52 protein-coding genes and 1 pseudogene (1 of these 53 cut by a window edge) are annotated in these 56,029 nt (G+C 61.0%); 26 read left to right on the top strand and 27 right to left on the bottom strand.

Going from position 1 to position 56,029, the window contains the following annotated elements:
• Nucleotides 1-542: the beginning of a leucine--tRNA ligase gene (gene leuS, locus KGA97_RS08145; protein WP_008044551.1), read on the bottom strand. 2,065 nt of this gene lie to the left of the window's left edge; only the first 542 of its 2,607 coding nucleotides appear in the window; the start codon lies at nt 540-542; the stop codon falls past the left edge of the window.
• A 279-nt stretch (nt 543-821) separates the two neighbouring features.
• Between leuS and KGA97_RS08140 the strand changes: the two genes are divergently transcribed.
• Both KGA97_RS08140 and KGA97_RS08135 read left to right on the top strand, forming a co-directional pair.
• On the top strand, nt 822-1,142 hold the full coding sequence (locus KGA97_RS08140) for a hypothetical protein (protein WP_223480562.1): 321 nt from the start codon (nt 822-824) through the stop codon (nt 1,140-1,142).
• Between the two features lie 107 nt (nt 1,143-1,249).
• Nucleotides 1,250-2,011: a YdcF family protein gene (locus KGA97_RS08135; protein ID WP_223480561.1), complete on the top strand. Its 762-nt coding sequence runs from the start codon at nt 1,250-1,252 to the stop codon at nt 2,009-2,011.
• 96 nt (nt 2,012-2,107) lie between these two features.
• Here KGA97_RS08135 and lnt read toward each other — a convergent pair whose 3' ends face one another.
• The 5 genes from lnt to miaB form a co-directional block, all read right to left on the bottom strand.
• Nucleotides 2,108-3,631: an apolipoprotein N-acyltransferase gene (gene lnt / locus KGA97_RS08130; protein WP_223480560.1), complete on the bottom strand. Its 1,524-nt coding sequence runs from the start codon at nt 3,629-3,631 to the stop codon at nt 2,108-2,110.
• A gap of 8 nt (nt 3,632-3,639) precedes the next feature.
• Complete coding sequence (locus KGA97_RS08125) at nt 3,640-4,479, bottom strand: HlyC/CorC family transporter (protein ID WP_008035118.1); 840 nt, start codon at nt 4,477-4,479, stop codon at nt 3,640-3,642.
• 5 nt (nt 4,480-4,484) lie between these two features.
• Nucleotides 4,485-4,979 carry an rRNA maturation RNase YbeY gene (ybeY, locus tag KGA97_RS08120; RefSeq protein WP_008035119.1) on the bottom strand — a complete coding sequence of 165 codons (495 nt, stop codon included), beginning with the start codon at nt 4,977-4,979 and terminating at the stop codon, nt 4,485-4,487.
• Nucleotides 4,972-5,976, bottom strand: a complete 1,005-nt coding sequence (locus KGA97_RS08115) for a PhoH family protein (protein ID WP_032829221.1) — start codon at nt 5,974-5,976, stop codon at nt 4,972-4,974. Before KGA97_RS08115 ends, ybeY begins: the two co-directional genes overlap by 8 nt.
• A gap of 220 nt (nt 5,977-6,196) precedes the next feature.
• Nucleotides 6,197-7,525, bottom strand: coding sequence for a tRNA (N6-isopentenyl adenosine(37)-C2)-methylthiotransferase MiaB (gene miaB / locus KGA97_RS08110; RefSeq protein WP_032832882.1), 1,329 nt, complete (start codon nt 7,523-7,525; stop codon nt 6,197-6,199).
• A gap of 135 nt (nt 7,526-7,660) precedes the next feature.
• On the opposite strand from miaB, the gene KGA97_RS08105 reads away from it, so the two are divergent.
• On the top strand, nt 7,661-7,990 hold the full coding sequence (locus KGA97_RS08105; protein WP_007894425.1) for a DUF1820 family protein: 330 nt from the start codon (nt 7,661-7,663) through the stop codon (nt 7,988-7,990).
• A 119-nt stretch (nt 7,991-8,109) separates the two neighbouring features.
• Here KGA97_RS08105 and KGA97_RS08100 read toward each other — a convergent pair whose 3' ends face one another.
• From KGA97_RS08100 to KGA97_RS08085, 4 genes are all read right to left on the bottom strand, one after another.
• On the bottom strand, nt 8,110-8,664 hold the full coding sequence (locus tag KGA97_RS08100; protein ID WP_008035122.1) for a tetratricopeptide repeat protein: 555 nt from the start codon (nt 8,662-8,664) through the stop codon (nt 8,110-8,112).
• A 225-nt stretch (nt 8,665-8,889) separates the two neighbouring features.
• Nucleotides 8,890-10,173: a glutamate-1-semialdehyde 2,1-aminomutase gene (gene hemL, locus KGA97_RS08095; RefSeq protein ID WP_008035126.1), complete on the bottom strand. Its 1,284-nt coding sequence runs from the start codon at nt 10,171-10,173 to the stop codon at nt 8,890-8,892.
• 15 nt (nt 10,174-10,188) lie between these two features.
• On the bottom strand, nt 10,189-10,812 hold the full coding sequence (gene thiE, locus KGA97_RS08090) for a thiamine phosphate synthase (protein ID WP_223480559.1): 624 nt from the start codon (nt 10,810-10,812) through the stop codon (nt 10,189-10,191).
• Between the two features lie 18 nt (nt 10,813-10,830).
• Complete coding sequence (locus KGA97_RS08085; protein ID WP_008044566.1) at nt 10,831-11,628, bottom strand: hydroxymethylpyrimidine/phosphomethylpyrimidine kinase; 798 nt, start codon at nt 11,626-11,628, stop codon at nt 10,831-10,833.
• A 314-nt stretch (nt 11,629-11,942) separates the two neighbouring features.
• Between KGA97_RS08085 and KGA97_RS08080 the strand changes: the two genes are divergently transcribed.
• The 4 genes from KGA97_RS08080 (at nt 11,943) to KGA97_RS08065 (ending at nt 18,426) form a co-directional block, all read left to right on the top strand.
• Nucleotides 11,943-14,327: a hybrid sensor histidine kinase/response regulator gene (locus KGA97_RS08080; RefSeq protein ID WP_223480558.1), complete on the top strand. Its 2,385-nt coding sequence runs from the start codon at nt 11,943-11,945 to the stop codon at nt 14,325-14,327.
• 73 nt (nt 14,328-14,400) lie between these two features.
• Complete coding sequence (locus KGA97_RS08075) at nt 14,401-16,047, top strand: acyl-CoA dehydrogenase family protein (protein ID WP_223480557.1); 1,647 nt, start codon at nt 14,401-14,403, stop codon at nt 16,045-16,047.
• A 172-nt stretch (nt 16,048-16,219) separates the two neighbouring features.
• The gene (gene amn / locus KGA97_RS08070; RefSeq protein ID WP_177318196.1) at nt 16,220-17,719 is read left to right on the top strand and encodes an AMP nucleosidase; all 1,500 of its coding nucleotides are present in this window, start codon (nt 16,220-16,222) and stop codon (nt 17,717-17,719) included.
• 71 nt (nt 17,720-17,790) lie between these two features.
• Nucleotides 17,791-18,426, top strand: coding sequence for a pseudouridine synthase (locus KGA97_RS08065; RefSeq protein WP_008035145.1), 636 nt, complete (start codon nt 17,791-17,793; stop codon nt 18,424-18,426).
• Here the strand turns inward: KGA97_RS08065 and KGA97_RS08060 are convergent.
• Both KGA97_RS08060 and KGA97_RS08055 read right to left on the bottom strand, forming a co-directional pair.
• Nucleotides 18,421-18,630: a DUF2788 domain-containing protein gene (locus KGA97_RS08060; protein WP_007937369.1), complete on the bottom strand. Its 210-nt coding sequence runs from the start codon at nt 18,628-18,630 to the stop codon at nt 18,421-18,423. The two genes, KGA97_RS08065 and KGA97_RS08060, sit on opposite strands and share 6 nt — an antisense overlap.
• Nucleotides 18,631-18,819: 189 nt before the next feature.
• Complete coding sequence (locus tag KGA97_RS08055) at nt 18,820-19,299, bottom strand: Lrp/AsnC family transcriptional regulator (RefSeq protein WP_007894448.1); 480 nt, start codon at nt 19,297-19,299, stop codon at nt 18,820-18,822.
• 435 nt (nt 19,300-19,734) lie between these two features.
• Between KGA97_RS08055 and KGA97_RS08050 the strand changes: the two genes are divergently transcribed.
• The gene (locus KGA97_RS08050) at nt 19,735-20,763 is read left to right on the top strand and encodes a DUF6515 family protein (RefSeq protein WP_008044572.1); all 1,029 of its coding nucleotides are present in this window, start codon (nt 19,735-19,737) and stop codon (nt 20,761-20,763) included.
• On the opposite strand, the gene KGA97_RS08045 is transcribed toward KGA97_RS08050, so the two are convergent.
• Nucleotides 20,748-21,656 carry a cation diffusion facilitator family transporter gene (locus KGA97_RS08045; protein WP_207285489.1) on the bottom strand — a complete coding sequence of 303 codons (909 nt, stop codon included), beginning with the start codon at nt 21,654-21,656 and terminating at the stop codon, nt 20,748-20,750. The genes KGA97_RS08050 and KGA97_RS08045 overlap by 16 nt on opposite strands.
• 29 nt (nt 21,657-21,685) lie before the next feature.
• On the bottom strand, nt 21,686-22,105 hold the full coding sequence (locus KGA97_RS08040) for a hypothetical protein (RefSeq protein WP_008035153.1): 420 nt from the start codon (nt 22,103-22,105) through the stop codon (nt 21,686-21,688).
• 109 nt (nt 22,106-22,214) lie between these two features.
• Between KGA97_RS08040 and hrpB the strand changes: the two genes are divergently transcribed.
• Entirely contained in the window at nt 22,215-24,731 is a 2,517-nt protein-coding gene (gene hrpB / locus KGA97_RS08035; protein ID WP_223480556.1) for an ATP-dependent helicase HrpB, read from the top strand.
• Nucleotides 24,732-24,952: 221 nt separating this feature from the next.
• Here hrpB and KGA97_RS08030 read toward each other — a convergent pair whose 3' ends face one another.
• Nucleotides 24,953-25,882: a LysR substrate-binding domain-containing protein gene (locus KGA97_RS08030; RefSeq protein ID WP_223480555.1), complete on the bottom strand. Its 930-nt coding sequence runs from the start codon at nt 25,880-25,882 to the stop codon at nt 24,953-24,955.
• 225 nt (nt 25,883-26,107) lie between these two features.
• On the opposite strand from KGA97_RS08030, the gene KGA97_RS08025 reads away from it, so the two are divergent.
• The 5 genes from KGA97_RS08025 to KGA97_RS08005 all read left to right on the top strand — a co-directional run bounded on the left by KGA97_RS08025 (nt 26,108) and on the right by KGA97_RS08005 (nt 32,012).
• Nucleotides 26,108-27,598, top strand: coding sequence for an aldehyde dehydrogenase (locus KGA97_RS08025; RefSeq protein WP_223480565.1), 1,491 nt, complete (start codon nt 26,108-26,110; stop codon nt 27,596-27,598).
• 21 nt (nt 27,599-27,619) lie between these two features.
• Nucleotides 27,620-28,990 carry an aspartate aminotransferase family protein gene (locus KGA97_RS08020; RefSeq protein ID WP_008041264.1) on the top strand — a complete coding sequence of 457 codons (1,371 nt, stop codon included), beginning with the start codon at nt 27,620-27,622 and terminating at the stop codon, nt 28,988-28,990.
• A gap of 398 nt (nt 28,991-29,388) precedes the next feature.
• Nucleotides 29,389-30,375 (top strand): ABC transporter substrate-binding protein, encoded by a 987-nt coding sequence (locus KGA97_RS08015; protein WP_223480554.1) that lies wholly within the window; start codon nt 29,389-29,391, stop codon nt 30,373-30,375.
• A gap of 9 nt (nt 30,376-30,384) precedes the next feature.
• Nucleotides 30,385-31,188: an ABC transporter permease gene (locus tag KGA97_RS08010; RefSeq protein WP_223480553.1), complete on the top strand. Its 804-nt coding sequence runs from the start codon at nt 30,385-30,387 to the stop codon at nt 31,186-31,188.
• Nucleotides 31,176-32,012 carry an ABC transporter ATP-binding protein gene (locus tag KGA97_RS08005; protein WP_223480552.1) on the top strand — a complete coding sequence of 279 codons (837 nt, stop codon included), beginning with the start codon at nt 31,176-31,178 and terminating at the stop codon, nt 32,010-32,012. Before KGA97_RS08010 ends, KGA97_RS08005 begins: the two co-directional genes overlap by 13 nt.
• Nucleotides 32,013-32,139: 127 nt before the next feature.
• Here KGA97_RS08005 and KGA97_RS08000 read toward each other — a convergent pair whose 3' ends face one another.
• Nucleotides 32,140-33,219: an endonuclease/exonuclease/phosphatase family protein gene (locus KGA97_RS08000; protein WP_223480551.1), complete on the bottom strand. Its 1,080-nt coding sequence runs from the start codon at nt 33,217-33,219 to the stop codon at nt 32,140-32,142.
• A gap of 66 nt (nt 33,220-33,285) precedes the next feature.
• Nucleotides 33,286-33,960 carry a YciC family protein gene (locus KGA97_RS07995; protein WP_032828940.1) on the bottom strand — a complete coding sequence of 225 codons (675 nt, stop codon included), beginning with the start codon at nt 33,958-33,960 and terminating at the stop codon, nt 33,286-33,288.
• A 178-nt stretch (nt 33,961-34,138) separates the two neighbouring features.
• Here KGA97_RS07995 and KGA97_RS07990 point away from each other — a divergent pair, with 178 nt between their 5' ends.
• The 3 genes from KGA97_RS07990 to KGA97_RS07980 all read left to right on the top strand — a co-directional run bounded on the left by KGA97_RS07990 (nt 34,139) and on the right by KGA97_RS07980 (nt 36,123).
• Entirely contained in the window at nt 34,139-34,882 is a 744-nt protein-coding gene (locus KGA97_RS07990; RefSeq protein ID WP_223480550.1) for a DUF2076 domain-containing protein, read from the top strand.
• Nucleotides 34,883-35,009: 127 nt separating this feature from the next.
• Entirely contained in the window at nt 35,010-35,489 is a 480-nt protein-coding gene (locus KGA97_RS07985; RefSeq protein ID WP_008031749.1) for an NYN domain-containing protein, read from the top strand.
• A 22-nt stretch (nt 35,490-35,511) separates the two neighbouring features.
• Nucleotides 35,512-36,123 (top strand): PolC-type DNA polymerase III, encoded by a 612-nt coding sequence (locus KGA97_RS07980; protein ID WP_008031746.1) that lies wholly within the window; start codon nt 35,512-35,514, stop codon nt 36,121-36,123.
• A gap of 127 nt (nt 36,124-36,250) precedes the next feature.
• On the opposite strand, the gene KGA97_RS07975 is transcribed toward KGA97_RS07980, so the two are convergent.
• The gene (locus KGA97_RS07975) at nt 36,251-36,703 is read right to left on the bottom strand and encodes an Lrp/AsnC family transcriptional regulator (protein ID WP_192228036.1); all 453 of its coding nucleotides are present in this window, start codon (nt 36,701-36,703) and stop codon (nt 36,251-36,253) included.
• Between the two features lie 166 nt (nt 36,704-36,869).
• Between KGA97_RS07975 and yedA the strand changes: the two genes are divergently transcribed.
• Complete coding sequence (gene yedA, locus KGA97_RS07970) at nt 36,870-37,796, top strand: drug/metabolite exporter YedA (protein WP_223480549.1); 927 nt, start codon at nt 36,870-36,872, stop codon at nt 37,794-37,796.
• A gap of 65 nt (nt 37,797-37,861) precedes the next feature.
• Nucleotides 37,862-39,196 carry a DEAD/DEAH box helicase gene (locus tag KGA97_RS07965; protein ID WP_008031738.1) on the top strand — a complete coding sequence of 445 codons (1,335 nt, stop codon included), beginning with the start codon at nt 37,862-37,864 and terminating at the stop codon, nt 39,194-39,196.
• Between the two features lie 105 nt (nt 39,197-39,301).
• Here the strand turns inward: KGA97_RS07965 and KGA97_RS07960 are convergent, their stop codons facing one another.
• A complete protein-coding gene (locus tag KGA97_RS07960) occupies nt 39,302-40,543 on the bottom strand; it encodes a TIGR03862 family flavoprotein (protein WP_223480548.1) in 1,242 nt (413 codons plus the stop codon).
• 282 nt (nt 40,544-40,825) lie between these two features.
• Nucleotides 40,826-41,746: a histone deacetylase gene (locus tag KGA97_RS07955; protein WP_008031735.1), complete on the bottom strand. Its 921-nt coding sequence runs from the start codon at nt 41,744-41,746 to the stop codon at nt 40,826-40,828.
• Nucleotides 41,747-41,833: 87 nt separating this feature from the next.
• Between KGA97_RS07955 and KGA97_RS07950 the strand changes: the two genes are divergently transcribed.
• From KGA97_RS07950 to KGA97_RS07940, 3 genes are all read left to right on the top strand, one after another.
• On the top strand, nt 41,834-42,403 hold the full coding sequence (locus tag KGA97_RS07950) for a GNAT family N-acetyltransferase (RefSeq protein WP_223480547.1): 570 nt from the start codon (nt 41,834-41,836) through the stop codon (nt 42,401-42,403).
• A gap of 106 nt (nt 42,404-42,509) precedes the next feature.
• Nucleotides 42,510-43,379, top strand: a complete 870-nt coding sequence (gene tesB, locus KGA97_RS07945; protein WP_008031730.1) for an acyl-CoA thioesterase II — start codon at nt 42,510-42,512, stop codon at nt 43,377-43,379.
• The gene (locus tag KGA97_RS07940) at nt 43,376-43,969 is read left to right on the top strand and encodes an HAD family hydrolase (RefSeq protein ID WP_223480546.1); all 594 of its coding nucleotides are present in this window, start codon (nt 43,376-43,378) and stop codon (nt 43,967-43,969) included. Before tesB ends, KGA97_RS07940 begins: the two co-directional genes overlap by 4 nt.
• Before the next feature lie 87 nt (nt 43,970-44,056).
• On the opposite strand, the gene KGA97_RS07935 is transcribed toward KGA97_RS07940, so the two are convergent.
• The 4 genes from KGA97_RS07935 to KGA97_RS07920 form a co-directional block, all read right to left on the bottom strand.
• Nucleotides 44,057-45,016, bottom strand: a complete 960-nt coding sequence (locus KGA97_RS07935; RefSeq protein ID WP_223480545.1) for an alpha/beta hydrolase — start codon at nt 45,014-45,016, stop codon at nt 44,057-44,059.
• Nucleotides 45,017-45,910, bottom strand: a complete 894-nt coding sequence (locus tag KGA97_RS07930; RefSeq protein ID WP_008028943.1) for a neutral zinc metallopeptidase — start codon at nt 45,908-45,910, stop codon at nt 45,017-45,019.
• Nucleotides 45,911-46,170: 260 nt separating this feature from the next.
• On the bottom strand, nt 46,171-47,004 hold the full coding sequence (locus KGA97_RS07925) for an aldo/keto reductase (RefSeq protein WP_223480544.1): 834 nt from the start codon (nt 47,002-47,004) through the stop codon (nt 46,171-46,173).
• A complete protein-coding gene (locus KGA97_RS07920) occupies nt 46,988-48,736 on the bottom strand; it encodes an FAD-dependent oxidoreductase (protein ID WP_223480543.1) in 1,749 nt (582 codons plus the stop codon). The genes KGA97_RS07925 and KGA97_RS07920 overlap by 17 nt, the downstream gene beginning before the upstream one ends.
• Nucleotides 48,737-48,909: 173 nt before the next feature.
• Between KGA97_RS07920 and KGA97_RS07915 the strand changes: the two genes are divergently transcribed.
• From KGA97_RS07915 to KGA97_RS07900, 4 genes are all read left to right on the top strand, one after another.
• A complete protein-coding gene (locus KGA97_RS07915) occupies nt 48,910-49,686 on the top strand; it encodes an IclR family transcriptional regulator (RefSeq protein ID WP_008028937.1) in 777 nt (258 codons plus the stop codon).
• Nucleotides 49,687-49,858: 172 nt separating this feature from the next.
• The gene (locus KGA97_RS07910) at nt 49,859-50,914 is read left to right on the top strand and encodes a Gfo/Idh/MocA family protein (RefSeq protein WP_223480542.1); all 1,056 of its coding nucleotides are present in this window, start codon (nt 49,859-49,861) and stop codon (nt 50,912-50,914) included.
• Between the two features lie 2 nt (nt 50,915-50,916).
• A complete protein-coding gene (locus tag KGA97_RS07905) occupies nt 50,917-51,732 on the top strand; it encodes a sugar phosphate isomerase/epimerase family protein (protein WP_223480541.1) in 816 nt (271 codons plus the stop codon).
• A gap of 117 nt (nt 51,733-51,849) precedes the next feature.
• Entirely contained in the window at nt 51,850-52,728 is an 879-nt protein-coding gene (locus KGA97_RS07900; RefSeq protein ID WP_223480540.1) for a DMT family transporter, read from the top strand.
• Between the two features lie 6 nt (nt 52,729-52,734).
• On the opposite strand, the gene KGA97_RS29555 is transcribed toward KGA97_RS07900, so the two are convergent.
• From KGA97_RS29555 to KGA97_RS07890, 3 genes and pseudogenes are all read right to left on the bottom strand, one after another.
• Nucleotides 52,735-53,523, bottom strand: coding sequence for a methyl-accepting chemotaxis protein (locus KGA97_RS29555; protein ID WP_411740670.1), 789 nt, complete (start codon nt 53,521-53,523; stop codon nt 52,735-52,737).
• 66 nt (nt 53,524-53,589) lie between these two features.
• Nucleotides 53,590-54,357, bottom strand: a pseudogene (locus KGA97_RS29550) (MCP four helix bundle domain-containing protein); the annotation flags it as partial.
• Between the two features lie 95 nt (nt 54,358-54,452).
• The gene (locus KGA97_RS07890; protein WP_223414472.1) at nt 54,453-55,709 is read right to left on the bottom strand and encodes an MFS transporter; all 1,257 of its coding nucleotides are present in this window, start codon (nt 55,707-55,709) and stop codon (nt 54,453-54,455) included.
• Nucleotides 55,710-56,029: the final 320 nt, after the last annotated feature.

Raw genomic sequence — 56,029 nt, 5'->3', positions numbered from 1 at the left:
GCGCCGGAACGCCAGCCGCGACCGTCGATCACTTGCTCGTTGGCCAGGACGGTCTGGTCGACCGGGTCCCAGTTCACGGTGCCGCTCTTTTTGTAGATCACGCCTTTTTCGAACAGGCGAGTGAACAGCCATTGTTCCCAGCGGTAGTAATCGGGCTTGCAGGTGGTCACTTCACGCGACCAGTCCACCGCCAGGCCCAGGCTGCGCAGCTGGGATTTCATGTAGGCGATGTTTTCGTAGGTCCACTTGGCGGGCGCTACGTTGTTCTTCATCGCGGCGTTTTCCGCCGGCATGCCGAAGGCGTCCCAACCCATGGGTTGCAGGACGTTCTTGCCTTGCATGCGCTGGTAGCGGGAGATCACGTCGCCGATGGTGTAGTTGCGCACATGCCCCATGTGTAGCTTGCCGCTGGGGTAAGGGAACATCGACAGGCAATAGAACGTCTCCTTGCCTGGCTGTTCACTGACTTCAAAGGACTTTTGCTCGTCCCAGAACGACTGGGCGGCGGCTTCGATTTCACGGGGCTGATATTGTTCGTGCATGGCTACTTTTGAACTGAATAGGGGTGGCCTAATCCTCTTCAATGCGACGCTGGACGGTGATCACGCCAAATCGGCGTTTCGGTGCCCAGACGAGCTGGAAGTGGAGTTACAGGAAGCGCCGTAGCATACATGACCGCACTCTACCGAGGGAAACCCTGATTACTGCCGCGCGTCTCGCAGAAATGGCTGCGAGGGCCGTTGGTCGCGGCGTTCAGCCGGTTTGTTCATGGAAGCTAAGCTCTAAATGGGGAGTGAGTCTTATCTTCAATGAGGTGAGGGATGGTTGAGTCACAGCAAAAAGTTACAAAACCAGAGTTGTACGAAAGACTGATCGATCGTCTGGGGTTGGCCTTGGACGCGGCAAAAACCGCTGGCCGGTTGCGCGATGAACGTCCCCAGGAGCTGGAACTGCGTGGCCTGAGCCCCGCAGAGTTTGCACTGGTCAAGGCGTATCTGGACCGCAGTGAACGTGAAACACACGGATGCTTGTCAGAAGCAGTGAAGCAACTCGACGCACCACGTTCGGCCAAGATCATCTGGCTCAAGGACAAGGCACCCGGCAAAGACGCGGTAAAGGTCCGGTCTCTGCAATTCAAGTAAGGGCACTTGAACCCATGGCGTTTGGTTTTTTAAAGCTTAGTCCTTTCGCATTTGTTGTCGCTTTGCGTCAACCCACTTAGGCTTCGGGCATCTTCAGGAGATGCTCGATGCCTTTTCGTTACTTCGTTAAACACCTTCTCATGCCGCCCGGCATTTTGTTGCTGTTGCTGGTGCTTGCCTGGTGGTTTCGCCGCTCAAGACCGCGCCTTGCCGGTGTGTGCTTTGCGCTGGGGGCGGGCGGCTTCTGGCTGATGAGCCTGCCGGTGGCTGTGCAATGGGGCGCCAAAGCGCTGGAGCGCGAGCCGCCGCTGGCTCGCGAGGAGTGGGCAACCCTGGCTCAGCGCGCCGACGCGATCATCGTGCTCGGTGCGGGGCGCGAACGTGGCGACCTGGCCTGGGGCGCCGACCAGCCGACCGGTGTCGCGCTGGAGCGTGAACGCTATGCGGCGCGGCTGGCGAAGGCGTCGGGCTTGCCGATCCTGACCAGCGGCGGATTGCATTACGGGACACCGCCGAGCGAAGCCAGGTTGATGGCCGATTCGTTGCGCGATGATTTCGGCGTGACCGTGCGCTGGCAGGAAGAGCGCAGCCGCACCACGTGGGAGAACGCTCAATTCAGTGCTGAAGTGTTGTTGCCGGAAGGGGTCAAGCGCGTGGTCGTTGTCACCCAGGCCTGGCACATGTCGCGAGCGGTCTGGAGTTTTCAGAAGGCGGGTTTTGAGGTGGTGGCGGCACCGATGGGGTTTCTCGGGGTGGATAATGCCCGGCCGTTGGCGGGCTGGATCCCGGAATTCAAGTCGGTGTGGCAAAGCGGGATGTTGTTGAATGAGGCGGCGGGGCAGATCGGGTATTCGTTGTTTTACCGCTAAAAATCAAAAGATCGCAGCCTGCGGCAGCTCCTACAGGGTGTACACAATCCCATGTAGGAGCTGCCGCAGGCTGCGATCTCTTTGCAGGCTCCGCGATTAAACGGTTTTCGCCATCCGGTTCGCGACCAGCGCCCAGCCGAACAACAGCACGCACACGATGATCAGCGGCCACGAACGCCATTCAAGATACGGCGTCAGGTTGTGCATTGGCACCACTTCGCCATACAGAATGCCGCGTTCGAACTGTGGGATCTGGACAGTGATTTGCCCAAACGGGTTGATCAGGCCGGTGACGCCGTTGTTGGTGGCGCGGATCATCCAGCGACCGGCTTCCAGCGCGCGCATCTGCGCCATCTGCAAGTGTTGCAGCGGGCCGATGGAAGTGCCGAACCAGGTGTCGTTGCTGATGGTCAGCAACAGATCGCTGCGAGCGGCAAGGCTGGCGGCGAATTCCGGATAAACCACCTCGTAGCAGATGAACGGCGCAATCTGATAACCCTTGGCTTGCAGCATCGCCTGATCGGCGGGGCCGCGGGCAAAGTCCGACATCGGCAAATCGAAGAAGGCGATCAGCCCGCGCAGCACTTCCTGCAACGGTACGTACTCGCCGAACGGCACCAGTTTCTGCTTGAGGTACGTGCCATCGCCTTCACCCACTACGGTAATGCCGTTGTAGAAGCGCTTCTGGTGGTGAACCTCTTCACGGATCGGTACGCCGGTAATCAGCGCGCTCTTACGTTCTGCGGCGAAGTTTCCCATCATGTTCAGGTAGCCCTGGGCGGACTCCTTGAGCACCGGGACGGCGGTTTCCGGCCAGATCAGCAGGTCGACCGGCTTGGAGCTGAAGCTCATGTCGCGGTACAGCGCCAGTTGCGCATTGAGCTGCGCCGGGTCCCACTTCATGCTTTGTTCGATATTGCCTTGAATCGCCGCGACGCTCAGCGGCTCGCCGGCCGGGGTGGTCCAGGCATGGCCCTTGAGTGCGATGCCGGCGACCCAAGGGCCGAGCAACAGCAATACGCCAGCGGCGATGAAGCCTTTACGACCCGCTTTCACCAGGCGCAAGGCGTTGTAGATCAGTGCGGCGGTCAGGGCCAGGGTAAAGGAAATCAGCCACATCCCGCCCACGGGTGCGAGCCCGGCCAACGGGCCGTCGAGCTGGCTGTAACCGGAGTAGAGCCACGGGAAACCGGTCAGGAACCAGCCACGAAACGCTTCCTGGCCGACCCACAACGCCGCAAACGCCAGGGCATCGGCCAGCGGCGCCTCGTTGCGTCGCAGCCAGCGCGCCCAGATCCAGGCGGGCAGGGCGAAAAACCAGGCAATCGCTGCAGTGAAGAGCAGCATCAGGAACCCGGCCAGCAGCACGGAAGCGCCACCGAAGTTGTGAATGCTGTAGTAGATCCAGCTGGTGCCCGCGCCAAACAGGCCAAAACCGAAACACCAGCCACGGCCAAGGGCCTGACGTGGGTTCAGTTCGCGCAAACCGGCATAAAAGAACCCGACCGCCAGCAGTGCCAGCGGCCAGATATCGAACGGCGCCAGGGCCAGGGTGGTGAGTGCACCGGCCGCCACGGCCAGCAGGTTACCGGGCCAGCCGGGGCGGGTTACGCGGAGCATGTCAGTCCTTAACGGGCAATTGGAGTCAGGCGCAAGAGGTGGATTCGACGGCTGTCCGCATTGAGGATACGGAAGCGGTAAGGGCCGATTTCAGTGATTTCATTGCGTTTTGGCAAGTGCCCGAACGCGCTCATCACCAGGCCGCCAACGGTGTCGAATTCGTCGTCGGAGAACTCGCTGTCGAAGAATTCGTTGAAGTTCTCGATCGGCGTCAGGGCCTTGACCAGGAAATCACCGCTGGGCAGCGGCTTGATGTAGCTGTCTTCCTCGACGTCATGCTCGTCTTCGATGTCGCCGACGATCTGTTCCAGCACGTCTTCGATGGTCACCAGACCCGCCACGCCGCCGTATTCGTCGATGACGATGGCCATGTGGTTGTGGTTGGCGCGGAATTCGCGCAGCAGCACGTTCAGGCGCTTGGACTCGGGCACGAAGGTGGCCGGGCGCAGCAGGTCCTTGATGTTGAAGCTGTCGCCGTTCTCCCTGAGGATCAACGGCAGCAAGTCCTTGGCCAGCAACACGCCCATCACGTCATCGTGGCTTTCGCCGATGACCGGGTAGCGGGAGTGGGCCGAGTCGACCACGGCGGGCAAAAACTCGCGGGGTGTCTGGGTCGCCTTGATGCTGATCATCTGCGAACGCGGGACCATGATGTCCCGTACTTGCAGGTCTGCAACCTGGATGGCGCCTTCGACGATGGCCAGCGCTTCGCTGTCCAGCAACTTGTTTTGATGTGCATCGCGCAGGAGCTCCAGCAGCTCCTGACGGTTCTTCGGCTCGTGGGCAAAAGCCTGGGTGAGCTTACCCAGCCATGACTTCTGCCCGTTGCTCGATCGATCTTCGCTCATAGCGATTACTCTGAATCCTTTGTTGTAACGATAGGGGATGTTTCTGTTTCGTCGTCCGCGTACGGGTCGGGGTAGCCCAACTCAGCAAGCAACGTTCGTTCCAGTGCTTCCATTTCTTCGGCTTCGTCGTCATCTATATGGTCGTAACCCAGCAGATGCAAGCAGCCGTGAATGACCAGATGTGCCCAGTGGGCCTTGGGTTCCTTGCCTTGTTCGGCGGCTTCGCGCTCGACCACCGCCACGCAGATCACCAGATCGCCCAGCAGCGGGATGTCGAGAAACTCGTCAGGCACATCGGCAGGAAACGACAGCACGTTGGTGGCGTAGTCCTTTTGCCGCCAGGTGTGATTCAGCTCGCGCCCCTCCGCTTCGTCGACCAGGCGAATGGTCATTTCGGAGTCGGCGGTGCGCTGGCGCAGGGCCAGTTCACACCATTGGCGGAACTCGGCTTCACTTGGCGCAGATGCTTCGGTGGCCAGTTGCAGATCAAGCTCAAGCATCGCGGCGGCTGTCCTTTGGTGTTTCGTCTGCCCCGCGATTCTCGAAGCGCTCGTAGGCTTCGACGATCCGCTGCACCAGTGGATGGCGCACGACGTCCTTGGGCATGAAATGGGTGAAGCTGATGCCCGGCACGTCTTTCAGCACTTCGATCACGTGGTGCAGCCCGGACTTGGTGCCTTTCGGCAGGTCGACCTGGGTGATGTCACCGGTGATGACCGCTGTGGAACCGAAGCCGATCCGGGTCAGGAACATCTTCATCTGCTCGACGGTGGTGTTCTGGCTTTCGTCGAGGATGATGAAGCTGTTGTTCAGCGTGCGACCGCGCATGTAGGCCAGCGGCGCGACTTCGATCACCTGGCGCTCGATCAGCTTGGCGACGTATTCGAAGCCGAGCATTTCGTAGAGTGCGTCGTAGAGCGGACGCAGGTACGGGTCGATCTTCTGCGACAGGTCGCCGGGCAGGAAGCCGAGTTTTTCGCCCGCTTCAACCGCCGGGCGCACCAGCAGGATGCGGCGGATCTGCTCGCGTTCCAGCGCATCTACCGCGCAGGCAACGGCCAGGTAGGTCTTGCCGGTACCGGCCGGACCGATGCCGAAGTTGATGTCGTTGCCGAGGATTTCCTTCACGTAGCGCAGCTGATTCAAGCCGCGAGGGCGAATCATGCCTTTTTTGGTGCGCAGGGCCACGGAGGGTTCGGACGGCGAAACGTTGTCCAGTTCTTCGACGGCCGATTCCTGCAGGAACAGGTGAACCATGTCCGGCGACAGCTCGGTACCCTTGGTTTCCCGGTACAGGCGGCGCAGGAGATTTTCCGCGGAGGTGGTGTGTTTGGGGTCGCCGATCAGCTCGAACTGATTTCCGCGGTTGCGGATTTCGATGGTCAGGCGTTGCTCGATCAAGCGCAGGTGCTCGTCGAACATCCCGCACAGATTGGCAAAGCGGCGAGCCTCAAAGGGCTCGAGGATAAAACGATGTGGTTCTATGGGTGCGTTCAAGGTCGTATTTAGCCGCCCTGGGGCAATTAAGATGAAATCAAGGATAACGCCAGTGGCCTGGGTGCGAAAGCTCTTAAATAATCCAGTGCCAAACACCGTCCCCTGTAGGAGCAAGGCTTGCCCGCGAAGAACGATAACGCGGTCCGTATGACAGATCTCGGTGCGGCCTTCGCGGGCAAGTCGGATCGCCGCACCGCTCGCTCCTACAGGTTTTGTGGTGTCATTGAATTAGAGAGCCGCGCAGCGAGTGCGGTTGTGCCGCATCGATATGCACGTCGGCAAACTGACCTATCAGGGTTGGATTGTCGCAGCGGAAGTTGACGATCCGGTTATTCTCGGTCCGGCCCTGCAGCTCGCCAGGGTCTTTTTTCGAGTAATCGGTCACCAGGATCCGCTGGACCGAACCGACCATTTGTCGGCTGATCTCGAAACCTTGCTGGTTCAGGCGATGTTGCAAGGCGTTCAGGCGTTCTTTTTTCAGTTCTTCCGGCGTTTCGTCGGCCAGATCGGCCGCCGGCGTGCCTGGGCGCTGGCTATAGACGAACGAATAGGAGAAGTCGAAACCGACGTCTTCGATCAGCTTCATGGTCTGTTCGAAGTCTTTTTCGGTCTCGCCCGGGAAGCCGACGATGAAGTCCGAGCTGATGCAGATCCCCGGAACGGCGGCGCGCAGCTTGCGCAGTTTGGATTTGTATTCCAGTGCCGTGTGGTTGCGCTTCATCGCCGACAGAATGCGGTCCGAACCCGACTGCACTGGCAAGTGCAGGTGTTTCACCAGTTCCGGTACCTCGGCGTGGGCCTGGATCAGGCTGTCGGAGAACTCCAGCGGGTGGGAGGTGGTGTAGCGAATCCGGTCGATGCCATCGACAGCGGCGACCACGCGGATCAGTTCGGCGAGGTCCGCCAGGCGACCATCGTGAGTGGTCCCGCGATAGCCGTTGACGTTCTGGCCCAGCAACGTCACTTCACGCACGCCGTTCTCGGCGAGGTGGATGATCTCGGCAATCACGTCATCGAACGGGCGGCTGACTTCTTCGCCGCGGGTGTAGGGCACCACGCAGAATGTGCAGTACTTGCTGCAACCTTCCATCACCGACACATAAGCGCTCGGGCCATCGATGCGCGGCTCGGGCAGGTGGTCGAATTTTTCGATTTCCGGGAACGAGACGTCGACTTGCGGCAGCTTGGTAGCGCGGGCGGCGTCGATCATTTCCGGCAGACGGTGCAGGGTTTGCGGGCCGAACACCACGTCGACGTACGGTGCGCGATCGCGGATGGCGGCGCCTTCCTGGCTGGCGACGCAACCGCCGACGGCGATCACCATCTCCGGGTTCGCCAGTTTCAGTTCGCGCCAGCGGCCGAGCTGGGAATACACCCGGTCCTGGGCGCGTTCACGGATCGAGCAGGTGTTGAGCAGGATCACGTCGGCGTCTTCAGCGCGAGCGGTGACTTCCAGGGCCTGATGTTCACCCAGCAGATCAACCATGCGCGAGCTGTCGTACTCGTTCATCTGGCAACCGTGGGTTTCGATGTAAAGCTTCTTGGCCATGGATACAGTCATCACGTGATTCAAAGAACCGCGCATTATAGGGAACATGTCCCAAGGTTCCTACCGTTGCGCGTCCGGTGGCTATGCTATAGTTCGCGCCCTCATTTTTATCCCCCGATGTGTTGCTCGCCCACCATGACCAAACGTGAAGCTCCAATCTACAAGGTGATTTTCCTCAATCAGGGCCAGGTGTACGAAATGTACGCCAAGCAGATCTATCAAAGTGATCTGTGGGGCTTCCTGGAAGTGGAAGAGTTCGTCTTTGGCGAGCGCACGCAAGTGGTCGTCGACCCGAGCGAAGAGAAGCTCAAGGCTCAGTTCGAGGGCGTGGTGCGCAGTTTTGTGCCGATGCATTCGATCGTGCGCATCGACGAAGTCGAGCGTCTGGGCACCCCGAAAATCAGCGAAGCCCGTGGCGCGGTCGGCAATGTGATGCCGTTTCCGATGCCGATGCCTGAGAAGTAAGGCTCAAGACCGGGTCGCGCCCTTCGCGGGCAAGCCTCGCTCCTACAGGTTATGTGTGCACATAAGACCTGTAGGAGCGAGGCTTGCCCGCGAAGGGGCCAGAAAGATCGAGGCAGAAATCAGGGAAGAGGCGAAAACGGCGTACGCCCATCGGCGCTTTGCAATTCCATCAGGTACTTGCGGAAGATCTGCCCAAGCACCTGAGTCGCCACTTCAAGCTCTTCACGCGGCATCTTCTCGGCGACTTCATCCGCCGTATCCAGCGCTTCTTCCGCACCATTGACCGCCGCCATTTTCAGCACGATGTATGCCTGAACGTTATTGGCCGGTACACCTTCGCCGTGGAAGAACATGGTGCCGAGTTTGAATTGCGCCTGGGCATGGCCTTGCAGCGAGGCCTTTTCGAAGTAATCCAGGGCTTTCTTGAGATCGCGCGGGGTGTTTTTGCCGTCGTAGTAGAACTCACCCAACTCGTATTGCGCTTGCGCATCCCCTTCATCCGACGCTTTCTGACAGGCGGCGAGCGCCTGTGCCAGGTCTTGCGGCTGGGTATTGAGGGTGCAGCGACCCATCGCTGGGATTAACAACGAGTTGCCGCCTGCTTGTGCGAGCGCGAGCAGGGGCTGAAGGAGCAACAGGCAGCCCATTGCAAGGGCGCGGCCGGTGCGGTTCATGGGAATCGACTTACCTCTGAAGGGCGCGCGGACCCAACGAGGGGATCCAATAAGCGCGCATTATGAAATAAGCAGGGCCAACCTTACAAAGTCTTTACTCGTTTTTCTGCTGCACGGGGAATATATCGCCCACTTTACGGGGGATTATTGGCAGGTGAGTAGGAAAAGAGGCGGGAATGTAGGTGAAAGCTGACGCTGGCAATCGCCAACGTCAGCGGTACAACGTTATTTCAATGCAGCGAAGGCGCGCTCGGCGGCATCCAGGGTCAGTTTCAACTCGGCTTCGCCATGGGCGATCGAGGTGAAGCCGGCTTCGAATGCACTTGGCGCCAGGTACACGCCACCTTCGAGCATCAGGTGGAAGAAGCGGCCGAACAGCTTCGCGTCGCTGGCCATCACGTCATCGAAGGTGACGATGTCGTCGGCGCCGCTGAAGTACAAGCCGAACATGCCACCGGCCTGGGTGGTCACGAACGGAATGCCGGCGGCGTCGGCGCGCTGTTGCAGGCCATCGAGCAGGCGGCTGGTGTAGTCGCTCAGTTCGGCGTGGAAGCCTGGGCGGCTGATCAGGCGCAAGGTCGTCAGACCGGCCGCCATTGCCAGCGGGTTACCCGACAAGGTGCCAGCCTGGTACACCGGGCCCAGTGGCGCGATGTGCGACATGATTGCGCGTTTGCCGCCGAAGCAGCCAACCGGCATGCCACCACCGATGATCTTGCCGAACGTGGTCAGGTCTGGCGTAACGCCGTAATGCGCTTGAGCGCCGCCGAGGGCAACGCGGAAACCGGTCATCACTTCGTCGAAAATCAGCACCACGCCGTGCTTGTCGCACAGGGTTCGCAGGCCTTCGAGGAAGCCCGGTGCCGGCGGTACGCAGTTCATGTTGCCGGCCACCGGCTCGACGATGATGCAGGCCACGTCCTGGCCCACTTCAGCGAGCATGGTTTCCACTGCGTCGATGTCGTTGAACGGCAGGGTCAGGGTGTGTTTGGCGAAGGCCGCCGGTACACCGGCCGAGCTCGGCACACCTTGGGTCAGGGCGCCGGAACCTGCTTTAACCAGCAGGCTGTCGGAGTGGCCGTGGTAGCAGCCTTCGAACTTGATGATGCTGTCGCGACCGGTGAAACCACGGGCCAGGCGAATCGCGCTCATGGTCGCTTCGGTGCCGGAGCTGACCATGCGCACCATTTCCATCGATGGCACGATCGAGCAGACCAGGTCGGCCATCTCGGTTTCCATCTCGGTCGGGGCGCCATAGGACAAGCCGTGTTCCAGCTGCTTGCGCACCGCGTCCAGCACGTCCGGATGGCTGTGGCCGAGGATCATCGGCCCCCAGGAGCCGACGTAATCCACATAACGCTTGTCGTCTTCGTCGGTGACGTAGGCGCCTTCAGCGTGTTTGAAAAACAGGGGAGTGCCGCCAACGCTCTTGAACGCGCGAACAGGCGAATTCACGCCACCGGGAATGTGTTTCTGGGCATTGGCAAACAGCGTTTCGGAACGAGACATGATGGGGCTCTCAAATCAGATTTTTAGTAATTCGTTGAATGCGCGGGCGCGGCGGGTCACTTCAGCCGTGCTCTCGGCGCCAAACAGGCCGTGGACCACCGCCAGCAGATCGACCCCGTGGGCCACCAGCGGGGCGGCGTTTTCCAGGGTGATGCCGCCGATCGCGCAGATCGGCAGGTGCAATGTGCTGCGGGCCTGGTCGAGCAGTTCGAGGCTGCAAGTCGGTGCGCCGGGTTTGGTACTGGAATTGAAGAAACGGCCGAAGGCGACATAACTGGCGCCTTCTTTGGCCGCTTGTTCGGCGAGTTCGAGTTGCGCGTGACAGGTCGAGCCGATGATCGCCTGGCGACCGAGCAACGCACGGGCCGGGGTCAGCGGGCCGTCGGTCTGGCCCAGGTGCACGCCGACGTTCAGGCGTGCGGCCAGTTCGGCATCGTCATTGATGATCAGATGGGTCTTGTAGCGTTCGCACAAATCACGCAGGACTTCAGCTTCACGCAGACGGCGGGCCTCGTCGCTGCTCTTGTCGCGGTATTGCAGCAGGGTGACGCCGCCTTCCAGCGCCGCCTCCACGTACGAAAGAAATTTACCGGCCAGTAACTGGCTGTCGGTAATGGCGTACAGGCCACGTAGTTTCATCGGGCAAGCCTCATGGCGTTACGAACAGAAATCCAGTGGCAGGCGGCGCGGCACGAACTGGCCTTTGCCCAACTGCTCGGCATCGCGCAGGGTGCGCCACGTGTAGTTAAGCGCGCTCTGCACGGCACTGATGAGGTTTTCACCCTGGGCCAGACGACCGGCGAGGGCGCTCGCCAATGTGCACCCCGAACCGTGGTAACTGCCGGGCAAGCGCTGGCAGGTATAGGTTTCGCGCAGACCGTCGCGGCTGTACAGGCGGTTGTGTATTTCGTGTTCATCACCGTGGCCGCCGGTGATCAGCAGGTGTTTGACGAACGGCAGGAGTTTTTCAGCGCACTCGTCGGCAGTGCCTTCTGGCAGTTCAGCGAGGATGCGGGCTTCGGGAAGGTTAGGGGTGGCGATGATGGCCAGGGGCAGCAGGCGTTCGCGCATGGCGTAGCCGACTTCGTCCTTGCCCAGTCGTCCGCCGCCGCCGGCGCGCAGCACCGGGTCGCAGACCATCGGCAAATGCGGGTGCGCCTGAAGCAGTTCGACGACGGTGTCGACCATCTCCAGGGAACCGAGCATGCCCAGCTTGACGGCGGCGACTTCGGAGTCGTTGAGCACGGCGTTGGCCTGAGCCAGCACCCACTCACGGTCGAGGACGCGGAAATCCGTGACGTTGACCGTGTCTTGCACGGTCAGGGCGGTGACGGCCGGAGCCGCATGACATCCCTGGGCAAGCAGGGCTTCGATATCTGCCTGCAAGCCGGCGCCACCACTTGGGTCGTGGCCGGAGAGACAGAGGACAACGGGGCGAGAGCTGTAGATATTCATGGTGCGCGAGCTTACCACCAAACATCAATTTTCGGGTGCAGTGCCCGCCAGGTCTGCCGATAGAGTGTCATGGGCTGGCAATGCAGCCCTCCGGGATTGTCACAATCTGACCGAGCAAACAGCTCTGGCTCTATATTCTTCTCTGGAACACCCGTTCTAGAGCCTTTCCAAGAAAAATTTCAATGGTGTTCAATGGCCATCAACGGCTATGCTAGAGTGGATCCAAACCAATAACAGGTAATGCCGGTTTTACGTCTACTCAAAAGGAATGAGGGGCTTCCTGAGATAACCGGACAGGCCACGCTGGGGCTTAAATGCGCTATTTGCTGATGTTGCTGTTTTGCTTGCCCCTCATGGCAAGCGCAGTCGAGTTCGATGAGTTCACTCAAAGCCTGCCCTTGGGCCGAACCCTGCAAGTGTTCGAAGACGCCGATGGTCAGGCGAGCATTGCCGATATCCGCGCGCAAGCCGCTGCCGGACACTTCAAGCCCCATGACAAGGCCACGCTCAACGCCGGTTACTCGCGTTCGGTGTTCTGGCTGAAAATCGACCTGCATTACCGCCCGACCAATCCCGCTGCACAGCGGACGTGGCTGCTGGAACTGGCCTATCCGCCCCTCGATCACCTTGATCTGTATTTGCCTGATGCCGGCGGTAGCTATCAATTGGCCCGTCAGACCGGCGACGCCTTGCCGTTCAGCAGTCGCGAGATTCGCCAGAACAACTACCTGTTCGATCTGAACTTTACGCCCGACCAAATGCAAACCGTGTACTTGCGCCTGCAAAGCGAAGGGTCGATCCAGGCGCCGGTCACGTTGTGGTCGAGCACTGCGTTCCTCGAAGAACAGCCGGTGCGGCTTTATGTGTTGGGCCTGATTTACGGCGTGTTGCTGGGGATGCTGGTCTACAACCTGTTCATCTACCTCAGCGTGCGCGACACCAGCTACCTCTATTACATTTTTTATATTGCCTCGTTCGGCCTGTATCAGCTGTCGGTTAATGGCGCGGCCGTAGAGTATTTCTGGCCGGACAACCCGTGGTGGGCCAACGCCGCGACGCCGTTTTTCATTGGTTGTGCAGGGCTGTTCGGCAGCCAGTTCGCCCGCAGCTTCCTGCAAACGGCGACCCTCAGCCGCTGGCTCGATCGCTTGCTGCTGGCGTTGATTGCGTTCAGTGCGGTCGTCGTCGGGTTGTCATTGATGACCAGTTACGCTCTGGCCCTGCGCCTGGCGACGACGCTGGCCCTGTCGTTCACCGTGGTGATTTTCGCCGCAGGGTTTTTCGCCTGGTGGCGCGGCTTGCGGGTGGCGCGCTATTTCATCATCGCCTGGTCGGCGTTTTTGCTCGGCGGCATCATCAATACGATGATGGTGCTGGGTTACCTGCCGAACGTATTCCTGACCATGTATTCCAGCCAGATCGGTTCGGCCATCGAGGTGGCGCTGCTGTCCCTGGCCTTGGCCGACCGCATCAACGCCATGCGCGAGCAACAGGCGCAAACCTTGTTCGATGCAGGGCAAAAGCTTGAAGTGCTCAACCAGCAACTGGCGCACAGTAACAAGCTCAAGGATGAATTCCTCGCCACGTTGACCCACGAATTGCGCACCCCCATGAACGGCGTGATCGGCTCGCTTGAGTTGATGCAAACCGTCGAGATGGACCCGGAGCTGGAGCAATACCAGCAAACGGCCGCCGGTTCGGCGCGCGACATGATGCGCATGGTCAACGGCATTCTTACCCTGACCGAATTGCAGGCCGGCAAGCTCAAGGCTTCGGCGTCCACCTTCAGTTTGCGCAGCGTGGTCGATACCTTGCGCGTGCAGTTCGAAGGCAACGCGTCGGGCAAGTCGCTGGACTTCAAGGTCGAGGTGACACCGGGCCTGCCGGACCGCTTGTACGGCGATAACGTCAAGTTGGCGCAATGCCTGGAATGCCTGCTGGATAACGCGATCAAGTTCACGCGAGTGGGCGGGGTGGCGCTACGGGTCTCGGGTAAAAACGTGGAGCCCGGCAAGCTGGCATTGTCCTTTGCGGTGATCGACACCGGCATTGGTTTTACCGATCTGGGCGAGGCGACGTTGTATCAGCGGTTCTTCCAGCTCGACGGCTCGATGACCCGTGAATATGGCGGCCTCGGTGTCGGCCTGGCGATCTGTCGACAACTGGTCGACTTGCTCGGCGGGAACCTCACGCACCGCTCCGAGCCAGGTCGCGGCAGCCGCTTCCAGCTTGACGTCGAGTTTGAATTGCCGGTGGTCGAGCGCGTGACAACGCCATTGATGACCCGGGAATTCCCGCGTCTGCGCTTGCCTCAGGACTGCACGGTGCTGCTGGTGGACGACAACAGCATCAATCAATTGGTGATGCGCGGCATGTTGCTCAAGCTCGGGTTTCGGGTCCGTACGGCGGACAACGGGGTGGCCGCGCTGGAAGTCCTGCAGCGTGAAACCTTCGACGCCGTACTCCTCGATTGTCAGCTACCGCCCCTCGACGGGGAGTCTGTCTGCTGCCAGATCCGGGACTTGCCGGGGTGTGCCGAATTGCCGGTGTTCATGATTGCCTTGAGCGCTGATCGGGAGCGCTGCCCAACCGGTGCACTGATCGATTACTTGAGCAAACCGGTGAAATTCGAAGACTTGCAGGCCGCGTTGTATCGACGGGTGCTTTGTCCAAAACAAGGCGAAAGCGCCGACAGTTAGGCGGATATGCCACTTTGTTCGGCCTCGGGGCAGTGCTTAACTGAACTCCTTGGCTGACCAAAGGAGCCCCGTCATGAACCTGCATCAGTTCGCCGAAACCCACGACGTCACCAACCAGCCGCCGTCGCTGGACGGCGCCAACCTGTATCGCATCGACCTGCCTTTGCAGGAATGGTCGCGGCGTTTCGGGGCCGGTTGGGCCGAGTCGCGGATCGACGCTTACGGCGCGCTGGCCGGCGGGCCGCTGATGGAAGCGGGGTTCCTGGCCAACCAGAACAAACCGGTGTTCAACAGCCACGACCGCTACGGTCACCGCATCGATCTGGTGGAATTTCACCCGGCGTATCACGAGCTGATGCGCACGGCGATCGAGCACGGTTTGACCTCGCTGCCCTGGGCGCATCCACAGGACGGCGCCCATGTCGCCCGCGCTTCCATGACCTACCTGCACAGCCAGGCCGAAGCCGGCAGCGGTTGCCCGCTGACCATGACCTTCGCCAGTGTGCCGGCGATGCGCTTGCAAGCGGACCTGGCCAAGCAGTGGCTGCCGAAAATCCTCGCCACCGAATACGACCCGCGCAATGTCGGCATGGCCCACAAGGCCGGTGTCACCATTGGCATGGCGATGACCGAGAAACAGGGCGGCACCGATGTGCGGGCCAACACCACCAAGGCGTATCCGGTGGGTGCCAGCGGACCGGGCCAGGCCTACGAACTGGTGGGCCATAAATGGTTCTGTTCTGCGCCGATGTGCGATGCCTTCCTCACACTGGCCCAGACTGACAAAGGTTTGACCTGCTTCCTGTTGCCGCGCCATCGTCCGGACGACACACGCAATCAGTTCTACATCCAGCGCCTGAAAAACAAACTCGGCAATTGCTCCAACGCCTCCAGCGAAGTCGAGTTTCGCGGTGCACTGGCGTGGATGGTCGGTGAAGAGGGGCGCGGCGTTCCGACCATCATCGAAATGGTTGCCATGACCCGCTTCGATTGCATGGTCGGTTCCAGCGCCTTGATGCGTCAGGCGCTGACCCAGGCCAGTCATCACTGCGCCCATCGCAGTGTCGGCGGCAAGCTGCTCAGCGAACAACCGTTGATGCAGAACGTCCTCGCCGATCTGGCCCTGGAGAGCGAAGCCGCGTTGGCGTTGAGCCTGCGCATGGGCAAGGCGCTGGATCATCTGGATGACGGGCACGAAGCCAAATTCGCCAGGCTGGTGACCGCCGTGGGCAAGTACTGGATCTGCAAGCGCGCGCCCGCGATGATCAACGAAGCTGCCGAATGCATGGGCGGTGCCGGGTATGTCGAAGACAGCATCCTGCCGCGCTTGTACCGCGAGGCACCGGTCAATTCGACGTGGGAAGGCTCCGGCAACGTGCAATGCCTGGATGTGTTGCGGGCGCTGTCGAAAGAACCGGGTGTGCTCGATGTGCTGTTCAGCGAGTTGGGCGATGGTCACGGCGACAAGCGGCTGGCCGCACACATCAGCCAGTTGCAGGCGGCGTTCAAGGACACCAGCGATATTCAGTATCGTGCGCGGCAGCTCACAGAGGACATTGCGTTGGGGCTGCAAGCCAAGTTGTTGCTGGAGGCCGGCAATTCGGCGGTCAGCGATGCGTTCATCGCCAGCCGCCTCGGCGACGCCGGCCGCGTATACGGTGCGTTGCCGCGTGGGCTGGATGTCGAAGCGATCGTCGCCCGCTCGACCCCAATTCTATAACCAACACAAACCCCCTGTGGGAGCGAGCCTGCTCGCGATATCGGTCTGTCAGCCACATCAATGTCGAATGTGCCTACGCTATCGCGAGCAGGCTCGCTCCCACATTGGTCCTGCGGTGGACTTGTCATTTGTGTAGCCACCACTGTTCCCGTGAAGCGACGATGCAGGCAAGATGAAGGCCTGCAAGTCAGAACACAGGATGCTGATCGTGACCGAAGCTTTTATTATCGTTCAAACCGCCGAGCAAGCCGTGGACCGGCTTGCTCACTTGCACAATCGCGCAACCACCGCACTGAGCCAGGCGCTCAAGCGTTACCTCAAGGATCGAGTTGAACCGGACGCCGAACAGCGTGCGATGTTTCGTTATCCTGAACTGCGTCTGACCTACCACTGCCAGGGCGAAGTCCCGCAAACCACCCGCGCCTACGCCAAGGTGCAGTTGCCGGGGACCTACAGCGTCACCGTCACCCATCCGGCGGCTTTCCGTAAATACTTGCTGGAACAGCTCGTGCCGCTGATGCACGACTTCACCGTGACCGTGGAAGTCGGCATCAGCCAGCAGAACATTCCTTATCCGTATGTGGTCGAGCAGGGCGATGAGCTGGCCGGCTCCGGCGTGACCGCAGCCGTGCTGGCGCGGGTGTTCCCGAGTACCGATCTGTCCGCCGCCACCGATGGCATCGCTGACGGTTTGTACGATTGGGAAAACACCGATCCGCTGCCGCTGGCCCTGTTCGATGCCGCGCGGGTGGATTTCTCCCTGCGCCGCCTCGTGCATTACACCGGCAGCGACTGGCGCCATGTGCAGCCGTGGATTCTGCTGACCAACTACCACCGCTACGTTGACCAGTTCATTGTTCATGGCCTCGAGCAGTTGCGCAGCGATCCGCGTTTCGTGCGCATGGTGCTGCCGGGCAACGTGATCATCGAAAAGAGCATGGATCACGGCGAAGCGTCGGCGATTGCGGCCGGCGTGGTCTGGCATCGCTATCAAATGCCGGCCTATCACCTGATCGCCAGCGACGGTCATGGCGTGACCCTGGTGAACATCGGTGTCGGCCCATCCAACGCCAAGAACATCACCGACCATTTGGCGGTATTGCGTCCGCATTGCTGGCTGATGATCGGTCACTGCGGCGGTCTGCGTCAGTCGCAGACCATTGGCGATTATGTGCTGGCTCACGCCTACATGCGCCGCGACGGGATTCTCGATCGGGTCGTGCCGCCGAACATTCCGATTCCGGCCCTGGCCGAGGTGCAGATGGCGTTGCAGCAAGCGGCGGCCAACATCACCGGCGAGAAGGGCGACGAGCTGAAGAAACGCCTGCGCACCGGCACCGTGCTGACTTACGACGACCGTAACTGGGAATTGCGCTGGGCCCAGGAGCGTCCGCTGATCAACCTGTCCCGCGCCGTGGCGGTGGACATGGAAAGCGGCACCATCGCCGCGCAAGGTTATCGCTTGCGGGTGCCGTACGGCACATTGCTTTGCGTCTCGGACAAACCGCTGCACAGCGAAATCAAGCTGCCGGGTTCGGCCAACGCCTTTTATGAGCGCGCGGTCAGCCAGCACTTGAAGATCGGTATCGAGGCGGTGGACTTGTTGCGCACCGAACTCAACTCGTTGCACTCGCGCAAACTGCGCAGCTTCGACGAGCCGCCGTTCCGGTAATAGTTGTCATGGTCATTTGGCGGTCAGGGCACTAGCATTAGCAGCCCTGACCGTTAGATGTTCTCTTCGCCATGTCCCGTCCCCAACGTCCCGTGTCCCGCCGCCCTGGCGCGAACACCCCGTCATCAGCCCCGCGCCGTGTCGCCAAAGCGCCGCCGGCCGAGCCGAAGCTGATTCTGTTCAACAAACCGTTCGATGTGCTGACGCAATTCAGTGACGGTGAAGGGCGGGCGACGCTCAAGGATTTCATCGAGATTCCCGGGATTTACCCGGCAGGCCGTCTGGATCGTGACAGCGAAGGGTTGTTGCTGCTGACCAACGACGGCCAGCTCCAGGCGCGGATTGCGGACCCCAAGCACAAACTGGCCAAGACGTATTGGGTGCAAGTGGAAGGTGAGCCGAGTGCCGAGCAGTTGCAGCGTTTGCGTGATGGCGTCGAGCTGAATGACGGCATGACCTTGCCCGCGCAAGCGCGGCAACTGGATGAGCCGCAACTGTGGCCCCGCAACCCTCCGGTGCGCTTTCGCAAAAGCGTGCCGACCAGTTGGCTGGAACTGGTGATTCGCGAGGGGCGTAACCGTCAGGTCCGACGCATGACCGCCGCGGTCGGCTTGCCGACGTTGCGGCTGGTGCGGGTCAGGATCGGCGACTGGTCGATCGAAGGGCTCGATCAGGGCCAGTGGAAAGAAGTGCCGGCGCGCTTATAACGTGCCGGATTCGATCAGGCCGATCACCACGCTTTTGATCACGAACGCGGCCACGCCCAGACCGAGCACGAAGAACAGGATGAACGAGCCAAAGCGCCCGGCCTTGGATTTCTTTGCCAGATCCCAGACGATGAAACCCATGAAAATGATCAGAATGCTGACCAGTCCGGTCATCATCCACTCTTCGAATACTGCAGGATCCATCGGACATCTCCAGCGGGGGCGGGGCTAAAAGGCGCTGGAGTATACGGCATGGGGGATTGGTGCGGCATTGACCTGCGGCAGCGTGTCGCAGCTATTCGTCGCCTGTTCCGGCCCCTTCGCGAGCAAGCCTCGCTCCTACAAAGGCTCGCGCAAGACCTGTAGGAGCGAGGCTTGCCCGCGAAGGCGTCCTCAGCTACGCAGATGAGTCAGCGGCAGTTCGGTGCTGTTGAGCACCTGGTTCAACACAAAACTCGATCGCACACTCGTCACCCCTTCAATCCTTGTCAGGTGCCCCAGCAGCAATTTCTGATAGTGATCCATGTCCGGCACCACCACCTTGAGCTGATAGTCCGCATCCATCCCCGTCACCAGGCTGCATTCAAGCACTTGCGGCAAGGTGCGAATCGCCGCTTCGAAGTTCTCGAATCGCTCCGGCGTATGCCGGTCCATGCCGATCAGCACGTAAGCCGTCAGGCTCAGGCCAAGCATTTTGCGATCCAGCAGGGCCACCTGGCGGGTGATGTAGCCGTCGTCTTCCAGTTGCTTGACCCGGCGCGAGCACGGTGAAGGTGACAGGCCGATGCGTTCGGCCAGCTCCTGGTTGGAGATGCGCGCGTCGCGCTGCAATTCCGCCAAAATGCTCAGGTCGTATCGGTCGAGTTTGCTCATCAATCAGGCCTTTGTCATATCGATTGCGGCAGATTATCTATCCAGGGTTAAAAATTGCGCAAGTCATGTTTATTTGAGCAATCTTCGCAATCCTCTGCCGGCGCCCCAGGCCTATTCTTATCACCAGAATCACTGCTCGGACAAACAGTCCACAGCGGCTCGCCCAATCAGGCCAGTCGCGGCCGCCACCCCCACCGGGGATGTGCCGGCCCCCGAGCTGCACACTGTCCAGAAGACGGCGTGAGGTGAGCCGACGTCATAAGCGTCGAGCACGGACGAAGTTCTCAAAGGGAGGCCGACGGGTCTCCCTTTTCTTTTGCCCGCAATTTTTCACCCGCCCTCAATAAATAAGTTGCGCGACTGATAACCTGTTGCAGAACCGGCCTGTGCTTTCCCAGTCTTACGTACAGGCCCTAACCCGCAGTGAGGAAAAGCATGAAGTCGCGCATCTGGCGTTTGGCCGGTGTTGGTTTGCTGTGTGTCAGTGTCACTGCGCAATCGCTGGCCGATGAGCCGCAGAACCGGGGTCCCGACAATGGACAACGCGGTGACGGTCATCAGGGCAACAATCAGGGCCGTGGCGGCAACAATCAACCGCGTCCGCAAAACAACGACATCATTCGTGGCGACAACAGTCGTCAGTTCGAGAACAACGGCCAGTCGCGCAATGGCGGGCAGTGGCAAAACAATCAGCCGCGAGACAACCCGCCGCGCGACTTCAACAGTCCCGTCCGGCCACCACCGCCGCCGCCGCAATTGCCGGCCAACGACTTGCCGATCCAGGGCCGGCCCGACACCGTGCGTCAGACCCAGCAACCGCAACGTGGTTACTATCAGGACATCCCGCGAAACAATGGTTACAACCAGCAATGGCAGACCGGCGGGCCGGGTTCACGTCCCGACGATCATCATTGGGCCGGTCGTCCGAATGGCCACGGTAACGGTTGGGGGCCAGGCCCGCAGTACCGTCCCGGGCATGTGATCGACCGCTTCCCGGACCGCGACTATCGCGTGCCGTATCGTGGGCAGGATTATTTCTTCTCCGGCGGCTACTGGTATCGCCCGCTTGGCCCGCGTTATGTCGTGGTGCAGCCACCGCGCGGGATTCGCGTCAGCTACCTGCCTGATTACGCCCGCGAAGTGTGGATCGGCGGCGCGCTGTTATTCCTGGCGGCGGGCTCGTACTACGCCTATCAGGAAAGCACTCAGGATTACGTGGTGGTCGAGCCGCCCGTGCAACCGCAACCGACCGGCAATGGCTATGACGTGGTGGCGTATCCCGCCAACGGGCAGTCGCCGCAGCAGGTCAATCAGGACGGCTACGAGTGTTATCAATACGCAGTGCAGCAGAGTGGCTTCGATCCGCGCACGGCCACCTACCAGCCGGATCCGTCGGTGGTGCAAGCCTACCGCCAGGCCCAGGGTAACTGCCTGAGCAGTCGCGGGTATCAGGTGAGTTTCTGATTTGCCCTGGCGGCCTTCACCACTTCCTGCGGGTCGGCGTGCACCAGCACCTCGGCTCGCGGGTACGCCGCGTGAATTGCATCGGCCGCCTGATCGCTGATGCCGTGAGCGACTGACAGGGTCAGCTCCCCCGGCAATTCCAGGTGCAATTGCACGAACCACTGGTTGCCGGACACGCGTGTGCGCAGGTCATGCGCGCCCAGCACCCCCGGTACGCTGCAGGCCAGTTCGAGCATGTGTTGGCTGACGTCTGGCGGCAATTCCTCGTCCATCAGCACCTTAAAACTTTCCCGGGCGATTTGAATGGCGCTCCAGAAGATGTAGGCGGCGATCCCTAATCCAAACCACGCGTCCATCTGATGCCAGCCAACCCCGGCCAGCACCAGCGCAACCAGAATGCTGCCATTGAGCAGCAAGTCCGAACGGTAATGCAGGGAATCGGCGCGCACCGCGTTGGAGCCGGTGGCCTTGACGACCCGATGCTGCAACATCAGCAGGACCAATGTCAGCGCCAGGGAAAACACGATCACGCCGATGCTGATCCACGGCGCACCCACCGGCTCCGGATGCTTGAGCCGATCAAACGCCTGCAACGCAATCAGCACCGCACTGCCACCAATGAACAACGCCTGCGCCATGCCCGCCAGCGATTCGGCCTTGCCGTGCCCGTAACGGTGATCTTCATCGGCGGGGCGCAAGGCGTAATGCACTGCCAGCAGGTTGAGCAGCGAGGCGATACCGTCGAGGGCCGAGTCGGTCAACCCGGCGAGCATGCTCACCGAACCGCTCAACCACCACGCGATGGCTTTGGCGACGATCAACGTGCACGCCACCGCCACCGAGGCACGGGTCGCCAGCCGCAGCAGGCGGGCGTGTTCGGAGCTGGAAATCATAAGTGCGGCTATTCCTTTATGTGCACGGATTACGCGGCAGGTTGCAGGCCGAGCAAGGCCAGTTGCTGAGTGCTGCCCTTGTGTTGAATCAAACGTGGATCGTCCAGCGGGAAGCTGCGGCCCAGTTCGGTTTCAAGAATAGTCTGCAATTTGTGGGTATCGACCTTGCCGTCGGCACCGATCGCTTCCTTGAGTTTTTCCGGTGCCACCTGTGCGGTCTCGCCCGGTGCGTAGTAGATCGCGCCGGTGGCGAAGTCCACGGCAAACGCGATCAGGCCGGGGATGATGTAGAACAGCAGGCCCACGGCATCCAGCGCGGCGATGGCCGGGTCAATCTTGCCTTCGATCTGCCCGCGGCGATCAGGGTAGAAGATCGATCCGCAAGCGGTTACCTGGGTCAGCAAGGTGGCAACCAATACACCGCCAATCAGGCGAAAGGGAACACGCATATGAAATCTCCTGGGTAATTTCAAAACGAAAGGGCGTCTCTATGAATTAGGACCCTGATAAACGCCGAGCAGTTCGCCGTTATACTCGGCCCTCTGTTTGGGAGCCAGCATGATTTCTTTGCCGATTGATGAAGTTTTACCCGCCCTGCGTGAAGCCTTGGCGACACGCCACGAAGCCGTGCTCGAAGCACCGCCCGGCGCCGGTAAAACCACCCGTGTTCCATTGGCCCTGCTCAACGAGCCATGGCTGGCCGGGCAGACCATTCTGATGCTCGAACCGCGTCGGTTGGCTGCACGTGCGGCGGCGGAGCGCTTGGCCAGTGAGCTGGGCGAGAAGGTCGGTGAAACCGTCGGCTATCGCATTCGGCTGGACAGCAAAGTCGGGCCCAGGACGCGGATTGAAGTGGTCACCGAAGGCATCCTAACCCGGCGCTTGCAGGATGATCCGGCGCTGGAAGGCGTGGGCTTGCTGATCTTCGACGAATTTCATGAGCGCAGTCTTGATGCCGATCTGGCCCTGGCCCTCAGCCTGAATGGCCGGGAACTGTTCCGCGATGATCAGCCGCTGAAGATTCTTTTGATGTCGGCCACCCTTGAAGGCGAACGCCTGGCCGGGTTGCTCGATGACGCGCCGATCCTGCGCAGTGAAGGGCGCATGTACCCGGTGGCGATGCGCTGGGGCCGGCCGTTCCAGCCCGGTGAATTCATCGAGCCGCGCCTGGTGCAAACCATCCTCGAAGCCTTGAACGATGAAACCGGCAGCCTCCTGGTGTTCCTGCCGGGACAAGCGGAAATCCGCCGGGTGCATCAACAACTGGCCGATGCGCTGGGCGAAAACACACAGGTGTTGCTCTGCCCGTTGCACGGTGAACTGGACCTCGCCGCGCAACGCGCCGCGATTGATCCAGCCCCGGCGGGCAAGCGCAAAGTGGTGCTGGCGACCAACATCGCCGAAACCAGCTTGACCATCGACGGCGTGCGTGTGGTGATCGATGCCGGGTTGGCGCGGGTGCCGCGTTTCGATCCGGGCAGCGGCATGACTCGTCTCGACACGCAGCGCATCTCTCGCGCCAGTGCCACGCAACGTGCGGGGCGGGCAGGGCGGCTGGAGCCGGGCGTGTGTTATCGCTTGTGGTCGCAGGATCAACACGAGCAACTGGCGGCGTATGCCAGTGCGGAAATTCTTTCGGCGGACCTTGCCGGTCTGGCGTTGCAGCTCGGCCGCTGGGGCGTGACACCGACGCAACTGGTGTGGCTCGACGTGCCGCCCGCCGCCGCGTATGCCCAGGCTCAGGACTTGCTTGATCGCCTTGGCGCACTGGACGGTGAGTCGCTGACCCGCCACGGTCAGGCCATGGCCGAACTGCCGGCGCATCCGCGCATCGCTCATTTGCTGCTGCGCGGTCAGGCGCTGGGCTTGGCTGACATGGCGTGCGATGTCGCGGCGTTGCTCGGCGAGCGGGATATCTTGCGCGGTGCCGGCGCCGATCTGCACAGTCGACTGGTGCTGTTGTCCGGCGAAGAGCGTGCTGCACGCGGCGCTCAGGGCGGTGTTCAGCGAGCGCGGCAACTGGCGCGTCAATACCGCGGTTATCTGCGTGGCAAGGCGTCGGAACCGGTCAGCGATCCGGAGCACCCGCGCTGGCTCGGCGCCTTGCTGGCGCTGGCCTATCCCGACCGTGTCGCGCAACAACGTCGAGCGGGTGGTGCGGAATATCGCCTGGCCAACGGCCGTGCCGCGTTGTTCGCCGAAGCCGACAGCTTGATGAAACAACCGTGGCTGGTAATCGCCGATCTCGGCAGCCGTCAGGGGCAGCGCGAGGAACGGATTTATCTGGCGGCGGATTTTGATCCGGCGTTGTTCGATTCGGTGCTCGCCGAGCAGGTGCGGGTGGTCGATCAGCTGGATTGGGACGAGCGCGAAGGCGTGTTGCGCGCCGAGCGTCAGCGCAAGGTTGGCGAGTTGATCCTCAGCCGTGAACCGTTGACCGGGCTCGATGAAACCGCGCGCAGTCAGGCGCTGGTGAATCTGGTGCGGCGCAAGGGGCTGGAGCTGTTGCCGTGGACGCCGGAGTTGCGTCAGTGGCAGGCGCGGGTGGCGTTGTTGCGGCAGTTGGACCTCGCCAGCAAGGATCAGAGTGAGTGGCCGGATGTCAGTGATGCTGCGCTGCTCAGAAGCCTTGAGCACTGGTTGATGCCGTACCTGGGGAAGGTTTCGCGGCTCAGTCATTTTGCCAATCTGGATCTCTCAAGCATTGTTCATAACCTATTGCCGTGGCCGCTGCCGCAACGGCTCGATGAGCTGGCACCGCATCATTTGAGCGTGCCGTCGGGGTCGTCGATTCGTCTGGATTACAGCGAGCAGCCGCCGATTCTGGCGGTGCGGTTGCAGGAGTTGTTCGGTTTGGCCGAAACCCCGCGCATCGCTGGCGGGCGGCAGGTGGTGAAGTTGCATCTGTTGTCCCCGGCGCGGCGGCCGGTGCAGGTGACGCAGGACCTGGCGAACTTCTGGCGTAGCACCTATGCCGAGGTGAAAAAGGATCTGAAGGGGCGGTATCCGAAGCATTACTGGCCGGATGATCCGTTGGTGGCCGAAGCGACCGCACGAATCAAACCCCGGAAGTGAGGTGCCCCCCACTGTAGGAGCCGGCTTGCTGGCGATGGCGTCCGTCCAGTCAATAAATCAGCGGCTGACCCACCGCTATCGCCAGCAAGCCGGCTCCTACAGGTTTGCGTTTGCCTTGATCCCTCATACATCCACGCACCTTGTAGGAGCCGGCTTGCCGGCGATGGGGCCCTTGGATGTTGCATCGGTCTTTCGGACGCCATCGCCGGCAAGCCGGACTCCTACAAGGTCGGGTGTGATCTTACGGCCTTGGCGGTGAGCTGTTCGCGGCAGTAATCGGCAAACAACTGCGCCGGTTTGGTCAACTGCCCGCGCTTCAGCCACGCCGCCACCAGCCCTGAGCCGGTGATGTCTTCGACGATGTCCACGCACACCACTTTCTGCCCGTCGTAGGTGCACTCCGAGTGCGGGCGGGTGACCAGGATCGAGAAGCCGAACCCTTGGCCGACCATGCCCCGGACCATCTCGATCGACGGTGAGCTGAACGCAATGTTCGGCGACAGGCCCAGTTCTTCGAACAGGCTGACGAAGTAGGTCCGGCTCGGTTGCACGTCCAGCAGAATCATCGGCTCCAGGCACAGATCGCGCAGGGACACTTGCTTGAGTTGAGCAAAGCGATGATCCGCCGGCAGCAATGCATAAGGCCGCTGCGCCGGCATCAGGGGTTCAGTTTCGATGGTGGCGTCGAGGTCGTGTTCATAGAGGATCGCCAGGTCGAAGGTGCCCGAGGTCAGGCCTTGCACCAACTCCTGCTGTTCGCCGTCACGGATGCGGATTTTCACGCCGGGATACAGCGCCGAGAACCCGGCAATCAATTGCGGCAAGTACAGCGGCGCGACGGTTTCGAAGCAGCCGATGTCGATTTGCCCGGCCACCACGTCATTGTCGGCCAGGGCGTTCTGTTCGAACTCTTTGGCCATGCGCAACAGTTCCTGGGCCTTGCGGTAGAAGCGTGCGCCGCTGGGCGTCAGGGACACGCCTTGTGCGTGATGACGGATCAGCAATTGCACGCCGAAGCTGTCTTCCAGGCCTTTGATCGCCGTGGAAATGGCCGGCTGGGCGATGTACAGCTTGCGCGACGCCTCGGCAACGCTGCCGCATTCGACGGTGGTGATGAAGTACTTCAATTGACGCAGGTTGTAGGCAGCCACGGCAAACCTCGGGGTGGATGGACTCGACATCCAGCAATTTTTGCGCCGACTGCGTCCGTTCTGACGACGGTGTTGTTGTGCCTGAACAATAACCACATACCGCACGACCGGGGAGATGGGCTGCCCAGTTTTTTCATGGTCTGCGAAGACATTTTTACTATTTTTCCTCGACACGGGCCTGGGCCACCATCCAATTCACAAGAAAAGCCCATGGAGCATCTGAACGTGTTCGAGCTTACCTACTGGCAAAACAAGGCCGCTGCGCTGGCGTTTCCCGACCAGGCCCTGATTGATGGCAAACCCCGTTCGGCGAAGTCGGGACAAACCTTCGCCGCGATCAACCCGGCCACCGGCCAGCGCCTGGCCAACGTGACAGCGTGCGGTGATGAAGAAGTGAACGCCGCCGTCAAAAATGCGCGGCAGGTGTTCGAGGCCGGCACCTGGTCGGCGCGTTCGCCAAACGAGCGCAAGCAAGTGCTGCTGCGCCTGGCCGATCTGATCATGACCCACCGCGAAGAACTGGCGCTGCTGGATTCACTGAACATGGGCAAGCCAGTGATGGACGCCTACAACATCGACGTGCCGGGCGCCGCCGGGGTGTTTCGCTGGTACGCCGAAAGCCTCGACAAACTCTACGACCAGATCGCTCCGAGCGCGCAGAACGTACTGGCGACCATCACCCGCGAAGCGCTGGGCGTGGTAGCCGCCGTGGTGCCATGGAATTTCCCGCTGGACATGGCTGCATGGAAACTCGCGCCCGCGCTGGCGGCAGGCAACTCGGTGATCCTCAAACCCGCCGAGCAATCACCGTTTTCTGCCCTGCGTCTGGCCGAGTTGGCGCTTGAAGCCGGCTTGCCAGCAGGCGTGCTCAACGTGCTGCCAGGCCTCGGCGAGCAGACCGGCAAAGCCCTTGGTTTGCACCCGGATGTCGATTGCCTGGTGTTCACCGGCTCCACCGAAGTCGGCAAATTTTTCATGCAGTATTCCGCGCAATCGAACCTGAAACAGGTGTGGCTGGAGTGCGGCGGCAAGAGCGCCAACCTGGTGTTCGCCGATTGTCAGGACCTGGATCTGGCGGCCGAGAAAGCCGCGTTCGGCATCTTCTTCAATCAGGGCGAAGTGTGTTCAGCCAACTCGCGGTTGCTGGTGCAGCGTTCGATCCATGACGAGTTCGTCGAGCGCCTCAAGGCGCAGGCCGAACGCTGGCTGCCGGGCGATCCGCTGGACCCGTCGAGCAGCGCCGGGGCGATTGTCGACAGCCGTCAGACCGCGCGCATCATGAAGTTCATCGAGCAAGCCCAGCGCCAGGGTGCGACCAAGGTGTGCGGTGGTCGGCAGTCGATTTTCAACGGTTCCGACAACTTCATCCAGCCAACGATTTTCACTAACGTGAGCCCGGACATGCCGCTGTTTCGCGACGAGGTGTTCGGCCCGGTGCTGGCCGTCACGGCGTTCGATGACGAGGCACACGCCTTGCAGCTGGCCAACGACAGCGTCTACGGCCTGGCCGCTTCGCTGTGGACCGACGACCTCAATCGTGCCCACCGTGTGGCGCGGCAATTGCGCGCCGGTACGGTGTCGGTGAACAGCGTCGATGCGCTCGACGTGACGGTGCCGTTCGGCGGCGGCAAGCAGTCCGGTTTCGGCCGTGACCTGTCGCTGCACTCATTCGATAAATACACCCAGTTGAAGACCACCTGGTTTCAACTGCGCTAATAACAAAACGGAGAACTGGCGATGACCACACCACGTGAAACCCGCGACTACCAGGCCGCCGACGCTGCGCATCACATCCACGCATTCGTCGATCAGAAAGCGCTCAACGACGAAGGACCGCGGGTGATGGTCCGTGGCGAGCGCCTGCACCTGTGGGACAACGATGGTCGGCGCTACCTCGACGGCATGTCCGGGCTGTGGTGCACCAACCTCGGTTACGGCCGCAAGGATCTGGCGGCGGCAGCGGCTCAGCAGCTTGAGCAATTGCCGTACTACAACATGTTTTTCCACACCACTCACCCGCAGGTGATCGAGCTCTCGGAGCTGCTGTTCAGCCTGCTGCCGGGGCACTACAGCCACGCGATCTACACCAACTCCGGCTCCGAAGCGAACGAGGTGCTGATCCGCACCGTGCGCCGTTACTGGACCATTCTCGGCAAGCCCGAGAAGAAAGTCATGATCGGCCGCTGGAACGGTTACCACGGTTCGACGCTGGCAGCGACGGCGCTCGGTGGCATGAAGTTCATGCACGAAATGGGCGGCATGCTGCCGGACATCGAACACATCGACGAGCCGTACTTCTTCGCCCATGAAGGCAACCTGACCCCGGCTGAATTCGGCCTGCGGGCGGCGCAACAACTGGAAGCGAAGATTCTCGAACTGGGCGCGGACAAAGTCGCCGGGTTTATCGCCGAGCCGTTCCAGGGCGCGGGCGGGATGATCTTCCCGCCGGAAAGTTACTGGCCGGAAATTCAGCGGATTTGCCGCAAGTACGACGTGCTGTTGTGCGCCGACGAAGTGATCGGCGGCTTCGGTCGCACTGGCGAATGGTTCGCCCATGAGCACTTCGGTTTCGAGCCGGACACCCTGTCGATTGCCAAGGGGCTGACCTCTGGTTACATCCCCATGGGCGGGCTGATCCTGTCGAAGAAAATGGCGCAGGTATTGGTGGAGCAGGGCGGGGTGTTTGCCCACGGCCTGACCTATTCCGGACACCCGGTGGCGGCAGCGGTGGCCATCGCCAACCTCAAGGCGTTGCGCGATGAAGGCGTGGTGACGCGGGTCAAGGACGACATCGGGCCGTACCTGCAACAGTGCTTGCGTGAAGTGTTCGGCAATCACCCGTTGGTGGGGGATATTCAGGGTGTCGGGATGGTAGCGGCGTTGCAGTTGGCTGAAGACAAAACCAGTCGCAAGCGCTTTGCCAACGAGAACGACATTGCCTGGCGTTGCCGCACGATTGGGTTTGAGGAAGGGGTGATTATTCGTTCGACGCTGGGGCGGATGATCATGGCGCCGGCGTTGATTGCCAGTCGGGAAGAGGTTGATGAGTTGGTTGGCAAGACGCTGAAAGCGGTCGATCGTACGGCTCAGGAATACGGCCGGCTCTGATGTAGCCGAAGGTCCTGCGGACCTTTTCGCGGGCAAGCCTCGCTCCTACAGGTTTATTGTCGGTCTCGGAATTTAGGCCTGACACATTACCTGTAGGAGCGAGGCTTGCCCGCGAAAGCTTTTGCCGATTCACCCCACCTCTCACCTTTTGCACAAAGCCCGTGCACCCCTGCCAACCCCGCCCTTTTACCGCGCACGCTACCCAGTTTTTTCATCACTCCCACCGACATATTTCCTAATTTTCCTAATCCCCACCTTGGTCCAACATCGACCTCGCCAGTCAGCCGAACACTGCCCACCCAAAGGTCCATCAGAGACCACCCGTGGCAGCTCTTCTCCAAAGGCTGCTGGCCGTACTGCCCATGACAAAACTAAATCAACAGCTTTGGGAGTGCTCCATGATCAAGTCCTTGCTAACCCGCGTCGCTCATCCACTGGCGATCACCGCCATCGCCGCCACGGTCGCCACCAGCGCCCAGGCCGGCACCCTGTCCATCGGCCATACCACATGGGTCGGTTACGGCACGCTCTACCTCGCCCAGGACCTGGGCTACTTCAAGGAAGGCGGTTTGACCGTCGAGTTGCCCGTCGTCGAAGAGGCTTCGATGTACATGGCTGCGCAAGCCTCGGGCGAATTGTCCGGCTCGGCGTCGACCATCGACGAAGTACTGAAATACCGTCCGCAATTCTGCTTCAAGGCCGTAGCCGCACTCGATGACAGCCATGGTGGCGACGGTGTTCTGGTGGGCAAGGACATCAAGAGCCTGCAAGAGCTGAAAGGCAAAGCCGTGGCGGTGAACGAAGGTTCGACTTCGCAGTTCTGGCTCTCGTACTTGCTGAAAAAACACGGCATGAGCATGAGCGACATCACCGTGCAGAACATGACGGCCGACGACGCCGCCACCGCGTTCATCGCCGGTCGTGTGCCTGCCGCCGTGACCTGGGAACCGCACCTGTCGATGGTGCGTGACAAGAAACAAGGCAAAGTCTTGATCGACAGCAGCAGCACGCCTGGCGTGATTGTCGATGTGGTCGCGCTCAACTGCACGGTCATCGAGAAACAGCCGGAAGACGTCAAGGCGTTGGTCGCCGGTCTGTACAAAGCAGTGCAGTACACCAAGGACCATCCGCAGGAAGCCTACAAAATCATGGCCAAGGGTGTTGGCGGCTACCTCGCCGATCCGAAGGAGCTGGAAGCCGCCGCGCAAGGCGTGCGCTTCTACGATCAGGCCATGAGCGAAAAACTCCTGGGCTCGCCGGGCAAGCCGGGTGACAGCGAACCGTTGATCAAACTGGCCAACGAAACCGCCAGTGAATTGCAGGGCAAACCCTACAACGTCAGCAATGACGACCTGATCGACAACCGTTTCGTCAGCCCGCTGTAGGAGGTTCGCATGTTCAAGCGCAATTCATGGCTGAGCCGTTGCATCACGCCCAAGACCGGCTTGCCGGTTTCGGTGATCTGGAGCGCGAGCGGCCTGGCCTGGGTGTTGTTGGTGGGCCTGTGGGCCGGGTTGTCTTACGGCGGCGTGGTGCCGGGCATGTTCTTGCCGACGCCGGGCGCGGTGGTCGAAGCCGCCGTACGCCTGAGCCGCGACGGCACGCTCGGTTTGCACGTGTGGGCCAGTCTTGAAGTGGTGTTGGTCGGTTTCGTCGTTTCGTCGCTGGTGGCGGTGCCGCTGGGGTTACTGATGGGCAGCTTCCGCATCGTTCAGGCGTTCCTCGAACCGATGGTCAATTTCATCCGTTACCTGCCGGTGACCTCGTTCGTGCCGCTGTTCATTCTGTGGATCGGCATCGGTCTGGAGCAGCGGGTCTCGGTGATCATCTTCGGCGTGTTTTTCCAGCAACTGGTGATGATCGCGGACGTGTCCAAAGGCATCTCCAAAGACCTGATCAACGCCTCCTACACACTCGGCTCTAACCGCCGCGATGCGGTGTTGCATGTGATCGCACCGGCCTCGTTGCCGGGTGTGCTCGACACCTTGCGCGTGACCATGGGCTGGGCCTGGACGTACCTGGTGGTCGCCGAACTGGTCGCCGCTTCCAGTGGCCTGGGGTACTTGAGCCTTAAGGCCATGCGCGGCTTTCAGGTGGATGTGATTTTCCTCGCCATCGCGATCATCGGCCTGTTGGGCCTGGTCACCGATCAACTGTTCCGTTTCCTTCGTCTGAGGATTGCCGCATGGGCTCAGTAACCGCCGTCAACCCGCGTATCGTCACACCGATGGCTGCCCCGGCCTACGCCGCGCCTCGTTTGCAAGTGGACAAAGTCAGCCTGCGTTACCAGAAGCCCGATGGCGGAATGTTCACCGCGCTGGATCAGGTTTCGTTCGAAGTTCCGGATCAGCAATTCGCCGTGCTGGTCGGGCCGTCGGGCTGTGGCAAGTCGAGTTTGCTGTACCTCACCGCCGGTTTGAACGAGCCCACGGAAGGCGAGATCTACGTCGGCGGCCAGCAAGTTCAAGGGCCGGGCGCGGACCGCGGCATGGTGTTCCAGAGCTACACGCTGTTTCCGTGGCTGACCGTGCGGCAGAACGTCGAGTTCGGCCTCAAGCGTCGCGGCATGGCGGCGGCGCAGCGCAAGGACATCGTCGATTACTACGTCAACGAAGTCGGTCTCAGCGGGTTCGCTGACAACTACACCAAGCAGCTGTCGGGCGGCATGATGCAGCGGGTAGCGATTGCCCGCGCACTGGCCAACGACCCGCAGATCCTGCTGATGGACGAACCCTTCGGCGCCCTCGACAGCCAGACGCGCCTGCAAATGCAGCAGCTGTTATTGCGCGTTTGGGGTAACAGCAAGAAGACCGTGCTGTTCGTGACCCACGACATCGACGAGGCGATTCTGCTGGGTGACCGCGTCTACGTGATGGGCGCCAGGCCTGGGCGGATCAAGCAGATTCTGGACGTGCCGATCGAACGCCCCCGGACCCTGGACATGGTCATGGAGCGCTCATTCATCGAGATGAAACGCGATATTTTCGGGCTGCTGCATGACGACCTGGAGGAGGTGCATTGAGTGTCACGCAATCCCCTGTAGGAGCCGGCTTGCCGGCGATGAGGCCATAACATCCAACATCTTCGTTGACTGACCCACCGCTATCGCCAGCAAGCTGGCTCCTACAGGGGATTGTGTCCGGCCCGGATTACGGCGCAGCCGGCAGGAGGAACCGCGCAATCACCGGCAGGTGATCGGAGATCCGCAACGTATCGTCCTGTCGCACCGTCGCCTCGACCCGTTTGATCCGGGGGCTGTAAAACAGGTAATCGACGGTGCGGTCCGGGCCGTTCAGGCCTGGATCATTCGGGTAGTGCGTCAGCCAACGTGCCCGATCGATGCCGCTGGCTTCGTTGTTGGTCGGGATCATCGGGTACTTGTCCCACAACAGGTGCAGGGCGCTGTCGGCGGAGTAGGGCGTGCGTTGTTCGGTGGGCAGGCGTCGATATTGCCCCAGCGGCAACAGGTTGAAGTCGCCGCCGATCAGCCACGGGGTGCTATGGCTTTCGTATTTGTCGAGGACTTTGGCCACCGCCGTCACCTGAGACTGTAGCGTTTCGTCAGGTTGGGTCGCACGGTCCAGATGGGTGTTGAGGACCGCCAGCTGCCCGCCGTCACTCAACGGCAGGTAAGTGGCCAGCAAGGCATTTTTCGGCTGGAACTGACGGCTGATGAAGTTAGTCGGCGCGACCGGCAGTTGCAGGCGTTCGGCGTGTTCGATCCGGTAGCGGCTGAGGGTTGCCAGTTGCCGGCCGACACTGCCGAAGATGTGCGGTTGCGGCACGAAGTCGGCTTTCCAGTCGAGGGCATGGGCGCTGCACGGATAGAGATCGGCGAGGCGTTCCTGAAGCAGTTTGAACTGGTTCTGGTAATCGCTGGCCTTGGCGCCGTCATCGAGCTCTTGCAGCAACACGAGGTCCGGTTGTTCGTCGCGAATCACCCGCGCCACTTCATCGAGGCTGAAGGCCATGTCTTCAGGCGTCGGTTTTTCGTCGTCGCCGGCGGCCAGGTCATTCCAGAACACATAGCGCTTACCCGCCAGGTACTGAACGTTCCAGGTCATCACTTTCAACGCCTGGCCGGGCACCAGTGTCGGTGCTTGAGCGTTGCAACTGACGGGCAAAACTTCCTTGGCTTCGGGGCGCCAGGTCAGGCTGTAGATCAGCAAGGCAATCAGGCCGATTGCTATCAACAGGCCCAGCAGGGTGTAGCGCAGTAGTCGGGTCATGGCTCGGCTTATAGCGTTACAAAAGATGGACCCGAGCATAACCGAGAGCCGGGCCGAAGCCCACGATCAGAGCGGCCGGTCGATTTTCTCGGGAACGTCGCTGATCAGCATGAACAAACGGAACAACACCACGCTGGTGAACAGTTGCAGGAAGCTGTGGGCGCTGTCGATCAGCAGGGAAATCACCGGGTTCTGCGGTTCCGGATACACGTTGAGCGTCACACCCTTGAGCACCCACAACGGGCCCATCACACACAGGATGCACACCAGAATGCGCAGGAAATGACCGCGGGTCAGGCGCAGGCTTTCCTTCATTGCCGCCAGCGGCGCCAGGCCGCGCAGAACCAGCAGGTATTCGCTGAACGCCAACGTCACCATCAGCCAGATGCCCGGCAGGAAGTACAACGACAGGCCGAGCAGGATCATCAATGTATTGAGCGCCGTGAGCAGGGCGAAGCGCGGCCACAGGTACGCGGACCTCGCCAGCAGGTCACGGTTGCGCGGCGATTCGCCACGGCTGCGCGCGTCGAGAAACAGGATCAGGGCGGCGGTGTACAGCGGGTATACCAGCAGGCCGACGATCACGCTCACGCCGGGAAAGCTGTCCGGCACGGTGTTGTGGTCGACCACTTGTTGCAGCAGCGCTTCGAAAATCACCAGCGGCAGGCACAGCCGCACGATCTGGCTCAGATTGCGCTTGAAGAAATACAGCGAGTCACGCAGTACATCGAACGGATTCATCAGTCGGTATCGCAGGTTGAAAGCAGTGGCCCACTTTAACCGATGCAGCGCGTCGGGGCGCAAACGTAAACGTTCGGTAAAGGTCATTGAAACAACTTGTTTCAGCCTCCATTAAGGTCGAGCGCCGTATCCTCCCTGGAGAAGGTCAACGATTTCCCCGGCAATCTACGAGGTCGCCATGAACACCGAAGAGCAAACCCTGATCGATGGACTGTTTTCCCGGCTGCAACAGGCCGAAACGGACGCAGCCCCGCGCGATGCCCTGGCCGAGGCGCGGATCAAGGAACATCTGGCTCGCCAACCCGCGGCGGGCTACTTCATGACCCAGGCGATTCTGGTGCAAGAGGCAGCGATCAAGAGCCTCGACGCACAGAACAAGCAACTCACCGAGCAAATCCAGCAATTGCAGGCCGAACTGCAATCGGCCAAGTCCCAGGCACCTGCTCCGGCGCCGAGCAGCGGTGGCTTCCTGTCGAGCATTTTCGGTGGCAGTTCCCGTGAAACGCCTGCGCCAAGTGCACCGCCCTCCAGCGGCGGCTGGCGTGAGCCGGGACGGCCGTCGTTCAACGCGCAGCCGCCACAGCAGAATTTCGGTGCGCCGCCACCGCAGCAGAACTACGCGCCGCAACAGCAGGCGCCGGCGGTTGGCAGCGGTTTCCTCGGCGGCGCACTGAAAACTGCAGCGGGTGTGGCGGGTGGCGTGATGCTGGCACAAGGCATCAGCAGCCTGTTCCATCACAACCAGCAGCCGGAAGTGGTGGAAGTGATCAAGGAAGAGCCGGCTCAGGTCAACGATCACAGCGGTGACAACGGCTGGGGCGATGACCAGCGCGTGGCTGACAACTCCCAAGACTATGCCGACACCGACTACAACGATGACAGTTCATCGTTCTTCGGCGGCGACGACGATTCCTTCGTCTGACACGCCATTCGTCCGGAGCGCTGCGGCGCTCCGGGCCGATTATTCGCGGAACATTCCTCCAGGCTGGCATACTGGGCAACTTTTCGGGCCCGGTGCCTGATCCCGCCTGCGCGAAAGAGGATGCACGGTGAAAAAAATTGCAGTGTTCGCCGATGTCCAGAACCTCTACTACACCGTGCGTCAGGCCTATGGTTGCCACTTCAACTACGCCGCGCTGTGGGCTGACATCAGCAAACAGGGCGATATCGTCGAAGCCTATGCCTACGCGATCGATCGCGGCGACAGCAAACAGCAGCAGTTCCAGCAGATCCTGCGCAACCTCGGTTTCACCGTGAAGCTCAAACCCTACATCCAGCGCAGCGACGGCTCGGCCAAGGGCGACTGGGACGTGGGCATCACCCTCGACATCATGGACGCCGCCGATCATGTCGACGAAGTGGTGCTGGCCTCCGGCGACGGTGATTTCGACATGCTGCTGGAACGCATCATCGCCAAGCATGGCGTGCAAGCGGTGGCCTACGGCGTACCGGGCCTGACGGCCAACTCGCTGATCCGCGCCGCCAGCCGCTACGTGCCGATCGAAGGCGCGTTGCTGCTCAAGAATTGATTTTTACGGAGTTGAAACAGGTTTGGAACGCATAGCAGTCATCGACTTTGAAACCACCGGGATCTCCCCGAGCAGCAGCTGCCGGGCCACGGAAATTGCCGTGGTGATCCTTGAACAGGGGCGCATCGTCGAGCGTTACCAAAGCCTGATGAATGCTGGCGTACGCGTCCCGGCCTTCATCGAACAACTCACCGGCATCAGCAACGCCATGCTGCGCACCGCGCCGTCGGCGGAACAGGTGATGAATGAGGTCAACGAATTTGTTGGCACCACGCCGCTGCTGGCGCACAACGCCGCGTTCGACCAGAAGTTCTGGGACTTTGAACTGGGGCGGATCAAGCGTACGCGGTTGCAGAACTTTGCTTGTTCGCTGCTACTGGCCCGTCGGCTGATGCCGGCTGCGCCGAATCACAAACTCGGCACCCTCACCACCTTCGCCAGCCTGCCCAACACCGGCAAGGCTCACCGGGCGATGGCCGACGCCGAGATGGCGGCCAACCTGACGGCGCATCTGGCGCAGGAGTTGCGGCAGAAGCACGGGTTGCGCGAGTTGTCCCATGATCTGCTGGTCAGCTTGCAGAAAGTCCCGGCGGCCAAAATCAACGAACACCTCAAGCGCCATCGCGGGTTCTGACAGAAACACCGCTGACCCCCTGTGGGAGCGAGCCTGCTCGCGATAGCGATTTATCATTCAACATCTATGTTGCCTGACACTCCGCCATCGCGAGCAGGCTCGCTCCCACATTTGATCACCTGCAACTTTAGACCGGTTTCCCTTCCAACTGTCCCAACGGCACGCGCTTCTCTATCGCGCTCGACAACACAATCGACGTCTTGCTGAACCCGAATGTGGCAATCCGGTTGATCAGCTCTTCCAGCTCCGGCATCGAGCCCACCGCCGCTTGCATGATCACGCACGGATCACCCGTCACCCGGTGACATTCGGTCAGCTGTGGGATTTTGATCAGGTCGTCGTAGGCTTTCTGATTACCGTGCTGGTTCAGGCGCAGTTCGATCACGCACTGGATCGGCAAGCCCAGCTTGGCCATGTCGACTTTCGCCTGATAACCGGTAATCACCCCGCTGGCCTCAAGTTTGGCCACGCGCTCGGCCACGGCCGGGGCGGACAGGTTCACTTTGCGTGCGAGGTCGGCGTAGGACGCACGACCGTTTTCCAGTAGGGCGCTGAGGAGCATGCGGTCGTATTTGTCCATGAGCGAATTCCTGAAAAATGGCTGGCTTTCGAAAACACGGTATATAGCGCTGATCTCCGTGATTTGAAAAGTGTACTGGCGCTATAAACAGGTTTTGTAACTTATTTTCTGCTGTTCGCCTTTCTAGAATAGCTGTTCATTTGTCCTTGCCTGCGAGCTGCCCCCCATGCCTGGCCTCCGTCGTTTTCCCTTGCCGTTGATCGCTGCCTTTTTCGCCTTGTACGTGATTTGGGGCTCGACTTACCTGGTGATCCGCATCGGCGTGGAGTATTGGCCGCCCTTGTTGCTCGCCGGTATTCGCTTTGTCATTGCTGGCACGTTGATGTACGCCTTCCTGCGCTTGCGCGGGGCGCCGGCACCGACCTGGGCGCAGTGGAAAGCGGCGGGGATCATCGGGATTTTGCTGCTGGCGTGCGGTAACGGCGGGGTCAGTGTGGCGGAACACATGGGCGTCGCTTCCGGCGTCGCGGCATTGGCGGTGGCGACGGTTCCGTTGTTTACCTTGCTCTGCGGCTATTTCTGGGGCGCGCGTAATACTCGTCTTGAATGGGCGGGGATTGTGCTCGGGCTGATCGGCATCGCCATGCTCAACCTCGGTTCCAACCTGCAATCGAGCCCGCTGGGTGCGATGTTGCTGATCTTTGCGGCGGCGGCCTGGGCGTTCGGTTCAGTCTGGAGCAAACACTTGCCGTTGCCCCAGGGCGCGATGGCCAGTGCCGTGGAAATGCTGGTGGGCGGCGTGGCGCTGCTGATTGGCAGTGCGATGAGCGGCGAACATCTGGAAGCCATGCCACCGATTGAAGGGTGGGCGGCGTTGGCCTACCTGACCTTCTTCGGTTCGATCATCGCCTTCAATGCCTACATGTACCTGTTGAAAAACGTACGTCCGGCAGCGGCCACCAGTTATGCCTACGTCAACCCGGCGGTGGCGGTGTTGCTGGGGATCGTGTTTGTCGGCGAGACCATCGGTATCGAAGAAGCCCTGGCCATGCTGGTGATCATCAGTGCCGTGGTGTTGATCGGTTTGCCGCAGTGGCGCCGGGCGCCGGAACGACCTGCTGCGGTGGTGCAGACAGAATCGAGTGTGAATTAGGGTAAACTGCGCGCCATTGCACACTTGTTTCGCACAACCGCGCTGAATTTTCCTACGGTAATCCCATGACTTTCGCCACCCTTGGCCTGATCGAACCCTTGCTGCGCTCTCTCGAGACGCTCGGCTACCAGACCCCGACGCCGGTTCAGGCGCAAGCCATTCCGGCGGTGCTGGCCGGTCGCGACCTGATGGCCGCCGCCCAGACCGGCACCGGCAAGACCGCCGGTTTCGCGCTGCCGCTGCTGCAATTGCTGGCCATGGAAGGGCCGAAAGTCACCGCCAACTCGGTGCGCGCATTGATTCTGGTGCCGACCCGCGAACTGGCCGAGCAGGTTCACGAAGCCGTGCGTCAGTACGCCGAGAACCTGCCGCTGAGCACTTATGCGGTGTATGGCGGCGTCAGCATCAACCCGCAAATGATGAAGTTGCGCAAAGGCGTCGACCTGTTGGTGGCGACGCCGGGCCGTCTGCTCGATCTGTTCCGCCAGAACGCGCTGAAGTTCAACCAGTTGCAAACCCTGGTGCTGGACGAAGCCGACCGCATGCTCGACCTGGGCTTTTCCGAGGAGCTGGGGAACATTTACCGCGTGCTGCCGAAGAAACGTCAGACACTGCTGTTCTCCGCGACCTTCTCCGATGCGATTCGCCTGCTGGCCGGGCAAATGCTCAATGATCCGCTGAGCATCGAAGTCAGCCCGCGTAACGTTGCCGCCAACACCGTTAAACAGTGGGTGGTGACGGTGGACAAGAAGCGCAAGCCGGAGCTGTTCATCCACCTGCTGCGCAAGGGCAAGTGGAAGCAGGTGCTGGTATTCGCCAAGACCCGCAATGGCGTGGACGCGTTGGTGGAAAAACTCCAGGGCCTGGGCATCAACGCCGACGGCATCCATGGCGACAAACCTCAGGCTACGCGTCAACGTGCGCTGGACCGTTTCAAGGCCAGCGAAGTGCAGATCCTGGTGGCCACCGATGTCGCGGCCCGTGGTCTGGACATTGAAGATTTGCCATTGGTGGTCAATTTCGACCTGCCGATCGTGGCAGAGGACTACATCCACCGGATCGGTCGTACCGGCCGTGCGGGTGCCACCGGGCAGGCCATTTCGTTGGTCTGCGCCGATGAAGTGAATTTGCTGTCGGCCATTGAGACGTTGACGCGTCAGACGTTGCCTCGGCAGATGGAACACGATTTCGAACCTGAGCACCGTGTGCCGGACACCGATGCCAGCGGTCAGGTGGTGAAGAAGCCGAAAAAACCGAAGAAGCCGAAGACGTCCAGCGGCGGTAAGCGCAATCTGGGTAAATGGGTTGAGAGCGGGGATGCTTCGGCGCCGGAGCCTTCGATCAAGCCTGTGCGTAAGGTGCCGGTGTTTAATACTGGGCCGCGTAAGCGTAAGCCTTGATTTACTGCGGCGGCTATTAGGCCGCCTTCGCGGGCAAGCCTCGCTCCTACAGATTAGTGGTGTCCTGTAGGAGCGAGGCTTGCCCGCGAAGGGCGCAACTCGGTCTCAAGACGTGCGCTTGAGCCACTCCACCATCCCCAACCCCGCCGCTCGCCCACTGGCGAAACACGCGGTCAGCAGATAACCGCCGGTCGGCGCTTCCCAATCCAGCATTTCCCCCGCGCAGAACACGCCAGGCAACTGCTTGAGCATCAAACGTTCATCCATCGCCTCGAACATCACGCCACCGGCAGTGCTGATGGCCTCGTCCAGTGGGCGGGTTTTCACCAATGTCAGCGGCAACGCCTTGATCGCTTTAGCCAACAACGCCGGATCGGCAAAGCATTCTGCCGGCGTCAATTCGCGCAGCAGTGCCGCTTTCACGCCATCTATCCCGAGCTGACTGTGCAGATGTTTGGACATTGAACGAGACCCGCGCGGTTTGCTCAGCGCCGCCTGAACTTTATCCACAGGCCGGCCCGGCAACAGGTCGAGGTGAATGGTCGCCGAGCCATGCTGATTGATCGCTTCGCGGATGGGCGCCGACAGGGCGTAGATCAAACTGCCTTCAATCCCGGTGGCCGTGATCACACATTCCCCGAGCCGAGGGATGTCGTCATTGAGTCCGATAGCGATATTTTTCAGCGGCGCGCCGGCGAATTTGCTGACCATCAATTCGCTCCAGGCCTGCACCTCGAAGCCGCAATTACTCGGCTGCAGCGGCGCCAGTCCTACGCCGTGCTGCTCCAGTGGCAGCATCCACGCGCCGTCCGAACCCAGGCGCGACCAACTGCCGCCACCGAGGGCGAGCAGCGTTGCTTCGGGCTTCAGGTTTTTTTCACCCTCAGGACTTTCAACGCGCAATCCACCGTTGTTATCCCAGCCGAGCCAACGATGGCGGGTGTGGATAACTACGCCGGCCTCTCGCAGGCGTTTGAGCCAGGCGCGCAACAGCGGCGCGGCCTTCATGTCGGTCGGAAACACCCGGCCGGAGCTGCCGACAAAGGTTTCGATGCCCAGGTCATGAATCCACTGACACAGCGCCTCGGCACCAAAGGCTCGCAGCAGCGGTGCAATCTGCGGTGCCCGCTCGGCGTAGCGTGAGAGGAATGCCGGGTAGGCTTCGGAATGGGTGATGTTCATGCCGCCCACGCCAGCGAGGAGAAATTTCCGACCTACCGAAGGCATGCCGTCGTACAGATCGACCTTGATTCCGGCCTGGCTCAACACTTCGGCGGCCATCAGGCCGGCGGGGCCGCCGCCGATGATGGCGACTTTAGGGGGGAGGGCGGCGGAAGATTGGGTCATGGAATGCGCTGCGGTTCGGCGGAATAAGCCGGGCATTCTACCAGCACGGTTAACTGTAGGAGCGAGCCTGCTCGCGATGGCGGTGGGTCAGTCAAAATCGATGTTGGATGTGAGGGCCTCATCGCGAGCAGGCTCGCTCCCACATTGGTTCCGGGGTGTTCATAAAATAGTGATCAAAAAACAACCAGCGCTCTGCATGCCATATGCAGCATGGCCTGTAGGCCCTTTCGCTCAGGTTATCCACAGGCAGTTCCACAGGCATTGTGGGTAAAGGCGCACACCTCAATGACAACCTGATGACGCCCACACCCGCTGCGCGCTGTGATGCAGGATGCCGTGACGCCGCGCCAGCGCCTTGCGGTCCTTGCTGTAGCCGCCGCCGATCACCCCGACCACCGGAATATCCCGCCCGAGGCAATGGCGCATCACGCTTTCATCCCGAGCGGCCACGCCTTCGTCTGTCAGCTTCAGGTAACCGAGCGCGTCGTCCTTATGCACATCGACCCCCGCGTCATACAGCACCAGGTCCGGCTGGTAGAGCGGCAGCAAATAATTCAGCGCGTCGTCGACGACCTTCAGGTAGTCGGCATCGCCCATGCCCTTGGGCAGCGGGATGTCCCAGTCACTTTCGGCCTTGCGTGCAGGAAAGTTCTTCTCGCAGTGCAGGGAAACGGTCACCGCGTCCGGGGTGTTGTGCAGAATCCGTGCAGTCCCGTCGCCCTGATGCACGTCGCAATCGAAGATCAGCACCCGATTCACACGACCGCTTTCCAGCAGGTAATGGCTGATCACCGCCAGGTCGTTAAAGATGCAGAACCCCGCCGGGTAGTCGTAATGCGCGTGATGCGTGCCGCCGGCCAAGTGACAGGCCAATCCATGTTCCAGCGCCTGTTCTGCCGCCAGTAGCGAACCGCCGACCGCCCGCACCGTGCGCCGGGCCAGGGCTTCATTCCACGGCAGGCCAAGACGCCGCTGGTCTTCGCGGGACAACTCGCCGCTCATGTAGCGTTCGATATAGGCAGCGTCATGTGCGAGGGCGAGAATTTCCGGCGGGCAGAGTTCCGGGCGCAGCAGGTCGGCGTCCCGGGTCAGCCCGCTGTCCACCAGGTGATCGCGCAGCAGGCGAAACTTGTCCATGGGGAAGCGGTGGTCCGCCGGGAACTCGGGGCTGTAGTCTTCGTGGTAGATCAGTGGCAGCGGCATGACGGGCTTTTATGAGTACGGCGTGTAGGAATGAGTGAACGATCCTACCAGCGATGTAGACTTACGGCATGGAAACGGAGGGGCACGATGGAGCCGATACTGGAACTCGAGAGCGCGCGACTGCTGTTGCGGCAGTGGCGTGACGAGGATTTGCCGGCGTTTGCGGCGATGTGCGCCGATCCACAGGTGATGCGTTATTTCCCGGCGCCCTTGAGTCGACTGGAAAGTGCTTCGCTGATCGGGCGGATTCGTGGGCATTTCGCCGAGCATGGTTTTGGTCTCTGGGCGCTGGAGCGCAAGGACACCGGTGCATTCATCGGTTTTACCGGGCTCGGCGCGGTCGGTTTCGACGCGCCTTTCACGCCGGCCATCGAGATTGGCTGGCGCCTGGCCCGCGAACACTGGGGCTTGGGTTACGCCAGTGAGGCGGCGTGGACCGCTCTGCGCTGCGGGTTTGACCGGGTGGCGCTGCAAGAGGTCGTGTCCTTCACCACGGAAACCAACACGCCATCGCAGAAAGTCATGCAGGCCATCGGTATGCACCATGATTCAGCCGGTGACTTCGACCACCCGAAACTCGCGGTCGATCATCCTCTGCGTCACCATGTGCTGTACCGCATCACCCGTGAACAATGGCTGCAAACCTTGCATGGATAAGACGGCCCGGACGTTTACAATGGCGCCAATGATGGCCCTGGCCGGAAACTGAATCGACCGCCGCAGCCAAGACTGCGCGGCATTGCGATGTGTGAGGAGAGTCTGAATGAGCCAAGTGTTGGATGATCTGGTCGATTTGCTGACCCTGGAACCGATCGAAGAAAACCTGTTCCGTGGCCGCAGCCAGGACCTGGGCTTTCGTCAGTTGTTCGGCGGCCAGGTGATCGGTCAGTCCCTGTCGGCGGCCAGCCAGACGGTCGAAGTCGCGCGTCATGTGCATTCGATGCACGGTTATTTCCTGCGTCCGGGCGATTCCACGTTGCCCGTGGTGTATCAGGTTGATCGGGTTCGCGACGGCGGCAGTTTCAGCACGCGTCGGGTCACGGCGATCCAGAAGGGCAACCCGATCTTCACGTGCAGCGCGTCGTTCCAATATGACGAAAAAGGCTTCGAGCATCAGGGCCAGATGCCGACGGTGGTCGGGCCGGAAAACCTGCCCTCGGAACTGGAGCTGACCCATCAGCGCGCGCACCTGATCCCCGAGCACATGCGTGAAAAACTGCTGTGCCCGAAGCCGATCGAATTCCGCCCGGTCACCGAGAAAGATCCCTACAACCCGCAGCCATCCGATCCGGTCAAGTACGTCTGGTTTCGCGCCGACGGCGCGCTGGCCGACTCCCCGGCGCTGCACAAATACCTGCTGGCCTACGCGTCGGACTTCAATCTGCTGACCACCTCGATGTTGCCCCATGGCAAGTCGGTCTGGCAGAAAGACATGCAGGTCGCCAGCCTCGATCACGCGCTGTGGTTCCATGCGGATCTGCGTGCCGATGACTGGTTGCTGTACGCGATGGACAGCCCGTGGGCCGGCAATTCCCGTGGGTTCAGCCGTGGCAGCGTGTTCAATCGCGCCGGGCAACTGGTGGCGTCGGTCACTCAGGAAGGGCTGATCCGTCACCGCAAGGATTGGGCATGAGCCTGGCCGAGGTGCGGCACTGGGTGTTCGACATGGACGGCACCCTGACGGTGGCCGTGCATGACTTCGCGGCGATTCGCGTGGCGCTGGCGATCCCGGCCGAAGACGACATCCTGACCCACCTCGCCGCGCTGCCGGCTGCTGAAGCCGCGGCCAAACATGCATGGTTGCTGGAGCATGAACGGGATCTGGCGCTGGGTTCGAAACCGGCGCCGGGTGCTGTGGAACTGGTGCGCGAGTTGGCGGGGCGCGGTTATTGCCTGGGCATTCTTACGCGCAATGCTCGGGAGTTGGCGCATGTGACGCTGGAAGCCATTGGCCTGGCGGACTGCTTCGCGGTGGAGGATGTGCTGGGGCGTGATGAAGCGCCGCCCAAGCCGCACCCCGGTGGTTTGTTGAAATTGGCCGAGGCCTGGAACGTACCGGCGAGCGAGATGGTGATGGTCGGTGATTACCGGTTTGATCTGGATTGCGGAAGAGCGGCGGGGGCACGGACGGTGTTGGTGAATCTGCCGGATAACCCGTGGCCGGAGCTGACCGATTGGCATGCGGCGGATTGCGTGGCGTTGCGGGAAATGTTGTTGGCTTGAGGGACCCTTCGCGGGCAAGCCTCGCTCCTACAGAGTTACACGTAGGAGCGAGCGGTGCGGCGACCCGACTTGCCCGCGAAGGCGTCATCACTGCCCGAACAAAACCTTCTGCCCCTCCGGCGACGTAAACATCCCATCCCCGTTATGCCCAACCCCGGGCACTTCGATCAATTGCTGATTCAATCCTTGCGGATGGCTGCGCTTCAAAAACTCAAAATAATTGCGCCCGCGAATCAATCGATTAGCGCCCTGGGCTTTCGCCTCACAACTTTTATCCAGCGCCGGATGGTTCGGATCAATGTCCTGCTGCCCCAGTAGATAAACGATGTCACGCTGAACGTAGTTTTCCTCCAGTTGCGCGGGCGTTTGTCCTTCGGCGTAAGCGGGCAAATCTGACAGGCCGTACTTCCAGCGATTGAACGCCGGGCAGCCGGCGTGACTGAACGCCACTGGCCGCCGCTCATCGAAATACGCGTAGGAAGACGGGTTGGCGATGACGTAGCGCACGTGCACGCCAGCCGCCTTGAGCTCCGGTTGATCGTGACTCAACAACGCATAACGCTGAACCACCTGAGCGCCGCCCGAGTGGCCCGCGATGACAACATCCTTCACGTCCGGAAACTGTCGACGATCGCCGAGCCGGGCGATGATCTGGTCGAGTGCCGCGTAGGAGCTCAGGGCAAACGGAGCGGTGGATAAACCGCCGGCCATCCAGTCATTGCCCCGCCAACGCAACACGGTGTCGGCGACTGGATGGAGTGCCACGTCGGTTTCATTGAGAAATTGCGGAGCGATCACCAACGTATTGGCGCTTTGCCCGGCTTGCTCTGCCGCCCGCTCGGCACTCTGGCGGTAGGTTTCAGCATTGCGCAACCGACCGTGGATGATGATCAGCACGCGCTCGATTTTCGCCGGCGCCTGGCCGATGCCCACCGCTATCTCACCTTCTTTCAACAAGAGTCGGCCGGGGCTGATCTCCTTGACCCCATGCTCGGCAGCCTGGGTACAGGTGCAAGTAAACAACAACATCAACAACCACTTTTTCATTTACAGATTTTTCGCCGCAAAGGTATCGCACTGGCCCACCTGGCCTTGCGCAAATCCGGTTTTGAACCAGCGCACCCTTTGCGCCGACGTGCCATGGGTAAACGAGTCCGGCACCACGCGACCCTGGCCTTGCTGCTGCAAGCGGTCGTCGCCGATGGCGTTGGCGGCATTCAAGGCTTCTTCGATGTCGCCCGGCTCCAGCCAGTTCAGGCGTTGCTGTGCATTGTTGGCCCAGACACCCGCGAGGCAATCCGCTTGCAGTTCCTGACGCACCAACAAGCCACCGTCACCTTCCATTTGCCGGCCTTGCTGACGGGCGGCCTGAATTTTCGCGGAAACACCGAGCAAGGTCTGAACGTGGTGTCCGACTTCGTGAGCGATCACGTAGGCCTGAGCGAAATCACCCGCAGCGGCAAAGCGTTGCGACATTTCCTGGAAGAAACTCATGTCCAGGTAAACCTTCTGGTCTGCGGGGCAATAGAACGGACCGGTCGCCGAGGTGGCCAGGCCGCACGCCGAGTTCACCCGGTTGCTGAACAGCACCAGCGTAGGATCTTTATACTGTCGGCCGGCCTGCTGGAAAATCTGGCCCCAGGTGTCTTCGGTGTCACCGAGGATCGAACGGACGAATTCCGCCCCTTCATCATTGGCTGGCGGTGCCTTGCGGGTTTGCGTCGGTGCCGGTGCCGATTGCTCGGTCATCTGCCCGGTGAGTTGGCCGAGGATCTGCAACGGGTCCTGGCCGGTGATCCAGCCGATCCCGACAATCAGAATGATCGCGGTCAGGCTCAGGCCCTTGCCGCCACCAAAACGCATCCCGCCGCCGCCACCGCCGACATCATCACCACGGGCATCGACCACGTTGTCGCTGCGTCGGCCTTTTTTCCATAGCATGTGGGAATCCTCTGATTATCGTGGGGATGAGTGTTGCTGGTGAGTGGGAGCGGCGCCAGTCCGGTCGTCCGGCTTTTATGCGGGCGGGAACATTACTGAGTGTATTGAACGTGGATAGCCCATCGAATTCCGTCAGGTGATGGGTTTTTTATGACGTCAGGGCGAACGCCCTATGACTTGTAGGAGCCGGCTTGCCGGCGATAGCGTCCGTGAGATCGCCATCGCCGGCAAGCCGGCTCCTACGAAAAGCAGTCCGGTGCTTACCGGTCGAACGCATCCCACACCGGCGCGAAGTCAGGGCTGACCAGTCGTTCGCGTTTCGACAAACCGGCAATCAACGCCCGGTCTTCGTCATCGAGCTGGACGTCCAGCGAGGCCAGGTTGGCCAGTTGATTAGCCTCGCTGCTGGCCTTGGGGATCGCCGCAACGTTCGGTTGATCAAGCAGCCATTTGAGCGCCACTTGTGTCGGCAGAACCCCGTGTCTGGCGGCGATCTGCTGGATTTGCGGGATGTCCGAGACCTTGTTGCGGGCCAGTGGCGAGTAGGCCGTCAGTGCCAGGTCATGTTGACGGGCGTAGTCCAGCAGCGCGTTTTGTCCGAGCAATACGTGGTATTCGACCTGAATGGCTGACAGCGGTGCGCCCAGTTCTTCGACGACTTTGCGCAGCAGCGGCAGCGGAAAATTCGCCACGCCGATATTGCGCGCCAGGCCTTGCTCTTTGAATGACACCAGGGTTTCGATCGTGCGTGGCAGGTCCCAATCGGTGGTCGGCCAGTGGATCATGAACAGGTCAACGTAATCGCTGCGCAAGGCCTTGAGACTGCGATCCATGGAGTGGCGCATGGCATCGGGTTGCAGTTGATCCCACCAGACTTTGGTGGTGACGTGGATCTGCTCGCGAGGCGTAGGACTGTTCACCAACGCCTGACCGACGGCTTCTTCGTTGTTGTAGGCGGCAGCGGTGTCGATATGCCGATAGCCCAACTTCAACGCCTGTTCAACGGCGCGTGTGCATTCTTCGCCGAGCATCGGCCAGGTGCCGAGGCCGAGTTTGGGCATGTTCAAACCCTGTGCATTAACGATGCGCTGCATGGTCGATCTCCTGTTCGTAAGCAGTGATGCCGGCGATATGTCGCGCGGCGATGTAGCCGAACGTCAGCGCCGGGCCGAGATTAATGCCACCGGCGGGGTAATGCCCGCCCATGATGCTGGCCATGTCGCCGCCCGCGGCGTACAACCCGGCGATGGCCTGGCCGGATTCGCCGAGGACCTGGGCGTGTTGATTGACCTTGAGCCCGGCGAAGGTGCCGAAGCAGCCGGGCTGGACCTTCACCGCGTAAAACGGCCCTTGCTCGATGGGCGCAACGCACGGGTTGGGTTGCTGCAAGGCGTCTCCCTGTTTGCGGTTGTAAGGCGTCGAACCGCGACCAAACAAGGGGTCTTCACCGTTGCGCGCATGCTGGTTGTAGTCCGCCACAGTGCTGCGCAAGCCGTTCGGGTCGATGCCGCAGGCGTGGGCCAATTCCTCGATCGTGTTGCCGGTTTTCAGATAGCCGCTGCGGATAAAGGATGACAACGGAACCGGAAACGGTCGAGAGATGCCCAGTCCATATCGGCGTTGAAAACCATGGGTGCAAATCAGCCAGGAGGCAACCTCTTCGCCGGCAGGCGCAGCGGCAACCATGGCCGTTACATAGTCGTAGTAGCCGTTCGCTTCATTGACGAAGCGCTGGCCGTTGCTCAGTACGCCGATGATCCCCGGTTTGCCCCGCTCGATGATGTGCGGGAAGTGACCGATGCTGCCATCCCTGTGTGGCACTTGCGAAACCGGCGCCCACGCTACGGGAGAGGCCATGTCGGTGTTGACCCGGGCCCCGGCGCTTTCGCCCAGGCGCAAACCGTCACCGGCCACGCCGAGGGGGGGCAGCGCCCAGTGTTCGTTGCCGGTCGGTGTGCGGGGGAACAGTGCCTTGCGCCGCTCGGTGTCATTGGCAAACCCACCGGCCGCGAGCACCACAGCCTTGCGTGCATGGATGCGGACCTTGCCCTTGGCGGTGCTCACCAGCGCGCCCCGGACCTTATCGCCTTCGCGAAGCAACTCGCTGACAGGCGCTGATTCCCAGAGCAGCACGCCAAGGTCTTCGGCAGATTTTGCCAGGCGTGCGACCAGCGCCACGCCGTTGACCAGCTGCATCGCCCGGCCATGCACAATCAGGTCGAGCAGGTGCCGGGTGAAGCGCCGGGTGACGTGCCACGCGGCGGGCACCGAACGGGTCAGGTTGAGAAATGCGGCCAGGTCCGCCCCCGCCATGATCGGCATGCCCATGAACGAAGTTTCCCGCATGGTTTTGCGAAGACGCCTCAGCAGCTTGCCGACTTTTCGCCCGTCATAGGGCGCAGCGATCACCGAACGTCCGCCCGTACCAGCACCGGGCGTATCGCCATGTATGTCGGCGATGGCATTGCCATCGGCGAATTGCAGCGAGGTGTGCTGTTCGAAAAAGGCGACCATCCGTGGGCCCGCCTCAAGGAACGCATCGATCATTGCCGGTTCGTAGCGTTCACCGAGTTCATGCTTGAGATAGGTGCGCGGCAACTCGACGTCTTCGACGATGCCGGCGCGGCGGGCCAGAGGATTGCACGGCACCCAGGCCCAGCCGCCGGACCACGCCGTGGCTCCGCCGAATACCGGGTCTTTCTCCACCACGATGACTTTCAATCCGTGCCATGCAGCGGTGACCGCTGCCGATAACCCGGCTGCACCGGAGCCGACGACCAAAACATCGCAGTCGATATCTGGAGAGCTGTGGGATTCGGCAGGCATTGTTTAAAACTCCGGTGCGTATTTTTAGAATGTGATTCCAGAAAATATAGCGACGTGAATCCGCTCGGCAACCACTCAGCCGATAAAACGGGCGGTTACCGAACAAGCAGTTCCAGATTTCGCATTAGGCGGTTTGTCTTCTAGAATCGGGCAAATTTCAGGCGGAACCTTCCATGGCCGGCAGTCAGATCGAACGTGTTTTCAGCGTGCTGGAAAGCCTCACCAGTGACCCTCGCGGCCTGCCGATGCAGACGCTGGCAGAGCAACTGGACATCCCTAAAAGCGCGACTCATCGCTTGCTCGCCGAGCTGATTCGGCTGGGTTACGTGCGGCAGAATCCGGATAACCTGCGCTATCACTTGTCGACCAAACTGGTGGCCATGGGGTTCCGTTATCTGTCGGGAAGCGGCGCCGATATCGTGCAGCCAGTGCTTGATCGCCTGGCCCAGGAAACCGGTGAACTGGTGCGCCTCGGGGTCATCGAGGGCGAGCGTCAAACCTGGATCGCCAAGTCCCAGGGCGCCCGCTCCGGCCTGCGTTATGACCCGGACATGGGCCGTGATGCGCCGCTGTTTTACACGGCGTCGGGCCATGCGTGGCTGGCGTGCATGAGCGATGCCGAAGCGTTGTCGCTGGTGGAACGCCAGGGCGGCGAGCGGCCAAAAGACCTCGGGCCGAACGCGCCGCGCTCCAACATTGAATTGCTCGAGCGCCTGCGTCTGGCGCGGGAGCAGGGCTATGCCTGGGTTGAAGAGAGCTCGGCCGTTGGCACTTCGGCGATTGCGGCGGTGGTGCGTCATCCGAGCGATGGGCGAGTGATCGGGGTGCTGAGCATTGCCGGGCCGAGCGCGCGGATGCCGGGGGCGCGGCTGCACGAGTTGGCGCCGTTGTTGTTGAGATTTGCCGAAGAATTGTCGGCGGCGAGTCTGGCGTCAGAATTCTTCAGTTAACCACCGCCGCACAGGTAACCCTGTGGGAGCGGGCTTGCTCGCGAATGCGGTCTTTGTTCGCCGGAAAGTTGTGCGTTGTTCGCACGCTTTCGTGAATCGCTTGTGTAAGAATCTGGAACCAGGTTCTAAATTGTTGAGGGTCAATCAACAATAATCACAAGAGGACCGCACCATGACTTCGCCCGTTCGCATCGCCCTGATCGGTGCCGGCAACATGGGCCAGCAGCATTACCGGCATCTGCACACCCTGAAGGACGCGACCCTGTGCGCGGTAGCCGATCCTGGCCCGCAAGCGGCAAGCCTCGCCGCCGAATGGGGCGTGGGGTATTTCGCCGATCACCGTCAGATGCTGGAGCAGGTGAAGCCGGACGCGGTCATCGTGGCCAACCCGAACACGCTGCACGTCAGCACCGCGCTCGATTGCCTGGCTGCCGGCGTGCCGGTCCTGCTGGAAAAACCGGTCGGCGTGCACTTGGATGAGGCGCGCGAGTTGGTGGCTGCCTCGAAAGCCACCGGCGTCCCGGTGCTGGTCGGCCATCATCGTCGGCACAATCCACTGATCGTCCGCGCCCGCGAACTGGTGCAAAGCGGTGCTTTGGGGCGGCTGACGACGGTGACCGCTCTCTGGCAATTGCGCAAACCCGACAGTTATTTCGAAACGCCGTGGCGCCGCGAGCCAGGCGCGGGAATGTTGCTGACCAACCTGATCCATGACCTCGATCTGCTGCGTCATCTGTGCGGCGAAGTGCGGCAGGTTCAAGCGATCACCAGCAATGTCGTGCGCGGGTTTGCCAACGAGGATTGTGCGGCGGTGTTGCTGCAATTCGACAACGGCGCACTGGGCAGCCTGACCGGTTCCGACGCGGTGGCGGCGCCCTGGAGTTGGGAGCTGGATTCCGGGGAGAACCCGGTGTATCCGCGTCAGGCGGATCAGCCGTGTTACTTGCTGGCTGGTACCGGCGGCGCGTTGAGCATTCCGCAACTCAAGCGCTGGCATTACGCCGACGCTGATGGGGGATGGCATCAACCCTTGTTGCCGATGCAGGAAAGCGTCAGCGCCGATGAAGCCCTGGGTTTGCAGCTGCAGCATTTCGTGCGCGTGGTGCGTCGGGAAGTCGAGCCGTTGGTCAGCGCTGCCGATGCGGCACGCACACTGGCGTTGATCGAAGCCATCCGCGAAGCCGCCGAAACCGGTCGCGCCTGCACCCCTGTGCTGATCGAGGAATGAACATGAATGAACGGATCTTTTCCCTGGCCAGCCTGACGGTACTGGAGTTGTCACCGCCGCAGATGGTGGACGTCGCGGCACGTGCCGGTTACAGCCACGTGGGACTACGCCTTGAGCCGGCGACACCCGAAGAACATCACTTTGCGCTGGTAGCCGATGTCGGTTTGCGGCGTGAGACGCTGGCACGGCTGCGCGACACCGGTATTCGTGTGCTGGATGTTGAAATCCTGCGTCTTAAACCGGACACCGTCGTCGCCGACTTCGAGAAAATTCTGGCAGTCGGTGCGGAGTTTGGTGCCAGTGAATTGCTGGTGGCGGGTAACGATTTTGACGAGCAACGGCTGACGGAAAACTTCGCCCGGCTCTGTGATCTGGCGGCGCCTTACGGACTGCACCCGCACCTGGAGTTCATGCCCTGGACTGATGCGCGCAATCTTGAACAAGCGGTGCGCATTGTCGAAAACGCTGATCGTGAAAACGGCGCGGTATTGGTTGATGCTTTCCATTTCGACCGCTCGGGTTCTCGGCTGGAAGATCTGGCCAAAGTCGCCCCGTCACGGTTACGGTATGCGCAGTTGTGCGATGTGGCGGGGCCGCGACCGACGGACATGGCGGAGATTTTGCGTCAGGCCCGCAACGAGCGACGTTTTCCAGGGGATGGCGATTGTGATCTGGCGGGGTTGTTGCAGTGTTTGCCGGCCGATATTCCGCTAAGCCTGGAGATTCCAACGGTGAAGTTGTTGGAGCAGGGCGTGAGCGGGTTGCAACGGGCGCAAATGGCGCTGGATAAGGCCCGGGAATTGTTGGCAAGAATCTAGAAGGTGCTGCGCACCTGTTCGCGGGCAAGCCACGCTCCTACAAGAGCAATGAGTAACCCTGTAGGAGCGAGGCTCGCCCGCGAAGCTTTTGACTTTCGAAGTAAAAAAGGATCCCCAATGACCGTCAGCACCCCGCTCTCCGGCGTAAACCAACCCTTCAAAGGGATTTTGCTGATCGTCTTCGCCACCTTTCTCTTCTCAAGCCATGACGCCTTGTCGAAATACCTTTCGGGGTTCTACCCGATCGTCATGGTGGTCTGGGCCCGGTATGTGGTTCACACCTTGTTGATGGCCGGGATTTTTCTGCCGCAATCCGGGCTGCGAGTCCTACGCACCAAACGGCCGTTGCTGCAATTGCTGAGGGCGTTGTGCCTGTTGGGCACCAGTCTGTTTTTCACCACAGGCTTGCAGTACATCCCGTTGGCCGAAGCCACCGCGGTCAACTTTCTTGCACCGGTCCTGGTGACTGCGCTGTCGGTGCCGCTGCTGCGTGAGCGCGTCACCCGTGGCCAATGGATCGCGGTGATTTGCGGATTTATCGGCGTATTGATCATCGTCCACCCCGGTGGTGATCTGTTCACGCCAGCGGTGCTGCTGCCGCTCTGCTCGGCGCTGTTTTTCTGCTTCTATCAATTGCTCACCCGCAAGCTCAGCAGCGTCGACAGCCCGACCACCAGCAACTTTTTCGCCGGGTTGTGCAACACCCTGGTGATGAGTGCGCTGGTGCCGTTCTTCTGGCAAGTGCCGAGCCTTGGGCATGGATTGATGATGGTGGCGCTGGGTGCGTGCGGGATGACGGCGCACTTGTTTCTGACTCAGGCGTTCCGCTACGCCGCTCCGGCGCTGTTGGCGCCGTTCGGCTATTGCCAGATTGTCTTCGCCGGCGTGCTCGGCTGGTTGCTGTTTTCCCACACGCCGACCCTGACCACGGTGGTCGGGATCGCGGTGATTTGTTGCAGCGGTTTGGCGGCGGCCTGGCAGCAAAGCCGTCGCTGAACAGGGTCAGAATCTGAAGCGCACCACCAGGTTTTGCAGGCCGGTCGCCAGTTGCGACAGTTCCTGGCTGGTGGCGCTGGTCCGGGTCGAGGCGTCGGCACTTTCCAGCGACAGGTCGCGGATATTCAGCAAATTGCGATCCACCTCGCGGGCCACTTGCGCCTGTTCCTCTGACGCGCTGGCGATCACCAGATTACGCTCATGGATCTGCTCCATGGCCCGGGTGATTTCTGCCAGTGCCAGACCCGCCTGTTCGGCAATCGACAAGGTGTCGGCGACGCGCTGACTGTTGTCGTGCATCGACAGCACCACGCTGTCGGTATCGCCCCGCACCCGGCCAATCATCTGCTCGATTTCGCGGGTCGATTGCTGAGTGCGATGAGCCAGCGCCCGTACTTCATCGGCCACCACTGCAAACCCACGCCCGGCTTCCCCGGCACGCGCGGCCTCGATGGCGGCATTGAGCGCAAGCAGGTTGGTCTGTTCGGCGATGGCGCGGATCACGTCCAGCACCTTGCCGATTTCCCGGGATTGCTCGGCCAGCGTCTGCACCTGTTGCAGAGCGATGCCGGCATTGCTGCTCATCGCCTGAATCGAATCCAGTGTCTCAATGACCCGCGTCTGGCCCTGGTTGGCTTGCTGCGTGGACAGGCGAGTGCTGTCGGAAGTCGACACCGCGTTACGTGCGACTTCTTCCACCGCGACCGTCATCTCGTTGACGGCCGTGGCGGCTTGTTCGATTTCATTGTGTTGCTGTTGCAGCCGAGCGGAATCCTGCCGAGTGTTCTGATTCATCTGCTGCGCAGCCGCCGCCAATTGCGTCGAGGTGCCGCTGATCAGTTGCAGGGTTTCGCGCAGGCTGGTTTGCATGGCCGACAAGGCCTTGAGCAAACGTGCGGTTTCATCGCTGCCGTGGCTGTGGATCGGTTTACTCAAGTCCCCGGCGGCGACTTGCTCGGCCACGGCGACAGCCTGACGGATCGGAACGACGATGCTGCGAATCAGCAGCCAGGCCAGGCACAAGGTCAGGAGCGCAACGGCGATCAGCGCACCGATCACGGTGAACTTCACTTGGTTGTAAAGCGTATCGGCCTGGTTGGCCGACAGGCTGACTTCATTGGCGGCAAGGGCCATCAATTCGGCGAACTGGTCACCGGTCTGGGTCGAGTACTCCTGGATTTTTCCGTTGAGCAGCGCGGTCATGTCTTCGCTGCGGTTCTCCCGCGACAGCGCTTCATATTGAGCCAACGCCTGACGGTAACGGGTGACGGTGGCAACGAACTTTTCGTACGGCTCCCGGTTGTAATCACCGACCAGCGGGGTGAATTTTTCCAGCGTCTCGCCCAGCCAGCCTTGTACTTGATGCAGGCGTGTGACGGTAGCATCGAGCACTTTGGGGTCGCGGTTGAGTGCCATGCGCAGGCTGAGTACGCGAATGCTCAGGACGTAGTCGCGGATTTCACCCAGGTAGCGAACGCTCGGCAGGGAGATGTTTTCCGTGTGCTGACCGGTGGCGCGGACCTGCGCAACCTGTTTGAGGGCGAACAATCCCTGCAACAGAACCAGCAGGGCGATAACGCCGAAGCTGATCACGGCGCGTTTGGCAATGCTCAAGTGACCTGGCGACATGGTGGGTCTCTGTGGTGTTGAGAAAAAAGGGGACATTCATAAATCCTGCGCATAAAAAAACGCAGGCCCGGGATCAGGCCTGCGTTTGGGGTGTATCAGTTTTCGACTGTAGGAATCTTGCGCGGCGCCATGAAGTACATCCAGGTCAGCGCGATGAAGTACATCGCCGGAATGATGGTGAACAGCACGGTGTAGTTGTTGTTGGTGATGGTCAGAATGTGGCCGACCAACTGGGTCATGAACATCCCGCCAATCGCCGCACACATACCGCCGAAGCCGAACACCGTACTCATCATGTGTTTAGGCGTGTAGTCCATCACCAGGCTCCAGATGTTCGCGGTCCAGGCCTGGTGTGCACCGATGGCCAGGGAGATCGCAAACACCGCCACCCACAGGCTGCTCGAACCGGCGGCCATGACCACGCCGATGATGCAGCAGGCGAACAGGAACATCGACATCAGGCGCGCCTTGATCGGGTTGATCCCGCGGCCGATCAGGAACGAGGACAGGATGCCGCCGCCAACGCTGCCGAAGTCAGCGGTGAGGTAGATGATGATCAGCGGGATACCCATCTGGGTCACGTTGATCCCCAGGTTGTATTGCTGATTGAGGAACGGTGGCAGCCAGTACAGGTAGAACCAGAACACCGGCGCGGTGATCGAGTAGGCGAGGGCGAAGGCCCAGGTGCCACGCATGCGCAGGATTTTGGAGAACGGTACGCGGGATTGTTCCGGTTCGACTTCCTTCTGGATGTAGTCCAGTTCCGATTGTTTAACGCTTGGGTGATCTTCCGGGTTGAAGTACTTCAGGCCCCAGAACAGCAGCCAGATACCGCCCAGCGACGCCATGCACAGGAACGCGGCTTGCCAGCCCCACACGTGCAGGATCAGTGGCAGCAGCATCGGGGTGAACATCGCACCGACGTTGGTGCCGGCGTTGAAGATGCCGGTGGCCACGGCGCGTTCGCCGGCCGGGAACCACAACCGCGTGGTTTTCACGCAAGCCGGGTAGTTGGCGGCTTCGGTCAGCCCGAGGATAAAGCGGCAAACCATGAAGCCGACCGCTGACGTGGCCAGGCCATGGGCGCCGGTTGCCAGGCTCCAGAGCAGCACGGCGCAGAAGAACACGCGCTTCACGCCGACCCGGTCGATCAGCCGGCCTTGCAGCACGAAACCGATGGCGTAGCCGACCTGGAACCAGAAGTTGATGTTGGCGTAATCCATCGCCGTCCAGCTCATTTCCTTGGCCAGGATCGGCTGCATCACGCCCAGTGCGGCACGGTCGATGTAGTTCAGGGTGGTGGCGAAAAACACCAGCGCCAGCATGCCCCAACGGGTCTTGCCGACGGCCATGGCGCCGCGGATCTTGTCGCCGATGCCACCGACGGCAGGAGTCGTGGAGGAACGCTCCACGGGAGAGCTTTGAGAAGGAGTCATGTAGGCCACCGATTATTTTTATGTGGTGTTCTGAGTCTTGGGTCACCGAGACCGATGGTTGTGACCGGACTCAATGTGTAGTGGATGGTGGGCAGTGGACGAAAAATCGTCAATTCGCCAAAGGCCATTGTGTTCGATAATCGCACGGAAAACTAACCGGATAGTACACTTTGAATTGCTGTGCTCGATACTACAGCCAATAATTTACTCCATGAAAAACGCGGTCCCTGTAGGAG

This window comes from Pseudomonas sp. BF-B-15 (assembly GCF_019946675.1).
Classification (GTDB): Bacteria; Pseudomonadota; Gammaproteobacteria; order Pseudomonadales; family Pseudomonadaceae; genus Aquipseudomonas; species Aquipseudomonas migulae.
The sequence above is the reverse complement of the archived record's forward strand: the minus strand, read 5'-3'. Positions and strand labels throughout refer to the sequence as shown.

What these genes read in the sequence shown, in the direction of transcription:
- KGA97_RS07890 (WP_223414472.1), bottom strand. Translation starts at nt 55,709, where the DNA reads ATGGCCGTCGGCAAGACCCGTTGGGGCATGCTGGCGCTGGTGTTTTTC.
- KGA97_RS08075 (WP_223480557.1), top strand. Translation starts at nt 14,401, where the DNA reads ATGAACCTGCATCAGTTCGCCGAAACCCACGACGTCACCAACCAGCCG.
- ybeY (WP_008035119.1), bottom strand. Translation starts at nt 4,979, where the DNA reads ATGCTTGAGCTTGATCTGCAACTGGCCACCGAAGCATCTGCGCCAAGT.
- KGA97_RS07975 (WP_192228036.1), bottom strand. Translation starts at nt 36,703, where the DNA reads ATGGACAAATACGACCGCATGCTCCTCAGCGCCCTACTGGAAAACGGT.
- hemL (WP_008035126.1), bottom strand. Translation starts at nt 10,173, where the DNA reads ATGTCTCGTTCCGAAACGCTGTTTGCCAATGCCCAGAAACACATTCCC.
- KGA97_RS08045 (WP_207285489.1), bottom strand. Translation starts at nt 21,656, where the DNA reads ATGATTTCCAGCTCCGAACACGCCCGCCTGCTGCGGCTGGCGACCCGT.
- amn (WP_177318196.1), top strand. Translation starts at nt 16,220, where the DNA reads ATGAAGGCCTGCAAGTCAGAACACAGGATGCTGATCGTGACCGAAGCT.
- KGA97_RS08065 (WP_008035145.1), top strand. Translation starts at nt 17,791, where the DNA reads ATGTCCCGTCCCCAACGTCCCGTGTCCCGCCGCCCTGGCGCGAACACC.
- KGA97_RS07915 (WP_008028937.1), top strand. Translation starts at nt 48,910, where the DNA reads ATGGCCGGCAGTCAGATCGAACGTGTTTTCAGCGTGCTGGAAAGCCTC.
- KGA97_RS07960 (WP_223480548.1), bottom strand. Translation starts at nt 40,543, where the DNA reads ATGACCCAATCTTCCGCCGCCCTCCCCCCTAAAGTCGCCATCATCGGC.
- KGA97_RS07965 (WP_008031738.1), top strand. Translation starts at nt 37,862, where the DNA reads ATGACTTTCGCCACCCTTGGCCTGATCGAACCCTTGCTGCGCTCTCTC.
- KGA97_RS08060 (WP_007937369.1), bottom strand. Translation starts at nt 18,630, where the DNA reads ATGGATCCTGCAGTATTCGAAGAGTGGATGATGACCGGACTGGTCAGC.
- KGA97_RS08080 (WP_223480558.1), top strand. Translation starts at nt 11,943, where the DNA reads ATGCGCTATTTGCTGATGTTGCTGTTTTGCTTGCCCCTCATGGCAAGC.
- KGA97_RS08105 (WP_007894425.1), top strand. Translation starts at nt 7,661, where the DNA reads ATGACCAAACGTGAAGCTCCAATCTACAAGGTGATTTTCCTCAATCAG.
- yedA (WP_223480549.1), top strand. Translation starts at nt 36,870, where the DNA reads ATGCCTGGCCTCCGTCGTTTTCCCTTGCCGTTGATCGCTGCCTTTTTC.
- KGA97_RS07955 (WP_008031735.1), bottom strand. Translation starts at nt 41,746, where the DNA reads ATGCCGCTGCCACTGATCTACCACGAAGACTACAGCCCCGAGTTCCCG.
- miaB (WP_032832882.1), bottom strand. Translation starts at nt 7,525, where the DNA reads ATGGCCAAGAAGCTTTACATCGAAACCCACGGTTGCCAGATGAACGAG.
- KGA97_RS07920 (WP_223480543.1), bottom strand. Translation starts at nt 48,736, where the DNA reads ATGCCTGCCGAATCCCACAGCTCTCCAGATATCGACTGCGATGTTTTG.
- KGA97_RS07940 (WP_223480546.1), top strand. Translation starts at nt 43,376, where the DNA reads ATGAGCCTGGCCGAGGTGCGGCACTGGGTGTTCGACATGGACGGCACC.
- KGA97_RS08055 (WP_007894448.1), bottom strand. Translation starts at nt 19,299, where the DNA reads ATGAGCAAACTCGACCGATACGACCTGAGCATTTTGGCGGAATTGCAG.
- KGA97_RS08085 (WP_008044566.1), bottom strand. Translation starts at nt 11,628, where the DNA reads ATGAATATCTACAGCTCTCGCCCCGTTGTCCTCTGTCTCTCCGGCCAC.
- KGA97_RS08100 (WP_008035122.1), bottom strand. Translation starts at nt 8,664, where the DNA reads ATGAACCGCACCGGCCGCGCCCTTGCAATGGGCTGCCTGTTGCTCCTT.
- KGA97_RS07990 (WP_223480550.1), top strand. Translation starts at nt 34,139, where the DNA reads ATGAACACCGAAGAGCAAACCCTGATCGATGGACTGTTTTCCCGGCTG.
- KGA97_RS07950 (WP_223480547.1), top strand. Translation starts at nt 41,834, where the DNA reads ATGGAGCCGATACTGGAACTCGAGAGCGCGCGACTGCTGTTGCGGCAG.
- KGA97_RS29555 (WP_411740670.1), bottom strand. Translation starts at nt 53,523, where the DNA reads ATGAATCAGAACACTCGGCAGGATTCCGCTCGGCTGCAACAGCAACAC.
- KGA97_RS08135 (WP_223480561.1), top strand. Translation starts at nt 1,250, where the DNA reads ATGCCTTTTCGTTACTTCGTTAAACACCTTCTCATGCCGCCCGGCATT.
- KGA97_RS07905 (WP_223480541.1), top strand. Translation starts at nt 50,917, where the DNA reads ATGAATGAACGGATCTTTTCCCTGGCCAGCCTGACGGTACTGGAGTTG.
- KGA97_RS07925 (WP_223480544.1), bottom strand. Translation starts at nt 47,004, where the DNA reads ATGCAGCGCATCGTTAATGCACAGGGTTTGAACATGCCCAAACTCGGC.
- KGA97_RS08140 (WP_223480562.1), top strand. Translation starts at nt 822, where the DNA reads ATGGTTGAGTCACAGCAAAAAGTTACAAAACCAGAGTTGTACGAAAGA.
- lnt (WP_223480560.1), bottom strand. Translation starts at nt 3,631, where the DNA reads ATGCTCCGCGTAACCCGCCCCGGCTGGCCCGGTAACCTGCTGGCCGTG.
- KGA97_RS08010 (WP_223480553.1), top strand. Translation starts at nt 30,385, where the DNA reads ATGTTCAAGCGCAATTCATGGCTGAGCCGTTGCATCACGCCCAAGACC.
- KGA97_RS07935 (WP_223480545.1), bottom strand. Translation starts at nt 45,016, where the DNA reads ATGAAAAAGTGGTTGTTGATGTTGTTGTTTACTTGCACCTGTACCCAG.
- KGA97_RS08000 (WP_223480551.1), bottom strand. Translation starts at nt 33,219, where the DNA reads ATGACCCGACTACTGCGCTACACCCTGCTGGGCCTGTTGATAGCAATC.
- tesB (WP_008031730.1), top strand. Translation starts at nt 42,510, where the DNA reads ATGAGCCAAGTGTTGGATGATCTGGTCGATTTGCTGACCCTGGAACCG.
- KGA97_RS08050 (WP_008044572.1), top strand. Translation starts at nt 19,735, where the DNA reads ATGAAGTCGCGCATCTGGCGTTTGGCCGGTGTTGGTTTGCTGTGTGTC.
- KGA97_RS08005 (WP_223480552.1), top strand. Translation starts at nt 31,176, where the DNA reads ATGGGCTCAGTAACCGCCGTCAACCCGCGTATCGTCACACCGATGGCT.
- KGA97_RS07910 (WP_223480542.1), top strand. Translation starts at nt 49,859, where the DNA reads ATGACTTCGCCCGTTCGCATCGCCCTGATCGGTGCCGGCAACATGGGC.
- KGA97_RS08040 (WP_008035153.1), bottom strand. Translation starts at nt 22,105, where the DNA reads ATGCGTGTTCCCTTTCGCCTGATTGGCGGTGTATTGGTTGCCACCTTG.
- KGA97_RS07995 (WP_032828940.1), bottom strand. Translation starts at nt 33,960, where the DNA reads ATGAATCCGTTCGATGTACTGCGTGACTCGCTGTATTTCTTCAAGCGC.
- KGA97_RS08020 (WP_008041264.1), top strand. Translation starts at nt 27,620, where the DNA reads ATGACCACACCACGTGAAACCCGCGACTACCAGGCCGCCGACGCTGCG.
- thiE (WP_223480559.1), bottom strand. Translation starts at nt 10,812, where the DNA reads ATGAAACTACGTGGCCTGTACGCCATTACCGACAGCCAGTTACTGGCC.
- KGA97_RS07930 (WP_008028943.1), bottom strand. Translation starts at nt 45,910, where the DNA reads ATGCTATGGAAAAAAGGCCGACGCAGCGACAACGTGGTCGATGCCCGT.
- KGA97_RS08125 (WP_008035118.1), bottom strand. Translation starts at nt 4,479, where the DNA reads ATGAGCGAAGATCGATCGAGCAACGGGCAGAAGTCATGGCTGGGTAAG.
- KGA97_RS08015 (WP_223480554.1), top strand. Translation starts at nt 29,389, where the DNA reads ATGATCAAGTCCTTGCTAACCCGCGTCGCTCATCCACTGGCGATCACC.
- KGA97_RS07900 (WP_223480540.1), top strand. Translation starts at nt 51,850, where the DNA reads ATGACCGTCAGCACCCCGCTCTCCGGCGTAAACCAACCCTTCAAAGGG.
- hrpB (WP_223480556.1), top strand. Translation starts at nt 22,215, where the DNA reads ATGATTTCTTTGCCGATTGATGAAGTTTTACCCGCCCTGCGTGAAGCC.